The sequence below is a fragment of the Bartonella sp. CL70QHWL genome (genome assembly GCF_042194855.1).
Taxonomy (GTDB): domain Bacteria; phylum Pseudomonadota; class Alphaproteobacteria; order Rhizobiales; family Rhizobiaceae; genus Bartonella.
In genome coordinates this window covers 1-57,671 of the sequence record NZ_JBHINJ010000005.1, presented here as the reverse complement: position 1 = coordinate 57,671, position 57,671 = coordinate 1, and the positions used below count along the sequence as shown (strand labels likewise).

The 57,671-nt window shown below is 37.7% G+C and carries 49 protein-coding genes, 1 other RNA gene and 2 pseudogenes; 20 read left to right on the top strand and 32 right to left on the bottom strand.

Features of this window, described 5'->3' with window-relative positions; all coding sequences use genetic code 11:
* Nucleotides 1-95: 95 nt before the first annotated feature.
* Nucleotides 96-1,085: an asparaginase gene (locus ACFIJZ_RS03665; protein ID WP_375631080.1), complete on the bottom strand. Its 990-nt coding sequence runs from the start codon at nt 1,083-1,085 to the stop codon at nt 96-98.
* Between the two features lie 220 nt (nt 1,086-1,305).
* On the opposite strand from ACFIJZ_RS03665, the gene hslV reads away from it, so the two are divergent.
* Together hslV and hslU are read left to right on the top strand one after the other, a co-directional pair.
* On the top strand, nt 1,306-1,887 hold the full coding sequence (gene hslV / locus ACFIJZ_RS03660) for an ATP-dependent protease subunit HslV (protein ID WP_012754621.1): 582 nt from the start codon (nt 1,306-1,308) through the stop codon (nt 1,885-1,887).
* Nucleotides 1,888-3,198 (top strand): ATP-dependent protease ATPase subunit HslU, encoded by a 1,311-nt coding sequence (hslU, locus tag ACFIJZ_RS03655; protein WP_375631079.1) that lies wholly within the window; start codon nt 1,888-1,890, stop codon nt 3,196-3,198.
* A 19-nt stretch (nt 3,199-3,217) separates the two neighbouring features.
* Here hslU and ACFIJZ_RS03650 read toward each other — a convergent pair whose 3' ends face one another.
* The 3 genes from ACFIJZ_RS03650 to rpsO form a co-directional block, all read right to left on the bottom strand.
* Nucleotides 3,218-4,213 carry a class I SAM-dependent methyltransferase gene (locus ACFIJZ_RS03650; protein WP_375631078.1) on the bottom strand — a complete coding sequence of 332 codons (996 nt, stop codon included), beginning with the start codon at nt 4,211-4,213 and terminating at the stop codon, nt 3,218-3,220.
* Nucleotides 4,214-4,287: 74 nt separating this feature from the next.
* Entirely contained in the window at nt 4,288-6,483 is a 2,196-nt protein-coding gene (gene pnp / locus ACFIJZ_RS03645) for a polyribonucleotide nucleotidyltransferase (protein WP_375631077.1), read from the bottom strand.
* A 250-nt stretch (nt 6,484-6,733) separates the two neighbouring features.
* On the bottom strand, nt 6,734-7,003 hold the full coding sequence (gene rpsO / locus ACFIJZ_RS03640; RefSeq protein ID WP_005774142.1) for a 30S ribosomal protein S15: 270 nt from the start codon (nt 7,001-7,003) through the stop codon (nt 6,734-6,736).
* A gap of 314 nt (nt 7,004-7,317) precedes the next feature.
* Between rpsO and ACFIJZ_RS03635 the strand changes: the two genes are divergently transcribed.
* The gene (locus tag ACFIJZ_RS03635; protein WP_375631076.1) at nt 7,318-8,946 is read left to right on the top strand and encodes an MFS transporter; all 1,629 of its coding nucleotides are present in this window, start codon (nt 7,318-7,320) and stop codon (nt 8,944-8,946) included.
* Between the two features lie 462 nt (nt 8,947-9,408).
* Here the strand turns inward: ACFIJZ_RS03635 and truB are convergent, their stop codons facing one another.
* The 24 genes from truB to ACFIJZ_RS03515 all read right to left on the bottom strand — a co-directional run bounded on the left by truB (nt 9,409) and on the right by ACFIJZ_RS03515 (nt 35,312).
* Complete coding sequence (truB, locus tag ACFIJZ_RS03630) at nt 9,409-10,371, bottom strand: tRNA pseudouridine(55) synthase TruB (protein ID WP_273790592.1); 963 nt, start codon at nt 10,369-10,371, stop codon at nt 9,409-9,411.
* A 4-nt stretch (nt 10,372-10,375) separates the two neighbouring features.
* Nucleotides 10,376-10,783: a 30S ribosome-binding factor RbfA gene (gene rbfA / locus ACFIJZ_RS03625; protein WP_273790591.1), complete on the bottom strand. Its 408-nt coding sequence runs from the start codon at nt 10,781-10,783 to the stop codon at nt 10,376-10,378.
* A 123-nt stretch (nt 10,784-10,906) separates the two neighbouring features.
* The gene (gene infB / locus ACFIJZ_RS03620; RefSeq protein ID WP_273790590.1) at nt 10,907-13,426 is read right to left on the bottom strand and encodes a translation initiation factor IF-2; all 2,520 of its coding nucleotides are present in this window, start codon (nt 13,424-13,426) and stop codon (nt 10,907-10,909) included.
* Nucleotides 13,423-14,058 carry an RNA-binding protein gene (locus ACFIJZ_RS03615; RefSeq protein WP_375631075.1) on the bottom strand — a complete coding sequence of 212 codons (636 nt, stop codon included), beginning with the start codon at nt 14,056-14,058 and terminating at the stop codon, nt 13,423-13,425. Before ACFIJZ_RS03615 ends, infB begins: the two co-directional genes overlap by 4 nt.
* The gene (gene nusA / locus ACFIJZ_RS03610; RefSeq protein ID WP_375631074.1) at nt 14,059-15,690 is read right to left on the bottom strand and encodes a transcription termination factor NusA; all 1,632 of its coding nucleotides are present in this window, start codon (nt 15,688-15,690) and stop codon (nt 14,059-14,061) included. It abuts the gene before it with no gap.
* A gap of 47 nt (nt 15,691-15,737) precedes the next feature.
* A complete protein-coding gene (gene rimP / locus ACFIJZ_RS03605; RefSeq protein ID WP_273790647.1) occupies nt 15,738-16,388 on the bottom strand; it encodes a ribosome maturation factor RimP in 651 nt (216 codons plus the stop codon).
* Nucleotides 16,389-16,515: 127 nt separating this feature from the next.
* A complete protein-coding gene (locus ACFIJZ_RS03600; protein WP_375631073.1) occupies nt 16,516-17,217 on the bottom strand; it encodes a tRNA (guanine(46)-N(7))-methyltransferase TrmB in 702 nt (233 codons plus the stop codon).
* Nucleotides 17,214-18,482: a methionine adenosyltransferase gene (metK, locus tag ACFIJZ_RS03595; protein WP_273790586.1), complete on the bottom strand. Its 1,269-nt coding sequence runs from the start codon at nt 18,480-18,482 to the stop codon at nt 17,214-17,216. Before metK ends, ACFIJZ_RS03600 begins: the two co-directional genes overlap by 4 nt.
* Nucleotides 18,483-18,612: 130 nt before the next feature.
* Nucleotides 18,613-19,026 (bottom strand): helix-turn-helix domain-containing protein, encoded by a 414-nt coding sequence (locus ACFIJZ_RS03590; RefSeq protein ID WP_273790585.1) that lies wholly within the window; start codon nt 19,024-19,026, stop codon nt 18,613-18,615.
* A 148-nt stretch (nt 19,027-19,174) separates the two neighbouring features.
* Entirely contained in the window at nt 19,175-20,809 is a 1,635-nt protein-coding gene (gene lnt / locus ACFIJZ_RS03585) for an apolipoprotein N-acyltransferase (protein WP_375631072.1), read from the bottom strand.
* Nucleotides 20,772-21,797, bottom strand: coding sequence for a hemolysin family protein (locus tag ACFIJZ_RS03580; protein ID WP_273790583.1), 1,026 nt, complete (start codon nt 21,795-21,797; stop codon nt 20,772-20,774). The genes lnt and ACFIJZ_RS03580 overlap by 38 nt, the downstream gene beginning before the upstream one ends.
* 108 nt (nt 21,798-21,905) lie before the next feature.
* Nucleotides 21,906-22,373 carry an rRNA maturation RNase YbeY gene (ybeY, locus tag ACFIJZ_RS03575; RefSeq protein WP_375631071.1) on the bottom strand — a complete coding sequence of 156 codons (468 nt, stop codon included), beginning with the start codon at nt 22,371-22,373 and terminating at the stop codon, nt 21,906-21,908.
* A gap of 19 nt (nt 22,374-22,392) precedes the next feature.
* A complete protein-coding gene (locus tag ACFIJZ_RS03570) occupies nt 22,393-23,493 on the bottom strand; it encodes a PhoH family protein (RefSeq protein WP_375631104.1) in 1,101 nt (366 codons plus the stop codon).
* A gap of 159 nt (nt 23,494-23,652) precedes the next feature.
* Nucleotides 23,653-25,029: a tRNA (N6-isopentenyl adenosine(37)-C2)-methylthiotransferase MiaB gene (gene miaB / locus ACFIJZ_RS03565; protein WP_375631070.1), complete on the bottom strand. Its 1,377-nt coding sequence runs from the start codon at nt 25,027-25,029 to the stop codon at nt 23,653-23,655.
* 31 nt (nt 25,030-25,060) lie between these two features.
* A complete protein-coding gene (gene rimI, locus ACFIJZ_RS03560) occupies nt 25,061-25,552 on the bottom strand; it encodes a ribosomal protein S18-alanine N-acetyltransferase (protein ID WP_273790580.1) in 492 nt (163 codons plus the stop codon).
* On the bottom strand, nt 25,552-26,238 hold the full coding sequence (tsaB, locus tag ACFIJZ_RS03555; protein ID WP_375631069.1) for a tRNA (adenosine(37)-N6)-threonylcarbamoyltransferase complex dimerization subunit type 1 TsaB: 687 nt from the start codon (nt 26,236-26,238) through the stop codon (nt 25,552-25,554). The genes rimI and tsaB overlap by 1 nt, the downstream gene beginning before the upstream one ends.
* Nucleotides 26,239-26,951: 713 nt before the next feature.
* On the bottom strand, nt 26,952-27,980 hold the full coding sequence (locus ACFIJZ_RS03550; RefSeq protein ID WP_375631068.1) for a YeiH family protein: 1,029 nt from the start codon (nt 27,978-27,980) through the stop codon (nt 26,952-26,954).
* A gap of 49 nt (nt 27,981-28,029) precedes the next feature.
* The gene (gene recR, locus ACFIJZ_RS03545) at nt 28,030-28,635 is read right to left on the bottom strand and encodes a recombination mediator RecR (RefSeq protein ID WP_273790577.1); all 606 of its coding nucleotides are present in this window, start codon (nt 28,633-28,635) and stop codon (nt 28,030-28,032) included.
* A gap of 30 nt (nt 28,636-28,665) precedes the next feature.
* Nucleotides 28,666-28,989 (bottom strand): YbaB/EbfC family nucleoid-associated protein, encoded by a 324-nt coding sequence (locus ACFIJZ_RS03540; RefSeq protein ID WP_375631067.1) that lies wholly within the window; start codon nt 28,987-28,989, stop codon nt 28,666-28,668.
* 14 nt (nt 28,990-29,003) lie between these two features.
* Nucleotides 29,004-30,944 carry a DNA polymerase III subunit gamma/tau gene (locus tag ACFIJZ_RS03535; protein ID WP_375631066.1) on the bottom strand — a complete coding sequence of 647 codons (1,941 nt, stop codon included), beginning with the start codon at nt 30,942-30,944 and terminating at the stop codon, nt 29,004-29,006.
* 223 nt (nt 30,945-31,167) lie between these two features.
* An RNA gene (gene ffs / locus ACFIJZ_RS03530) (signal recognition particle sRNA small type) lies at nt 31,168-31,265 on the bottom strand.
* Between the two features lie 1,510 nt (nt 31,266-32,775).
* Nucleotides 32,776-33,183: a hypothetical protein gene (locus ACFIJZ_RS03525; RefSeq protein WP_375613320.1), complete on the bottom strand. Its 408-nt coding sequence runs from the start codon at nt 33,181-33,183 to the stop codon at nt 32,776-32,778.
* Between the two features lie 537 nt (nt 33,184-33,720).
* Nucleotides 33,721-34,584: a prephenate dehydratase gene (locus ACFIJZ_RS03520; RefSeq protein ID WP_375631065.1), complete on the bottom strand. Its 864-nt coding sequence runs from the start codon at nt 34,582-34,584 to the stop codon at nt 33,721-33,723.
* The gene (locus tag ACFIJZ_RS03515) at nt 34,581-35,312 is read right to left on the bottom strand and encodes a 3-deoxy-manno-octulosonate cytidylyltransferase (protein ID WP_375631064.1); all 732 of its coding nucleotides are present in this window, start codon (nt 35,310-35,312) and stop codon (nt 34,581-34,583) included. The genes ACFIJZ_RS03520 and ACFIJZ_RS03515 overlap by 4 nt, the downstream gene beginning before the upstream one ends.
* Nucleotides 35,313-35,416: 104 nt before the next feature.
* On the opposite strand from ACFIJZ_RS03515, the gene ACFIJZ_RS03510 reads away from it, so the two are divergent.
* Nucleotides 35,417-35,980, top strand: a complete 564-nt coding sequence (locus tag ACFIJZ_RS03510; RefSeq protein WP_375631063.1) for a c-type cytochrome — start codon at nt 35,417-35,419, stop codon at nt 35,978-35,980.
* Nucleotides 35,981-36,802: 822 nt separating this feature from the next.
* On the opposite strand, the gene ACFIJZ_RS03505 is transcribed toward ACFIJZ_RS03510, so the two are convergent.
* Complete coding sequence (locus tag ACFIJZ_RS03505) at nt 36,803-37,597, bottom strand: molybdopterin-synthase adenylyltransferase MoeB (protein WP_375631062.1); 795 nt, start codon at nt 37,595-37,597, stop codon at nt 36,803-36,805.
* Nucleotides 37,598-37,684: 87 nt separating this feature from the next.
* On the opposite strand from ACFIJZ_RS03505, the gene gshB reads away from it, so the two are divergent.
* The 11 genes from gshB to ACFIJZ_RS03450 all read left to right on the top strand — a co-directional run bounded on the left by gshB (nt 37,685) and on the right by ACFIJZ_RS03450 (nt 50,237).
* Complete coding sequence (gshB, locus tag ACFIJZ_RS03500; protein WP_375631061.1) at nt 37,685-38,632, top strand: glutathione synthase; 948 nt, start codon at nt 37,685-37,687, stop codon at nt 38,630-38,632.
* 132 nt (nt 38,633-38,764) lie between these two features.
* Nucleotides 38,765-39,811: a substrate-binding domain-containing protein gene (locus ACFIJZ_RS03495; protein WP_375631060.1), complete on the top strand. Its 1,047-nt coding sequence runs from the start codon at nt 38,765-38,767 to the stop codon at nt 39,809-39,811.
* Between the two features lie 75 nt (nt 39,812-39,886).
* The gene (gene pstC, locus ACFIJZ_RS03490) at nt 39,887-41,347 is read left to right on the top strand and encodes a phosphate ABC transporter permease subunit PstC (RefSeq protein WP_273790567.1); all 1,461 of its coding nucleotides are present in this window, start codon (nt 39,887-39,889) and stop codon (nt 41,345-41,347) included.
* Nucleotides 41,344-42,633, top strand: coding sequence for a phosphate ABC transporter permease PstA (pstA, locus tag ACFIJZ_RS03485; protein WP_375631059.1), 1,290 nt, complete (start codon nt 41,344-41,346; stop codon nt 42,631-42,633). Before pstC ends, pstA begins: the two co-directional genes overlap by 4 nt.
* Before the next feature lie 51 nt (nt 42,634-42,684).
* Nucleotides 42,685-43,443: a phosphate ABC transporter ATP-binding protein PstB gene (pstB, locus tag ACFIJZ_RS03480; protein WP_273790565.1), complete on the top strand. Its 759-nt coding sequence runs from the start codon at nt 42,685-42,687 to the stop codon at nt 43,441-43,443.
* Nucleotides 43,444-43,464: 21 nt separating this feature from the next.
* Nucleotides 43,465-44,187, top strand: coding sequence for a phosphate signaling complex protein PhoU (phoU, locus tag ACFIJZ_RS03475; RefSeq protein WP_273790564.1), 723 nt, complete (start codon nt 43,465-43,467; stop codon nt 44,185-44,187).
* A 548-nt stretch (nt 44,188-44,735) separates the two neighbouring features.
* Nucleotides 44,736-45,569, top strand: a complete 834-nt coding sequence (locus ACFIJZ_RS03470; protein WP_375631058.1) for a cell wall hydrolase — start codon at nt 44,736-44,738, stop codon at nt 45,567-45,569.
* 177 nt (nt 45,570-45,746) lie between these two features.
* Nucleotides 45,747-46,994 (top strand): aminopeptidase, encoded by a 1,248-nt coding sequence (locus ACFIJZ_RS03465; protein ID WP_375631057.1) that lies wholly within the window; start codon nt 45,747-45,749, stop codon nt 46,992-46,994.
* Between the two features lie 275 nt (nt 46,995-47,269).
* Nucleotides 47,270-48,145: a bifunctional DNA-formamidopyrimidine glycosylase/DNA-(apurinic or apyrimidinic site) lyase gene (mutM, locus tag ACFIJZ_RS03460; protein ID WP_375631056.1), complete on the top strand. Its 876-nt coding sequence runs from the start codon at nt 47,270-47,272 to the stop codon at nt 48,143-48,145.
* Nucleotides 48,146-48,229: 84 nt separating this feature from the next.
* On the top strand, nt 48,230-49,624 hold the full coding sequence (locus ACFIJZ_RS03455) for a M20/M25/M40 family metallo-hydrolase (RefSeq protein ID WP_273790560.1): 1,395 nt from the start codon (nt 48,230-48,232) through the stop codon (nt 49,622-49,624).
* Nucleotides 49,617-50,237: a ribonuclease D gene (locus ACFIJZ_RS03450; RefSeq protein WP_273790559.1), complete on the top strand. Its 621-nt coding sequence runs from the start codon at nt 49,617-49,619 to the stop codon at nt 50,235-50,237. Before ACFIJZ_RS03455 ends, ACFIJZ_RS03450 begins: the two co-directional genes overlap by 8 nt.
* Before the next feature lie 248 nt (nt 50,238-50,485).
* On the opposite strand, the pseudogene ACFIJZ_RS03445 reads toward ACFIJZ_RS03450, so the two are convergent.
* Nucleotides 50,486-50,920: pseudogene (locus ACFIJZ_RS03445) on the bottom strand (integrase); the annotation flags it as partial.
* 413 nt (nt 50,921-51,333) lie between these two features.
* On the opposite strand from ACFIJZ_RS03445, the gene ACFIJZ_RS03440 reads away from it, so the two are divergent.
* From ACFIJZ_RS03440 to ACFIJZ_RS03430, 3 genes are all read left to right on the top strand, one after another.
* Nucleotides 51,334-51,663, top strand: a complete 330-nt coding sequence (locus ACFIJZ_RS03440; RefSeq protein ID WP_375631055.1) for a hypothetical protein — start codon at nt 51,334-51,336, stop codon at nt 51,661-51,663.
* Between the two features lie 1,018 nt (nt 51,664-52,681).
* A complete protein-coding gene (locus tag ACFIJZ_RS03435) occupies nt 52,682-53,515 on the top strand; it encodes an outer membrane protein (RefSeq protein WP_375631054.1) in 834 nt (277 codons plus the stop codon).
* 335 nt (nt 53,516-53,850) lie between these two features.
* Nucleotides 53,851-54,678: an outer membrane protein gene (locus tag ACFIJZ_RS03430; RefSeq protein WP_375631053.1), complete on the top strand. Its 828-nt coding sequence runs from the start codon at nt 53,851-53,853 to the stop codon at nt 54,676-54,678.
* A 277-nt stretch (nt 54,679-54,955) separates the two neighbouring features.
* Here the strand turns inward: ACFIJZ_RS03430 and ACFIJZ_RS03425 are convergent, their stop codons facing one another.
* Nucleotides 54,956-55,126 carry a hypothetical protein gene (locus ACFIJZ_RS03425; protein WP_273790651.1) on the bottom strand — a complete coding sequence of 57 codons (171 nt, stop codon included), beginning with the start codon at nt 55,124-55,126 and terminating at the stop codon, nt 54,956-54,958.
* Here ACFIJZ_RS03425 and ACFIJZ_RS03420 point away from each other — a divergent pair.
* Nucleotides 55,056-55,851: pseudogene (locus ACFIJZ_RS03420) on the top strand (outer membrane protein). The gene ACFIJZ_RS03425 and the pseudogene ACFIJZ_RS03420 sit on opposite strands and share 71 nt — an antisense overlap.
* A 182-nt stretch (nt 55,852-56,033) precedes the next feature.
* Nucleotides 56,034-56,915: an outer membrane protein gene (locus ACFIJZ_RS03415; protein ID WP_375631052.1), complete on the top strand. Its 882-nt coding sequence runs from the start codon at nt 56,034-56,036 to the stop codon at nt 56,913-56,915.
* Nucleotides 56,916-57,326: 411 nt separating this feature from the next.
* Here the strand turns inward: ACFIJZ_RS03415 and ACFIJZ_RS03410 are convergent, their stop codons facing one another.
* Complete coding sequence (locus ACFIJZ_RS03410) at nt 57,327-57,551, bottom strand: hypothetical protein (protein WP_273790554.1); 225 nt, start codon at nt 57,549-57,551, stop codon at nt 57,327-57,329.
* Nucleotides 57,552-57,671 lie beyond the last annotated feature (120 nt).

Here is a 57,671-nt window from a genome sequence, read left to right as displayed (position 1 = left end):
AGCAATTGATTAAGAGCAGACAGAAGAGCGGCTTTATTTTCAAATAAATTTTGTTTTGCATGCTCTCTTCTTTTAAGATAATAGATCATTTTTCATTAACTTATAGTCCAGTCATTCCAGTTTGCACGGATTTGTGCTAATGCGTGCCCTTGCGCCAAAAAAGCCCATAAAAGTAGACGCGCTTTTACGGCTGATAAATAACCAGACATGAGAGCACCAGAAGCAATCATATCGATTTCGGAGCCTTTATAGCCATAAGTTATACGAGTTGTTGAGCCATTACAACAACGACTAGCAATAATGATTGGTATTTTTTGTGCATATTGTTGTACAAGGTCTGCTTCTTGAAAACTACAGTGCCCCGCACCAAAACCAGCAATAACAACTCCAGCATAATACCCACTTTCAAGGCATAGTTTCATTAATTGTGCACCAGATGATAAAGAGGAATAGAGGAGTGCAATTTGATGATCATGATTTTGGGGAAGATCAAACGTTGTCGGAAAAAATTTTCGATCATTGAAATAAATAAGTTTTCCCTCTAAAATAGTTCCTAAAACACCTGCAAGACCTGATTGAAATGTTTCGACTTTGACGGTATGGCTTTTATAGAGCCAATAAGGTGAATGAATTGCATCATTTATGACAACGAGAACGCCCCTGTTACGACTTTGTGTGGCTGCTGCGACACGAGTGGCTGCTAAAATGTTTGCGGGGCCATCCGCGCCTGCTTCATGAGGCATGCGCATAGCGCCGGTTATGATGAGTGGTTCAGCCTCCTTCCAATAAAGAGAAAGAAAAAAAGCTGTTTCTTCCAGAGTATCAGTCCCTTGTGTTAAAACAATACCTTCTGCACCAGCGTTTATTTGTTGTTTTGCCCACTTAATTATTTCAAAAAGCATTTGAAACGATAAAGATCCACTTGGTATTTGCATTAATGTTTGTGCATGAATATCAGCAACGTTATTTAAATCAGGAACACTTTTTATAAGGTTATCTGAAGTTAAAGTCGGTTGCATGTGACCAAAACTATCAGCAGTCATTGCAATTGTTCCACCTAAGGTCCCTATGGCTATTTTTTTCATAATTTTCCTCTAAAAAGCACAAACTGTTTATATAAAGCTATTTAGCAGTAATTTACATTGACAACAATGATATCATTTTTCCATTTTCAACAAATTGAGTTATGCTGAATCATTGTGTTTTGCTGTATATGTTCTTAAATAGGACAATAGTAATTGAGTTTTACATTGTATGAAAAGAAATCAATATTAAAAAGTAAAGTTAATATTAAGGAGTTTCCTTATGACAGAACATAAGCCAGACATAATGTATGGTACAACAATTATTACGGTACGAAAAGGTGGAAAAGTCGTGATGGCCGGTGATGGTCAGGTCTCTCTTGGACAGACAATTATGAAAGGCAATGCACGTAAAGTGCGTCGTCTTGGAAAGAACGGAGTGGTTATTGCTGGTTTTGCAGGTGCTACGGCAGATGCTTTTACATTACTGGAGAGATTGGAAACAAAGCTTGAACAATATCCTGATCAGCTTATGCGTGCCTGTGTAGAACTTGCAAAAGATTGGCGAACAGATCGCTATTTGCGTCGTCTCGAAGCAATGATGCTCGTGGCTGATAAGAAAGTAACTTTGGCTTTAACAGGGCTTGGTGATGTCTTAGAACCAGAAGATGGGGTTATGGCAATTGGCTCTGGAGGAAATTTTGCTCTTTCAGCAGCGCGTGCACTCATGGATTTGGATTTGGATGCAGAAACTATTGCTCGTAAAGCTATGGCTATTGCCGCTAAAATTTGTGTTTACACCAATGATCATTTTACGATTGAAACATTGGATGCAGAATTATCTTCTTTAGAGAAAGCTATTTAAATGTGTGTTGTATTTTCCCCTCGTGAGACTGTTTCTGAACTTGATCGTTTTATTATTGGCCAAAATGATGCCAAACGCTCTGTAGCTATTGCATTGCGCAATCGGTGGCGTAGGCAACAGCTTGATGAGCCGATGCGTGAAGAAGTTATGCCAAAAAATATTTTAATGATAGGGCCAACAGGTGTTGGTAAAACAGGAATCGCACGTCGATTAGCAAAACTTTCTGGAGCACCCTTCGTTAAAGTAGAAGCGACGAAATTTACTGAAGTTGGTTATGTGGGACGTGATGTTGAGCAAATTATTCGAGATCTTGTTGAAATTGCCATTTCTCTTGTACGTGAAAAGAAACGAGATGAAATAAAAGAAAAGGCTCACGTGAATGCTGAAGAGCGCGTTTTAGATGCCCTTGTTGGTAAAACAGCAAGTCCTGCTACCCGTGATAGTTTTCGTAAAAAATTGCGTGAAGGTGAGCTGGATGAGAAAGAGATTGAAATTGAAGTCGCCGATAATAATAGCAATAGTGCTTCAACCTTTGATATTCCTGGTATGCCTGGGGCACAAATGGGTATTATGAATTTATCAGATATTTTGGGCAAAATGGGCAGTCGTACAAAAGTCCGTAAGACGACGGTAAAGGATTCTTTTAAACCGCTCATTGATGATGAATCTGAAAAACTCCTTGATCAGGAGCAAATTATTCAAGAGGCGCTTCGTGTTGCTGAAAATGATGGTATTGTTTTTATTGATGAGATTGATAAAATTGCAACTCGAGACGGTGGAGCCAGTGCTGCGATTTCGCGTGAGGGCGTTCAACGTGATCTTTTGCCTTTGGTGGAAGGAACAACAATTGCTACAAAATATGGGCAAATCAAAACAGATCATATTCTTTTTATTGCCTCAGGTGCATTTCATGTTTCCAAGCCATCTGATTTATTACCGGAACTTCAAGGACGTTTGCCCATCCGTGTGGAGCTCAATCCTTTAACAAGGGAAGATTTACGACGCATTCTAACAGAACCAGAAGCCAGTTTGATTAAACAATATATTGCTCTTATGGCAACGGAAGAGGTTCATTTGGAAATTACCGATGATGCAATTGATGCTTTAGCAGATATTGCTGTAGATTTAAATGCAAGGATTGAAAATATAGGGGCACGTCGTTTGCAAACAGTGATGGAGCGCGTTTTGGATGAGATTTCTTTTACGGCGCCAGATAAAGCTGGAACATCGTTTAAAATTGATGCTGCTTACGTAAGAAAATCTATTGGCGAGCTTGCTGCTGATATCGATCTTTCCCGTTTTATTCTTTGAAAGTTATTGCTTGTTTTGTTTATCTGCGCGCTTCGATAATTTTGAAACCATGGGCTTGTTCATGTATCAACACTGTGCGGAAAATATTTTTTAATAATGTTTCATAAGGCAGGTGGCGGTTTGCAACAAAAAGCAGACTGCCGCTTGGTTTTAAGCACTTTGCAGCATTTATAATAAAATTTTTTCCTAATGAAACATCTGTCGTTTGTTGTGTGTGAAACGGTGGATTTGAAATGATTGTGTCATATAGATTTGTGATAGGTTCATGTACAAGGTCATGCCAATAAAAATGAATTGGAAAAGGAGCTGTTATGGATTTAAGGTGCCGTTTTGCTGCTCTCAAAGCGTTGTAGTCGGCTTCATAAAGGTCTAGAGCGGTGAGTTTTTCACTTCTTTCAAGTGCAACGTGAGAAAGATAGCCCCATCCAGCACCAAAATCAGCCGTTTTTCCAGAAATAACTTTGAACATATAAGACGCAAGCGCAGCAGATCCTGGATCAATACGTCCGTGTGAGAACATACCAGAAGCGGTTTGAAAATTACCAAAAGTGAGCGGTGGTGAGCGCAATTGCGCAATGTTATGTCTCTCAATTTGTTGAGGAACTTGCAACCAAAATACAAGACCATGATTTTTAGATAATTTATTGGTGATGGGAACAATTGTTTTGACCCATTTCATCATTGAAGCAGCTCCAACAGTTTTATTCCCACTGATTACAATCCATCCATTGGGTTTAACGCATTCTAATAAATCAAGAAAACAATTTTGGTTCAAACCACGATATTTGCTCAAATGTAAAAATGCACCATCATAGCTGAAGGTTTTATCTATTTGAGGAGAGCAGTGAAATTGAGTATCGACAAATTTTAAAAAATCTGGTCGCCAAGGCGTAATAACTCTTAAATTTTGTGCCCATTCTTGAGCTGGGATTTCTGTTAAACCAAAACTTAGCCAACACTGGTTTGGATCAGGATACGGGAGTTCATGATTTTCAAAAGGCAAAAATAATAACACATATGACTCTTTCAAAGAAAAAAATGCCACTCCAATATTGGGATGGCATTTCATGATACGATAAGAAGAAAAACTTACTCTTCTTTTTTCTTACGGCGGCGCTTATTTTCAGGTTGTTTTTTTTCATCCACGCACTTTTCTTCATTTATCGCTTTATCACCGGTGATTTCCTTTCCGGTTGTTTGATCAACGACCTTCATTGATAACCGAACTTTTCCACGCTCATCAAAGCCCATTAATTTAACCCAAACTTTGTCACCTTCTTTTACAATATCGGTTGTTTTGCTGACGCGTTCTGATGCAAGCTGAGAGATATGAACGAGTCCATCACGAGAACCAAAGAAGTTTATAAATGCACCAAATTCTGCAGTTTTTACAACTGTTCCTTGGTAGATAGCACCAACTTCAGGCTCATCGACAATAGAATGGATCCAGCGTTTTGCCGCTTCAATGGTTTTAGCATCAGCAGAAGCAATTTTAATGGTACCATCATCTTCAATATTAATTTTTGCTCCAGTTTGTTCCACGATTTCCCGAATAACTTTACCACCAGAGCCGATAACATCACGGATTTTATCGACAGAAATATTCATAACTTCGATTCGTGGAGAAAATTCACTCAGCTCAGCACGTGCACTGGTTAAAGCTTTTGCCATCTCATTAAGGATATGGATTCGGCCTCCTTTGGCTTGTTCAAGCGCGATTTTCATAATCTCTTCGGTAATACCATCAATTTTGATATCCATTTGCAAGGCAGTAATACCATTTTCTGTTCCTGCGACTTTAAAATCCATATCTCCAAGATGATCTTCATCCCCTAAAATATCAGAAAGAACAGCAAAGCGTTCTCCTTCTTTAATCAAGCCCATAGCAATACCAGCAACAGGGCGTGCTAGAGGAACACCAGCATCCATAAGAGCAAGTGAGGTTCCACAAACCGTTGCCATAGAAGAAGAGCCATTGGATTCAGTGATTTCTGAGACAGCACGAATGGTATAAGGAAAAGATTCTTTCGTTGGCAACATGGGGTGAATTGCCCGCCATGCCAATTTACCATGTCCAATTTCACGACGACCAGGAGAACCAAGGCGTCCCGTTTCACCCACTGAAAATGGTGGGAAATTGTAATGGAGAAGGAATGTTTCCTTATACATTCCCGTTAAGGAATCAACATATTGTTCATCTTCACCAGTTCCTAGTGTTGCAACGACAATAGCTTGTGTTTCTCCGCGGGTAAAGAGAGCTGATCCATGTGTGCGGGGTAAAATACCTACTTCTGATTGGATAGGGCGCACGGTAGAAAGATTGCGTCCATCAATCCGCTTTTGGGTATCAAGAATGTTCCCACGAACAATTTTTGCTTGCAACTGTTTAAATACGGTTGCAATTTGATCTGTACTAAATTGACAGTCTTTTTCTGTTTCTGGCATAAATTTATTGAGGATTTCTGTCTTTAGTGCATCAATTGCAGCATAACGTTCTTGCTTATCAGTAATTGTGTAAGCCTTTCGTATATCCTGTTCTGCCATTTTCTGCATCGCTTTTTCAAGTTCAGAAAGATCTTCAGGAACAAAATCACGAGGATCTTTTGCAGCAACTTCAGCAAGCTTTATAATGGCATCAAGGACAGGTTGAAGGCCTTGGTGACCAAACATCACGGCCCCCAACATGATATCTTCCGGTAATTCTTGTGCTTCTGATTCAACCATCAAAACAGCACTTTCTGTTCCAGCAACAACAAGATCAAGTTTTGATTCAGGCATTTCATCGATATGAGGATTAAGAACATATTGTCCATTACAATAGCCAACGCGTGCACCAGCTATAGGTCCCATGAAAGGAACACCTGACAGGGTCAATGCGGCAGAAGATGCAATCATCGCAAGGATATCGGGATTGTTTTCGAGATCATGCTGTATAACGGAAACAATAACTTGTGTATCATTTTTATATCCCTCAACGAAAAGGGGACGAATTGGGCGATCAATCAAACGTGAAACCAAAGTTTCATTTTCACTTGGTCGACTTTCACGTTTTAAATAGCCTCCAGGTATTCTACCAACAGCATAGAATTTTTCTTGATAATTAACAGTGAGTGGAAAAAAGTCCTGGTCTGGTTTTGGGTTTTTGGCCGATACAACGGTTGCTAAGACAATAGTTTCTCCATAGGTAGCAATCACTGCACCATCAGCTTGACGCGCTATTTTCCCTGTCTCAAGGGTGAGAGGACGCCCAGCCCATTCAATTTCTATCTTGTGCGTTTTGAACATTTTTTATCCTTAATGACCAGTGTTTAAATCTTTGATTGCTTACATTCTGGTTGTGCGTAGCATATTTGCAAGTTTTGGGGTGGACAACAAATTACTTCCTTTGTTGCGAGAAGAGAGAAGTAAATCGCATTAAATGTGAAACGATGAGCAGTCCTATCCCATAATAACTTATCAGTTTTTAAAATTTTTAATTAAAAGCAACACATTGAAAAAATGGGTGGTTTTTTTAAATACCACCTCCATTTTTCTTTTAGCGACGTAAACCTAACTTCTTTATAAGTGTCTGATAACGATTTTGGTCAACTCCTTTAAGATAATCAAGAAGACGCCGGCGTTGAGACACCATCTTCAAAAGACCTCGACGAGAATGATTATCCTTTTTGTGAGATTTAAAGTGGTTTGTTAAATTAGAAATACGTTCAGAAAGTACAGCAATCTGTACTTCTGGTGATCCTGTATCACCAACTTTGTTTGCGTATTCTGCGACAAGAGCTTGTTTACGTTCAGCTGTAATCGACATCGTATTATCCTTTCCAAAAACGAAGAAACATAAAGTCACCCATAGCCGAGATGTCGTTCAGCTAGGGTCTGTGAGAAAACAGGAAAAGTCGAAGACTCTTACCTAATTTCGTTCTTATATAGGAAAGAAGGTTAAAATACTAGTCCTTGACAGCATTTTGAAGTCTTTCTTTAAATAAAAGCTTTTGTTTTGAAATATTGATTTAAATAGAGTTTTATGAGAAGTTTTTTAAACAATTATGCATCCTTTTGATACAAAGATTATGAGTGTGTGTGAGTGGTAACAAAAGTGATAAATACCGTTGGAGGAAAAAGATGCAGAGCATTTCAACATTAAAACTTTTTCGTAATTCGGTATTTCGAAATTTATGGTCATCTACTCTTATTTCTAATTTAGGGGGGCTGATACAAGCTGTTGGAGCAGGGTGGTTAATGGCGTTGATTAGTTCTTCGCATTCCATGGTTGGGCTAGTTCAAAGTGCCACAACATTACCACTTGTTATGTTTTCTTTGATGGCAGGGGCATTAGCTGATAATTTTAATCGGCGTCAAATTATGTTGTGTGCACAGATTATGATGATGGTCATATCGATGAGTTTATCTGTTTTAGCCTATATGGGATTTCTAACACCTTGGCTTTTGTTATGTTTTACGTTTTTGATTGGATGTGGCACAGCTTTTTATAATCCTTCTTGGCAAGCAACGATAGGAGATATTGTGAGCAGGGAAAATATTCCTGCTGCTGTTAGTTTGAATAGTGTTGGCTTTAATTTGATGCGGAGTGTTGGTCCTGCTATTGGTGGTGCCATCATTGCAACTTTAGGGGCATCGGCTGCTTTTTTGTTTAATGCTATAAGCTATATTCCTCTTATTGGTGCGTTGTTTTTCTGGAAGTCGAATTATGAAAACAACTCATTGCCACGAGAAAGGCTGTTAGGAGCTGTCTCAGATGGTTTGCGTTATGTTGCGATGTCACCTAATCTCCTGAGCATTATGGTTCGAGCGTTCCTTTTTGGTATAGGAGCAACTTCTATTTTAGCACTTTTGCCAATTGTTGCGCATAAAGTTCTTGGAGGAAGTGCCCTTCTTTATGGTACATTGCTCGGTTGTTTTGGGTTAGGAGCCATGACAGCAGGTATTATTAATGCAGTTGTACGGCATCATTTTCGTTCAGAAACAATTATTGCAAGTGCATTTATTGGTTTCGCCTTTTCTTGCTTTTTATTGGGAATCAGCCGTTCACTGATTATAAGCCATATTGCTTTATTTCCTGCAGGTTTATGTTGGGTTTTGGCCTTATCATTGTTTAATACATCTGTACAACTCTCTACACCACGCTGGGTTGTTGCACGTTCTTTAGCTCTTTATCAAACGGCATCTTATGGGGGGATGGCTATTGGAAGTGCAATCTGGGGAGGTTTAGCTGATGGTTATTCTCCAACAATTGCTTTGAGCGTTTGTTCTTTATTCTTGATTTTTGGTGCTCTTGCAGGGGTAAAATTTAGAATTCAAGAAATTCCTCAGATAGATTTAAATCCTCTTGATCATTTTAGAGAGCCGGAACTATTACTCGACCTCAAAGCAAGAAGTGGCCCGATCATGATAATGATTGATTACCAAATTCATGAAAATGAACTCGAAGAGTTTCTCAAAGTGATGACGCGTCGACGCCATATTCGATTACGTGATGGTGCGCGTCAGTGGGTCCTTTTACGAGATCTTGAAAGACCTGAATATTGGACAGAGGCTTATCATATGCCAACATGGGTAGATTATTTACGCCATAATCATCGTCGTACAAAAGCAGATGCAGAAGTCAATAAGCGTCTGCGTCATTTAAATTGTGCTCCTAACGGTATAAGAGTGCACCGCATGATTGAACGCCAAACAATACCTCAAGCCAATGAGATGCTTTTAAAAGTTTCCTCTGATCATCTCCCTTAGGGTTAAAACAGTTTTTGTAAATATTAAATATGTTAATATTATTTCGATCAATTTGTTAGCTTAATCATAACAAAAAATTGCTGTTTCAATAGTTAATGAATTGATTTATAACGGTTATTTACCATTTTTCATGTTGAGTGATAGTTCTGAAAGTCTTAAGCTTTTCTCGTTTCAAATCTATTTAGAGTAAATCAGTCCACATCTTCGCTTGCACATTACAAACGAGGGCTAAAGTGTGCGTAAAAATGAGTGAAAAAGAAATAAAAAGCCTCTTATGAATTCCTTCAAATGCAAGGATTATTGCGACATTAAGAGGAAAAAATGTGTGGTGGTGTTAGCTTATAGCACTGACTTAAATTTTGATATGAATACGGTAAATATAGACAATGAAAAGCACCATATTTTTCTTAATTGATAGAGAAAAATATCTTTTCGCAAAAGGTGGTTGTGGAAAAGAATCGATTAAATTGTGAAAATCCGCTTTGGTTTAAATAGACCTTTGTCGAGAATGCCAATAGCAAGAAGTTGTTCCTTATAGAGGACACAAATTTCCTCTTCATCAAGAGGTACTTTGTGATGATTCAAGAGGATAGAATGACCCTTGATAATTCTCTGTGCTTGAGTTTCATTAAGGATATAGTGAGGGAGGCAATCTAATGCGGCACTTGTGTCAATTAAGAGCCCATCGAGTGTTGAGAAGTTTTTTTCAAAAGAACGATTATTTTCATCTGTAGTATTTTTATTTGGCGGAATGGCCGCTTTTAGTTCCTCCCATGTAATGAGATCTTCTTCATCAAAAGGTGCGACGGCAATACGTCTTAAATCAGCAATATGCCCATAGCAACCGAGATCACGTCCCATATCGCGTGCTAAAGAGCGCACATAAGTTCCTTTTCCGCAGGTTATTTCAAAGACAGAATGCTCTTTAGTAGGCATTTCTAATAACTTGAAAGTTTCTATTTCCACTTCACGGGGCGGAATTTCAACAACTTCCCCTTCACGCGCTAAATCATAGGCACGATTTCCGGCAATTTTGATTGCTGAAAATTGTGGAGGTGTTTGCAAAATAACACCTGTATATTGAGGAAGAAGAGCAAGTATTTCTTCTTGTGTTGGACGTTTGAGAGAAGTTTTCGTTATTTCTCCTTCTAGATCATCTGTTGAGCGCTCTTGCCCCCAAGCAATATGAAAACGGTAAGTTTTTTTGCCTTGCATCACGTAAGGAACGGTTTTGGTTGCTTCGCCCAATGCAATAGGAAGGAGACCAGAAGCAAGAGGATCAAGTGTACCCGCATGTCCTGCCTTTTGAGCATGAAAGAGCCATTTGATTTGTGAGACAGCTTCTGTTGATTTCATTCCTTTTGGTTTATCAAATATGACCCAGCCAGAAACAGGACGCCCTTTTTTCTTGTGTTGCCGCGCCATATCTTTAATCCTCATCTATATCACTATGGTGAAGATCGCGTGCAACCTCAGGCGAGCGAAGGAGGGCATCAATTTTTGAAAAATTATCAAAACTATTATCAAGCCGGAAACGCAGTTCTGGCATATATTTCATTTGTCGCAACGCATGACTGATTTCTCCACGGAGAAAACGACTATGTTTATTGAGGGTATCAACAACATCGGTATGAGAAGCATTTTTAAGAGTGCTGAGAGGTGATACAAAGCAAGTAGCAATTTTTAAATCTGGTGACATGCGTACTTCAGAGACAGAAATAACAATATCTTTTAAGATATCATCAAGCAAAATATCACGCTGTAATATATGCGCTACTGCATGACGTACTTGCTCTGCTACTCTAAGTTGCCGTTGTGATGGTCCTGCATTTTTCATCAAAGTTTTATCCTTGCTACAAGATCTCTTTTTTTGACCATTTAGATAAGGAAAAAAAGATATTGTGTATAAAATCTAATAACTTTTTCTCATTTTATAACAGAATAAGGTTATTGGATTATTTTATAATGTACGATTAATATGTTCGATACGGAAGGTCTCAATGATGTCTCCTGCGCGCATGTCGTCATAATTTTCAAAGGCTATTCCACATTCTTGACCACTTTGCACTTCACTGACTTCATCTTTAAAACGTTTGAGTGTTTTCAGCTTTCCTTCGTGAATAACGATATTATCGCGGATAAGGCGAACACCGGCTCCTCGTTCTATTTTACCTTCTGTAACACGACATCCTGCAACTTTTCCAATTTTTGTAATGTTAAAGACTTCTAGAATTTCAGCATTACCAAGGAAAGTTTCACGCTGTTCTGGTGAGAGTAATCCAGACATGGCAGCCTTGATATCGTCAACAAGATCATAAATGATGTTATAATAACGAATTTCAATTCCTTGTGTTTTAGCAAAATCACGTGCCTGCTTATTGGCTCGAACATTAAAGCCAATTACAGCAGAGTTAGAAGCTTCCGCAAGAGAAATATCACTTTCGGTAATTCCTCCAGCACCAGAATGTACAATACGCGCACGAACCTCATCATTTCCGAGTTTTTCCAATGCTGAAGCAATTGCTTCAATTGATCCTTGCACATCCCCTTTTATAATAAGAGAAAACTCCTTAACACCAGTCGTTTGCAATTTTGTCATCATCTGTTCAAGAGAACCACGCGAACCAGTTTGCCGCGCAACAGCTTTATCACGTGCTAATCGTTGACGATATTCAGAAATTTCACGTGCTTTTGCTTCATGTGTGACAACAGCAAAACGGTCTCCGGCTTGTGGTGTTCCTTGCATTCCTAAAATTTCAATCGGTGTAGAGGGAACGGCTTCTTTGACATGGCGGCCATGGTCGTCAATCAAAGCACGCACACGACCCCATTCATTTCCGGCAACTATAATATCAGAAGGGTGTAATGTACCTTTTTGAACAAGAACTGTTGCAACAGATCCACGTCCGCGATCCAATTTGGCTTCAATGATAACGCCTTCTGCAGTTCGTTGAGGATCTGCTTTCAGATCAAGCATTTCAGCCTGAAGAAGGATAGCTTCGAGAAGTTTATCAAGATTTTGACCAGTTTTAGCAGAAACTTCAACGTCCAAAGTTTCACCGCCCATAGTTTCAACAAACACTTCATGTTGTAGAAGTTCTGTACGTACTTTTTGTGCATTCGCAGCTGGTTTATCAATTTTGTTGATAGCAACAATGATAGGTACACCAGCAACTTTCGCATGATTGATTGATTCAATCGTTTGGGGCATAACACTATCATCAGCGGCTACAACGAGAACAGCAATATCAGTAACACGAGCTCCACGTGCACGCATAGCCGTAAATGCAGCATGACCAGGTGTATCAATAAAGGTAATTTTTTGACCGTTTTGTTCTACTTGATAGGCACCAATATGCTGCGTAATACCTCCTGCTTCGCCAGAAACAACATTTGCTTTACGAATAGCATCCAAAAGAGAAGTTTTTCCGTGGTCAACATGGCCCATAATGGTTACAACAGGGGGACGCTGCTGCATGTTTTGAGGATTATCTTTTATATTAAAGATACCTTCTTCTACGTCAGATTCTAAAACACGTTTAACAGTATGGCCAAATTCAACAGCGATGAGTTCGGCAACATCTGCATCAATAACATCGCCAGGTTTCATCATTTGTCCTTGTTTCATCAAGAATTTAATCACATCAACAGAACGCTCCGTCATACGTTGTGCGAGCTCTTGAATGGTAATCGTTTCAGGAAGAACAACTTCGCGAGAAATTTTTTCTCTTGGTTCTTGATTTTGTGCACGCTTAAACTTTTCCTGTCTACGCCGCATTGCAGCCATTGAGCGCCCACGTGCGTTTCCTTCTTCATCCAGTGCACTATTCAGAGTTAGCTTTCCGCGTCGCCGCTCATCAGCTCCTTTGACAACTTTTGGTACACGTATTTCTGATTTAGCAGGATTAGCACGCCGACTATGCCGTTCTTCCTCTTTATTGTCATCTATTTTGCGTTTTTCAATCACGGTTGTGTTTTTAGGCGCAATAGGAATATCTGTCTGTTCAATGAGAGGGGGAACAGGTGGAGTCTGTACTGGTGATATTTCTTCTTCTTGTTGGAGATGTATTTCTTTTTCTTTACTTTCTTGCTGTAAAATTTCTTCACGCTCTTTAGCGCGTCTTGCTTCTTCTTCGGCTTGTTCTCGCGTTATTCTTTCTTGGATATGTGCTTCTTCTAACGCGCGAAGTCTCGCTTCCATTTCAGTTGATGAAAGATTGCTTTTGGCCACAGATTCTTGAGGCTTTTTTCCCTCAAAACGCGGTTTAGAACGCTGGGGGGCCACATGCGGCTTTGTAATGGGCTGTAGGGTTTCAGCTTTTTCATCAGGTCGCGTAATTTTACGCCGTTTGGTTTCGACAACGACAGCCTTCGTACGGCCATGACTAAAATTTTGTTTAACCGTGCTCGTTTCCAAGACAGACCTCTTGAGAGTTAGTGTCTTCTTGACGGTTGTTTTGTCGTTGTTATTTTCACTCATTGTACTTCCTTCACGGCTTGTGCCGTCATCTCACTAGACTTACTATGCTTGTCGTCACGATAGCTGATCAATTTACATGTCGTTTTGAGAAATCCTTCAGCAGCCTTTGTGTCCAGTAAGGCCGCGTGCATTACAGGATTAGAGCCAAAAGCCACTCGCATTTCATCACTTGTAAATAAAGATATGGTTTTTATAGTCCGATTTGTTTGTTGTTGTATTGAATGGATGGCCTGTGCAATTTTTCGTTTCCCATCTTCTGTTGTTTCTTTAGCATGAAGTACAAGAATAACTTTACCAGAGCGGATAGCAGCGTCAACCTTTGTTGCTCCCATAACAATTGCTCCCGCTTTTCGTGCCATGGAAAGGCTTGAAAGAGCGGCTTTTAGTAAAAGCGTATCAATAACATGCACAAGATTTGGTGCAACCTCAACATCTGTTTTAAAATTTTTATGAAAAGCTTTCTGTTTTATTGCTTTCTCAATAACAGCGTGATGGGCGGAAATCCAAACACCACGCCCTGGTAAATTCGCTTTAAGATCAGGAACAATTTGGTTATTGGGACCAATAACAAAACGGATCAGCGTTTGTGCTGAAGCATTTTTTCGGGTCACAATGCAAGTCCGTTCATTCATTTAAAGTGTATCCACATCCAAATCATCTATTTTTTCATTTTCTGTAGAATTTTCATCTTCTACAGGATTTTCTGTAACAAGATCAGCTTGGTCTATCCAGCCTGCTTGTACACGTGCGGCTAAAACCATAGCTTCTGCATCTGCGCGTGTAATGTCAAAAGGGGTTAAAATACCAGAAAAATTCTGTGTTTGACCTTCTTTGCGTTCTCTCCAACCAGCTAAATCATCAACGGCATAGCCAGCAAAGTCTTCTATTGTTTTTACACCATCCTCACCTACAGCAACCAACATAGCACTTGTCATTCCAGGAAGTGTTCGCAATTCGTCAGAAACTCCGAGCTTTTTGCGTTTTTCATCAAGTTCTTTTTCTTGATGATCAAGATATTCGCGGGCACGACTTTGGATTTCAGCGGCGGTATCATGGTCAAAACCATCAATAGAAGCGATTTCTTCAAGATCAATATAGGCGATTTCTTCAATAGAAGAAAAACCCTCTGATGCCATAACCTGTCCGATCATTTCGTCAACCTCTAAGGCTTCCATAAACAATTTACTCCGTTCAGTAAATTCTTTTTGACGATTTTCAGATTCTTCCTTTTCCGTTAAAATATCAATGTTCCATCCTGTTAGCTGTGAAGCCAAGCGAACATTTTGCCCACGTCGTCCAATAGCAAGGCTAAGTTGATCATCTGGCACAATAACTTCAATCCGTTCAGCATCTTCATCAAGGATAATTTTAGAAACTTCAGCAGGTTGCAGTGCATTAACGACAAATGTTGCCGCATCAGGCGACCAAGGAATAATATCAATTTTTTCGCCTTGTAATTCAGCAACAACAGCTTGTACACGACTTCCTCGCATTCCAACGCATGCTCCAACAGGATCAATGGAACCATCGCGTGAAACAACGGCGATTTTAGCCCGTGAACCTGGATCACGAGCTACAGATTTGATTTCTATAATACCATCATAAATTTCTGGCACTTCCATAGTGAAAAGTTTTACCATAAATTGGGGATGTGTGCGTGAAAGGAAGATTTGCGGCCCACGCGTTTCACGGTGTACATCATTGACAAAAGCACGAATGCGATCTCCATAGCGGAATGATTCACGAGGAATTAATTCATCACGGCGCACAATAGCTTCACCGCGCCCTAGATCAACGATGACGTTACCATATTCCACACGCTTAACTGTACCAGAAATAATTTCACCAACTTTATTTTTGAATTCCTCATATTGCTGATCACGCTCTGCGTCGCGTACTTTTTGTACAATAACCTGTTTAGCAGATTGTGCTGCGATACGTCCAAAATCCATAGGAGGTAAAAGATCAGCAAAAAAATCACCAATTTTTGCTTCTGCTTGATGTTTGAGAGCATCAGACAAAGTAATTTCCGTTGTATAGTCTTCAACGACATCAACGATTTTAAGCAGGCGCTGTAATTTAATTTCACCTGTTTTAGAATTGATTTCAGCACGGATATTGGTTTCTTGACCATAACGAGAACGTGCTGCTTTTTGAATAGCATCAGCCATCGCAGAAATGACAATTTCACGGTCGATTGACTTTTCACGTGCAACAGCATCTGCAATTTGCAGAATCTCAAGCCTGTTAGCGCTTGTAGCCATCAATTTTCTCCTTCTTTGTGCCACACGATGGGTATTCCCCTGTGATATTATTTTTTGAAATTGAGCGTCTGTATAGAGTCGTTAGCGTTCTCTTCGGCAATGAATTGTTGACTTAAATCTTTATTTTGTTTCAATGCATCGCGAATAAGCTCATCGGTAAGCACTAAATGTGCATTTATGATATCACAAAAGGAAATAGGGGTATACATGGCTTCTCCATAAGCAGCTTTATCAGTGTTTAAAATAAATCCATCTTGCGTGATATTTGTAAGTGTCCCGCGAAATTTTCGGCGCCCATCAATTATTATTTTTGTTTCAATTTTTGCAAGATGCCCTTGCCAATGAAAAAAATCAGATTTTCTTACCAATGGACGATCAATTCCAGGTGATGAGATTTCTAAATGATATTTGCGTTCAATAACATTTTGGACATCAAGGAGTGGGGAAACAGTTCGACTAACAGTTTCACAATCTTCTATGGTCATAGAACCATCGGCACGTTCAACCATAATTTGAAGTGTTAAACCATTTTGACCAAGGAGTTTTACACGAACCAAACGAAAACCTAAAGGTTTAAGTAGTGGTATGACAAGAGCAGCAACCTGTGCTTCGATACCCTCTTCTTCAAACAAGCGCGGTTCGTCAAGATTGCTTATTTTTTCAGCTTCGTTCATACATTTTATCCAAGTTGTTTTCATCAGTTTTATGATATTAAAAAAGAGCGGGTCCAACGGCCCACTCTTCATCATAAGACCAAGAATTTAACTATTGATACTCTTAAATTCAAAATTTTTCAAGTTGTTTATGAGAAAAGCGCTTGATCATTTATTTCTTGATAAAGGTAAGATAGGCAGGCGTTCGTCCTTCGCGTAAAGCTTTTGCTTCATAGCGGGTTCCACTCCATAGTGGATAAGGGAGTTTCCAGTCTTGAGGGCTTTCTGCTTTCCATTCAAAGTGATCATGTTGTGCACAATGGTACAAAGTCCAGTTTACATAACTGTCTATATCGCTAGCAAAGCGAAAAAATTTCCCTATTTTAAGAACACGAGCAAAACGGTTAAGATTTTTTATGTTGATGAAACGTCGTTTCCAGTGTTTCTTTTTCGGCCAAGGATCGGGATAGAAGAGGTCTATTCCATCAAGCGAGTTATCAGGGAGCCAATCAAGGAGGCGTGTAGCATCATCATTATAGAGGCGAAGACGATTTTGATGGTTTTGATGCTGTTCAAGAGACAACAATATTTTTGCCATGCCATTGATAAAGGGCTCGACGCCGATAAAACCAGTTTTTGGAAAATATTCCATTTCATGAAGTAAATGTTCACCTCCACCAAAGCCGATTTCAAGTCGAATTTCTCTTACTTTGCTTGAAAATAAGGATGTAAGGTTTGAAGGAGGAGGAACATTTAAATCAATATTAAAATTGGGGAGAAGCATTTTTATACGTGTAAGCTGACTGTTTCGAAGTTGTTTTCCTTGTCGGCGTCCAAAAAATGCTTCACTCTTACGTATATTATGTTTAATCATGGGATTTGGATCATTGTTTGAAGCGTTTTCACGAGATCAGTTTTTTCCCATGAAAACGAACCATCGTTTTTTGGTTTACGACCAAAGTGACCATAGGCAGCTGTTTTTGCATAAATAGGTTTATTGAGGTCAAGATGTTTTCGAATGCCGGTAGGTGAAAGGTCCATTATTTTGCGGATGGCTGCTTCAATAACTTTTTCATCGACTTTTCCTGTTCCATGAAGATTAAGATAAATAGATAAAGGTTGTGCAATACCAATTGCATAGGAGAGTTGAATGGTGCATCTCTCTGCTAAATGAGCAGCAACAATATTCTTAGCCAGATAGCGTGCCGCATAGGCAGCAGAACGATCAACTTTTGTTGTATCTTTTCCTGAAAAAGCACCGCCTCCATGGGGTGCTGCACCTCCGTAAGTATCCACAATAATTTTGCGTCCCGTTAATCCGGCATCGCTTTGAGGTCCTCCAATAACAAATTTTCCTGTTGGGTTAATATACCAACTGCATTGAGCTGCAATGGGAATGTCATGTAAAGCTTGGCGAATGTAAGGCTCAACCACTGTACGTACTTTATTGGAATCCCAGCTTTCATCAAGGTGCTGCGTTGAAAGAACGATGGATGTGACCTCTATTGGTTTTCCATTTTTATAGCGTATGGTTATTTGGCTTTTAGCATCTGGTCCTAATTTTCCAGTTTCTCCCTCTCCTTTATGTCGGGCTGCGGCAAGAAGTTTGAGAATTTTATGCGCATAATAAATTGGTGCAGGCATGAGATCAGGTGTTTCACGGCAAGCATATCCAAACATGATGCCTTGATCACCTGCTCCTTCTTCACCGTGCCGATCCGTAGCATTATCAACCCCTCTTGCTATATCAGCTGATTGGGGGCGCAAAAGAACATCAATTTTAACAGTTTTCCAATGGAATCCTGCTTGTTCATAGCCAATGGTACGAATAGCACGGCGCGCTGCTGTACGAAAACGTGTAGGATTAATGAGTGGAAAGCTAGTTTCATCGTAGATGAATTCTTTATTTTTATCTTTTTTTAATAGCGTATCGGGAACACGTACTTCACCAGCGATAACAACACGGTTGACACTGACGAGCGTTTCACAGGCAACGCGTACTAACCATGGATCAGTACCAGTCTTTTCAGCTTCTTTATAGATCATATCAACGATTTCATCGGAAATACGATCACAAATTTTATCAGGATGTCCTTCCGATACCGATTCGCTCGTAAAAAGATAATCTTGATGCGGCATAGGAACTCCTTCAAAAAAGAAAACCAACGATTTAATTAATTGCTTACTAAAGTCGCTACCATTTGCTAATTCTGTAGCAAATCGTCAATGCAAATTTATATGAATAAAAGAGAAAAGATATAATTTTAATTTATAACTTATTTGTCACATCTTCCTCAGAAAGTGCTTTTGCCAAGTCAATAATTTTTCGACGCACTTTAGCATCAGATATATTTGTAAAAGCGCGCATGAGCTGAATCCCTTCGCTGCTAGAACAAAAGTCTATAAAATTGTGATCACTTTCGGCAAAACCCTCTACTTGTTGGGAGGTAATACCTTTATCAAAAAAGTAAGAAACAGGAACATCCATAATTTCTGCTATCGCTTGAAGACGACTGGCACCAATACGGTTTGTTCCTTTTTCATATTTTTGGATTTGCTGAAAAGTAATTCCTAATTTTTCACCTAGTTTCTCTTGAGTGAGTCCTAAAATATTACGACGTAAACGGATACGAGTTCCAACATAGATATCTATAGGGTCAGGTTTTTTTCTAGTTTCGGTCATAATGCAACTCTTTATTTCCAGCACTTTTCTTCTAAATCAACATCATATTTATGCGAAGCTGATTTATCATATAATTAAAACAATATGTAATATTTTTTCCCAATACTACTGGTACACGCAACATAATGCCGTACAAAGGGCACTTGAATCATTTAAGCTGTTTTGTAGAACCAAAACCAACACGACACAATAGCATAAGGATGAATAAGATAAAAGTAGAGAAAGTTCTGTATTCATTGCTTCCTATAGGGGTAATGGATGATGGAACTTGTGAATCAATAATGCCCACAGCATTTTGTCGAAGAGCTACAACGATTCGTCCATAAGAATCAATAACAGCTGATATGCCATTATTGGCTGCCCGTATGAGGGGGATTCCCAGTTCAACGGCACGAAGCTGTGCTTGTTGAAGATGTTGATAGGGTCCAGGTGTTACACCAAACCATGCATCATTTGTAATATTAATAATTGCTTGAGGCGGGGAGCCTTGAAAAGTCATTTCATGGGGAAATATTGCTTCATAACAAATTAAGGGTAGATAAGAAAATCCGTTTGGCATTGTAACAATTTTGCGCACACTTGCAGTACTATATCCACCAATATTATCGGCAAGGGTACGCAATCCAATTTTTTTCAATAAATTCTGATAAGGAAGATACTCACCAAAAGGAACCAAATGAAGTTTATCGGAGGTATTTAAAATATTACCTTGAGCATTAATGACTGCAATTGTATTAAAATATTGTGTTTGGGAATGAGGTAGATCATTGCTGGCGCGTATTGCTCCGATAATAGCCCATTGTTTAGGTTTTAAAAGAGAGGCAATGCGCATTGTGATAGATGAGTTATCATAAAGAAGGTAAGGAACGGAAGCTTCCGGCCATATGATAAAATCGGGTTCTGAATTTTGATCGGTTGTTGGTGTTGCACTTAGCTTCATATGCGCTTCCAACATAGCTTCTCGTGTATTATCACGCAATTTTATATTTTGTTGGATGGACGGTTGAACAATACGCACCCAATAAGCACTTTTTTGATCTTCAGCTGTGTTTTCTATAGTATGAAGACGATAAAACCCAAAACCACAGTGAATGAATATAAGTGATAAGCAAAGAGAAAGTGCCACTTTCTTTTTTTCATTCGTTAATAAAACAGTTGGCAAACTGTAGGCTAATACAGCAAGAATATTCATTCCGTAAAGTCCTACGATTGCATCAGATTGCATGAACATTGGGGTTGGCATGGCTGTATAGCCAAGAGAATTCCATGGAAATCCTGTGAATAAAAACGCACGCAACCACTCGGATAATCCTAATGCAAAGGCTAAAACAAAAAAGCGTGCTATTCCTTTTGTCCATAATAAACCGACAATGAAACCAGAAAAAAACCAATAAAGAGAAAGGTAGAGTGGAGGGAATAAAATGGCTAATGGGACTGCCCAACCAAAAGAATCTGGATCTGTTAACAAAGCATTGCATAGCCACCAAAGGCCGCAAATAAAATAACTAAAACCAAAGGTTCCACAGCTTAAAGCGTAAGTAAAAAAATGTTTTTTATTGTTTTTGGTGGCCCGTATTGAGTCAAGTAAAACAATAAAGAGAGGGAAAGTTAAAAAGCAAAGAGGTGTTAAATAAAAGGGTGGAAGTGCAAAAGAAGTAAGAGCACCACACAGAAATATCCATGCTTGGCGCTTCCAGCCTATAACAGAGAACAAAAAAACGATGAAATTGTTTAAAAACGCTGGACTATTCTTTAGGGATGGCATTGTTCTCAAGATTCTCATTTTTGGGAATGCGAAAAATGCGCAATCGTTTAATCCGGCGTTTATCAGCTTCTAAAATACGAAATCTATAGCCAGGTACAGCTTCGACAATTTCACCTTTAGCAGGAATGCGATCAAGAATGGAGACGATCAAACCACCAATAGTATCAACTTCATCACCATATTCCCCTACGATAAAATCAGGACCAAGAGCTTTCTCCACATCTTCTAGTTCAGTTCTTGCATCAACGAGCCATTTATTATTTGGTTCACGTACGATAGCATTGTCGACATTATCATGTTCATCTTCGATATCCCCAACGACTAACTCAACAATATCTTCCATTGAAACGAGACCATCTGTTCCTCCATGTTCATCAATAACTAAAGCCATTTGAGTTCGTGTAGTTTGCATCCGTGTTAATAATTTGCTCGCAAGCATAGAACTGGGAACAAAGAGAACTGTTCGGATCAAATCCAATTCACCGATTGGAGTATGCAAGTCTGTATGGTTTAATTGAAGCAAATCGGATTTTTGTTCGGTTTTTGTTGGGTTGATAATAAAGCGAGTGATGTAGTTAAGAATATCGCGGATATGGATCATGCCGCGCGGATCATCTAAAGTTTCAGCATAAACGGGTATACGAGAATGACCAATTTTTGCAAAACATTGAAGGGTTTCTCCAAGAGAGGTGTTTATTTCTAATGCTTCGATTTCAGAACGAGGTATCATAACATCATCCACGCGTGCTTCACGTAAGCGTAAAATGTTATGCAGCATAGTACGTTCTTCAGGTGAGAAGAGGGCGGTATCTTTTTCATTGTTAGTCGTGAGTGCAACGGTAAGATCATCGCGCAGTGACGTAGATGCACAATTACGACCCCGTAAGAATGAAAATAAATGATTCATCAGGGAATATTTCTCTGTATGATTCGTCTGTTGAGAGGGGTCTTTTTCATTATTAGAAGATGCTTGACTATTATTTTGTGCATTTATTTTGTTTGCCATGGTTTTGAAATCTTTTAGACTTTCTTTTTATAACAGATAAATAAGAGGCTTTAAATGGTATGCTGGTAATATTGATTTTAAAAGTTAAATTTTATCATTGATAGACAATTATGCGTAAGGATCTTTTATGGAAAGCTTTTGAAGAATTTCTCTTTCGAGCTTTTCCATTTTATATGCTTCATCATCAGTTTCATGGTCATAACCAAGCAGATGTAAGATACCATGAACAATCATATGCGTTAAATGATCTTGAAATGTTTTTCCTTCGTTCTCTGCTTCGAAAACAACAGTTTCTCGGGCAATAATAATATCACCGAGCATGGGACCAGGTTGATTTCCAGCTTTAAGTGGAAAAGCAGGAAAGGATAATACATTAGTGGATTTGTTTTTGTTGCGCCATTGTGCATTGATTTGTGCCATATGTTCATCATCCGTAAAAAGCAGGCTAATCTCGCTTACAACATTTTCCAATGAAACATGATGCATAGTTGCCATTAATGCTTTTTCAGTGATATTATAAAGCATTTTCTCATCATTCCACCCTGCGCTTTTAATCATTATATCAATAATAATCATGACGAATCAAATTCATTTTTTAATGCATCGCATGCGAATGATTTTTTTTATTTTGTATTTCGGAATCACGATCATAAGCACGAACGATAGCAGCAACAAGTGGGTGGCGTACAACATCTTTTTCATCAAAATGCACAATTGCAATATTTTCTACATTTGAAAGAATGCGAATTGCTTCAATGAGACCTGATTTTTGCCCTGTAGGCAAATCAATTTGGCTTACGTCACCGGTAACAATCATACGCGTTCCTTCTCCAAGACGTGTGAGGAACATCTTCATTTGCATGGGGGTAGTATTTTGTGCCTCATCAAGAATAACAGCAGCATGGGCAAGTGTTCGTCCGCGCATAAAGGCGAGAGGAGCAATTTCTATGACACCAGAAGCTAAAATGCGTTCTATTTTTTCAGCGGGCATCATATCATAAAGAGCATCATAAAGTGGTCGTAAATATGGGTCGACTTTTTCTTTGAGATCACCGGGAAGAAAACCAAGATGTTCTCCAGCTTCAACAGCTGGACGTGAGAGAATAATTCGCTCAATGATACCACGTTCTAGAAGCATTGCAGCATGAGCAACAGCAAGATACGTTTTTCCTGTTCCTGCTGGTCCTACACCAAACACAAGTTCAGTATGCTCCATAGCGCTTATGTAAGCGTCTTGTGTTGGAGTTCTTGCATGAATTATTTTTTTATGGGTACTCAACCGTGCTGGTATACGTTTCGTTGCAGATTTGTGTGTTATTGTGTCTTCTTTCTGCTTCTTTGGTATATTTACCATAGCAATCGCTCCTTTTATATCTGATAAAGTGAGCTCTTGATGTGTTTTGGCACGTTCATAAAGCTGCTGCAATACATATTGCGCATGTTTTATAACAGAAATATTTCCACGGATTAAGACTTCATTACCACGCGGATGAATACTAAGTTCGAGTTTTTTTTCGATATAAGCGAGATTTTCGTCAAATTTACCAAAAACTGCTTTTGCATATTTATTATTTTCGAAAATCAAAACAACTTGGCTCAGATCTGAAGCGCTTGTTTGTTTCAAGGTATCAGCCTTTTCAAGGGACATATTTACTTTTTCTTTAATACGCTTTATTTTTTCGGTTGAAGCTTTCAGCCTATTCTCCATATCTACATAAATATTGCACATTTTGTTAAGTAAACTTTATAAAAGACAATTTTTACAAAAAGTGCACGCTTTAGATGTAATCATTTTCTTTTAAAATAAAAGAGTTTTCAAAAATATTTATTTTTGAACAAGGTGTTAGAGGCATGTTTATCTATTTGTCACTTCACCAACAAAACTGTTTGAGCTTGCATTTTTAATATGAATTTCTATCACGCTACCTGTAGAGGCTTCTGTATCGACAACAACAGGTAAAAGCCAAGGGGAACGCCCTACCATTTGCCCTGAGTGACGTCCAGGTTTTTCGATGAGAACGTTCGTTTTTTGATCAATTTTAGAACGCAAAAACGCATTTTGTTGCTCAAGGAGAAGGGCTTGTAAATGTTGAAGTCGGGAATCTTTTACAGATTCATCAACATGATTTTTCATTGTGGCTCCCACTGTTCCAGGACGGGGGGAATATTTAAAAGAATAAGCTGAACTGTACTGTACTTGTTGAATAAGTTTAATGGTTTCTTCAAAGTCTTCATCTGTTTCTCCTGGAAACCCTACAATAAAATCGCCTGAAAAGGCAATATCTGGCCGTGCGTTTCGAATTTTTTCGATAAGATGAAGATAATGAGAGCTTTTGTGTTGTCTGTTCATGGCTTTTAAGATGCGATCTGAACCTGATTGAACAGGAAGATGGAGGTAAGGCATTAACATATCAAGATCTCGATGCGCGGCAATAAGGCTATCATCCATATCACGTGGGTGGCTGGTTGTGTAACGCAAACGCTTTAACCCATTGAGTTTTGCAAGATGATAAAGAAGATCGCCAAGACGCCAAGTTTTGCCATCAGCACTTTGTCCATGCCAACCATTGACATTTTGTCCAAGCAGCGTAATTTCTTTGACACCCGCTTCGATGAGTTGGCGGGCTTCCTCGGTAATTTGCTCGACAGACCGTGATATTTCAGCACCGCGTGTGTAAGGAACAACACAAAAAGTGCAAAATTTATCGCAACCTTCCTGTACTGTTAAAAATGCGCTAACACCTCGTTTTCTTACCGCATGTTTATTATGGGGCGGCAAATGAGCAAATTTATCTTCAACAGCATAGTCTGTTTCGATAATTTTTTTTCCTTGTTTTGCTTTTTCTAACAATTCTGGCAAGCGATGATACATTTGCGGACCAATAACAAGATCCACTGTTGGAGCACGGCGCAAGATTTCACTTCCCTCAGCTTGTGCAACACAACCTGTTACACCAACCATCAGGGGTTTATCAGGTGTGCGCTCTTGACGCATAACGCGCAAACGACCAAGATCAGAATAAAGTTTTTCTGCTGCTTTTTCACGAATATGACAGGTATTAACAAGAATAAGATCGGCATCATTGGGAATTTGTGTTGTCACATAGCCTTGCGAACTGAGGCTATCAGTCATCCGTTGGCTATCATAAACATTCATTTGACATCCATAGGTTTTGATAAAAACCTTTTTAGGAGCAACAGGAGGCGTATTTTTAGGATTTACTTTATTCATAGCGCATGTGTAAATGTTTTTTACACAAATCTCAATCTATTTGCTTAAAAGTTTTTTGCATGATAATTGCATCACCACGACCATTTTTTGACGCGTAGTAGGCAAGACGTTCAGAAATTTTTTGAAATTCAAAGCGTTGATAAAGGTTCAAAGCAGAAAGATTTGTGGCTTCTACTTCCAAGAATAATTTTATAGCGCCCTTGTCGTGAAGATGGTGAACTGTACGATCGATAAGAAAGGTACCAATTCCTTGTTGACGATAATGAGGATGAACAGCAATTGTGATGATTTCTGCTTCATCAAGGATGAGACGGCATAGGCAAAAGCCTAAAATTTGATCAGAGCGATCAATGAGAAAAACTTTGTATCCGAAGATAGAGTGATCTGTTAAGAAATTATCAAAAGCTTGTTTTTCCCAAGAAGGGGTAAAACAATGTTGATGAATTTGATGAAGAGAAGCACTATCATTAACTTGTAGCGGAGCAATTCCAAAAATCTTTTTTGTCAATGAAAATTTGGGCATTATTTTTTTTGTGGCAAAGCAAAATTGGTTTGTTGTTTTGCATCAGCGCTGCGTAGATAGAGTGGGCGAGGCGAATTTTTTGATTGTTTGTTTGCAGCAAGATAAGCATAGTTTACAATATCGGCCGCTTCGCAGGGGATTTTTTCTAGGACAATTTTTTCGTGTATTTTATGGTTTTTAATATGTTCCATAACGACATCAGCAGCTGGGCCAGTCAGTCGGGTTTTTTTGGGCAAATCTTCGAGGATATTTTCAATTGTTTTTAATCCCGGCTCTCCCAAAGGTGTGAGATCATTATGAAAATTTTGATGGTAGAACATTCCTCTCCCTGCTTCAATGACAACAGTAATTGCCGATACTGTACTTTTACTGTTTATGACTTGTGCTGCTAACGCTTCAAGAGCACTCACTCCAACAGCTGGTATTTCAAGTGCTAATGCCAAAGCGCGTGCTGTTGCAACACCGACACGTACACCAGTAAATGATCCAGGTCCAATATTGACAGCAATACGCTCAACTTGATCAAGCGTCATATTGGCTTGTTTCATTATTTGTGTAATCTGCCCAATAATTTTTTCGGCATGTCCTTTGTTCATGCGTTCATTGATACGCGCAATAACAGATTTATGACGAATAAGCGCAACAGCACAATAAATTGAAGCAGTATCTATAGCAAGGATAAGCATAAAAATATTTTAGTTGAATAAAACGATAAATAAAAGTCCTGCTGTATTTTTAATCTTTTCATTATCGTATATTTCATTTGTAAGAAAGTTACTAGTGCCAATAAGCAACAATATCTTTTTATGAGATAGAACGAGATGTTAATTTAATCCTTATTATTTCACTTTTTGAATGAGTACCTTGAGTATTGTAAGATTCTCTTATTTTAAATTTACTTATGGTGAAACAATTAAATTTATTAGCTTGTATATTACAAGCGGAGTTAGCGTATGAATCAAAACTCCTTTCACGAATCATTTAAATGTAAGGGTTGTCACAACTTTTAAGCTATCAAATAGTACGTTAATGCCACTTGTATCACATAGTAAGTAAAAGTAATTTAAAAGAGGAAAAGTCATGACCTCACATTTTTTCCAAATAAGAATATATTTTATCAGTCTTTGTATAAAAACCTCAGCGTAATGAGAGCAGATGAAAGAAATGGTATTGTTTTGTATGAGTTACGTATTTTGATACTACCCCGTTGCAAATCATTATGGACTGAAAAGCAAAATTGACAGTTTTCACTTAAATATCAGCTCTTTCAATTTTTTGTATAGAATAATGGGCAATATTTTAGAACTTTTTCTGGTTTATGAAAGAACTGATTTTAATAATAATGAGGACTTTGGGTTGATTGCATACTACGTTGAAAAAATAATAATCAATGCACATTTTAAAATGTTATATGATTTAAATCATTCAATTGTATCATAATAAGGCTACAAATACCGAGAATAATTATGGAGCAGGTTGAAGCCAAAATGACGCGCCATCCTGCTTTTTTTAGTGATCGGATATCAACACCTAATCCTAGTGCAGCCATTGAGATAACAGTAAACAACTGGGCAATAAATTTGATGGGATTGATAGCCTTTTCAGGGATAAGACCACTTGAGCGAACAAGCATCATGATAATAAAGCCAATGATAAACCATGGGACGAGGGTATGTAAACGCAAGCGTGTTTCTACTGATCGGCGATAAATGATTGATAGAGTAAAAATAACAGGGCCTAACATGAGAACCCGTACTAATTTGACAATTGTTGCAATTTGAACACTTAGAAAAGAGATAGGTGCTGTTGCTGCTAAAACCTGTGGTACAGCATACACAACCATGCCAGCAAGCACACCATATTGGCTAAATGACAAATTCAGAGATGGATGTAAAAAGGGTAGAAATAAAATAATAAGAATTCCTAAAAGAGCAGTGAAGGCAATTGACGCGGCTACATCGTCATGTTTTGCTTTTATAACAGGTGCAACGGCGACAATAGCTGAATTGCCACAAATAGCATTCCCACAAGCGACCAGCATTGCCAAATGTGTAGAAAGCCCGAAAAGTCGGCCGATGGCAAAGCTCAGGATAATCGTTACGAATATCACGAATATGATACTAGCAAGCAAATTCCAACCAGCTGAAAGGACTGCGTTAATGCTAATGCTTGCTCCTAGAAGAACGATAGCAATTTCGAGAAGTGTTTTTGCACAAAAGGTGATACCTTTTTGAAAATATGTTGGCAAAGAAAAACAACTACGGATAATTGATCCTAGAAGAATTGCCAAAACAAGGCTTTCAAGCCACGCTTCCGTGAAAAACTGTTTTTCTACAACTTCTAAGCCATAAGCTAAGGCTGATATGAGTAAACATACTAAAATACCAGGACCAAAGTCGTTTAAAAGTGAGAGATTTTTCTTTATCATTTTAATATTCCCCCGTCATTAAAGAGCTAAAGGTTAAGAAGAAAAAGTTTTAAAGATTTGTTCTTGCTTGTACAGCTGCTGCTAAAGTTCCATCATCAAGATAATCAAGCTCACCTCCTACAGGAACACCATGAGCAAGTCGCGTAATTTTAACTGGAAAATTAGAAAGCTGATCAGTGATATAGTGAGCAGTTGTTTGACCTTCGACAGTCGCATTGACAGCAAGAATAATCTCCGTAATAGGGTTTTGTACAACACGCTGTATTAAGGTGGCAATGTTGAGTTCGTCAGGACCTATTCCATCTAAGGGGGAGAGGCGTCCACCCAACACATGATAACGTGCGGCTAAAGTTTTTGCGCGCTCAAGGGCCCACAGATCAGCAATATCCTCAACAACGATGATTGTTGTATCATCGCGGCGCAAATCTGTACAAATTGAACAAGGATCAATGGTATCGACATTTCCACAAACAGAACAAATACCGACTTTTTCGATAGCTGCTTGTATAGCCGCTCCCAAAGGCTCCAGCAATGTCTCCTTTTTTTTGATAAGATGAAGCGCAGCACGACGCGCTGAACGTGGACCAAGACCTGGTAACCGTGATAAAATCTGAATGAGACGTTCAATCTCAGGTCCTGCAATGTATTTAGACATATTTTTGTCTCACGGGAAAAAACCGTTTCATTAAAATGGAAGCTTGAAACCTGATGGGAGTGGTAGCCCTGCCGTTATACTTTTGGTTTTTTCTTCTATTGCAACTTCGATTTTTGTTCTTGCTTCATTATAAGCTGCCATAATGAGATCTTCAAGAATTTCACCTTCCTCAGGTTTGAGTAATGAAGGATCAATTTGAATTGCTGTTATAATATTTTTGCCATTTAAAGTGATATTGACGAGACCACCCCCTGCAGTGCCCACAGCTTGCAGATTAGCTATTTCCTCCTGAATCTTCTGCATTTTTTCTTGCATTTCTTTGGCTTTTTTCATCATGCTCATCATTTCACGCATAGGAATAGGTATCCTTATTCATCATTGATATCATTTTTATTTTTAAAAATATCAGCATTTTTAAAGGTATTGGAGAGTAAATCAAGATCATTTTCTTCTTTATTGAGTCGAATATCGACAATTTTTGCTTCTGGGAAATGATTGAGGATTTTCGCAATATCAGGATCTGTTTCTGCATTAGAAAAAAGAGTCTTTTGAATCGCTATACTTTCCTCCTGTAAGGTTGGGCCACCTCCTTCATTAACAAAAGTTATTGTCCAGCGTTTTTCTGTCCATTGAGATATCTTTTTTTCTATATCATGAGCAAGAAATTGTGGGGTATTTTCAGAAAGTCTTAAGGTAATATGCCCAGCTTCAAAAGAAACAGGATGAACAAATTCTTTAATAAGGAGTTTGAAAGGAGTGTCATTATGCTGTTCGGCTAATTGAACAATATCGTGCAAAGAATTAATCACGAGAGTTTTAGGTTCAGTAATCTTTTCTGTTGTTTGCGTGACAGAATGCGATAAATTTACAATCTTTTCAGAAAGATCAGTAGATGGAGAAGTTTCTAGAATTTCTGTTACTTCTTGGGCGTTGATTTTGTCATAGTTTTGATTTTTAACTAAATTTTCCGGTTGTAAGGAATGATCTAATTGGTTTTTCAAAGAGCTTTTTAAATCTGATTGATCGGGTAATGTATTTGAAACGCTCGAGGAAGCATGGGCTCCGATCATTGTTTCTTTTGTTATATTATTTGCATTTGTAGATTCTTGATGAGAAGAGTTTTTAACCAGTGTGAGAGGCGTTTTTTCTTGCGTAAGCTTTTTTAAAGCCTCATCAAGAGTTGGTAAGTCAGCCGTGTGAGCAAGACGAATTAAAAGCATTTCAGCGGCTTGAAGAGGACGTGCAGTTTGATTAACTTCCTGTAAACCTTTGAGTAACATTTGCCAGTTTCGGGATAAAATAGGAACGGAAAGTTTTTTTGAAAAGTCTAAACTTCTTAAACGTTGTTCTTCAGTTAGAGAAAAATCTTCCACTATTTCTGGTGTAAAACGTAAACGTGTGACCAGATGATTAAAATCGGCTAGTTCTGTCAATATAGTAAGAGGATCAGCACCTGCTTCATATTGACTGCGTAATTCATGTAACGCATTGACAACATCGCCCTTCATAATAAATTCAAAAAGATCAATGATACGTGCTTGATCCGCTAATCCTAACATTGTACGCACCGCAATAGCATTAACATTGCCATTGCTATGGGCGATTGCTTGATCAAAAATGGATAATGCATCACGTGCTGATCCTTCTGCAGCACGGGCAATCATAGAGAGTGCTTGATCTTCTACTTCTACCTTTTCATATTTCGCAATTTGACGCAAATGTGCACTCAAAGCTTTTGATTCAATACGTCGCAAATCAAAACGTTGGCAACGCGAAAGAATTGTAATAGGAACTTTGCGAATTTCTGTTGTGGCAAAAATAAATTTCACATGGGACGGTGGTTCTTCAAGAGTTTTCAATAAACCATTAAAGGCTTGTGTTGAGAGCATATGTACTTCATCTATAATATAAACCTTATAGCGTGCAGAAACAGGACGATAGCGTATTTGTTCAATAATTTCACGAATATCATCAATGCCCGTATGAGAAGCGGCATCCATTTCTATAACATCAATATGGCGTCCTTCGATAATTTGTGTGCAATGTTCTCCAAGAGAGTCCAATACGGTTGTTGGTTGATCAATATCTTTTGTTTTATAATTAAGCGCACGTGCCAAAATACGTGCTGTTGTGGTTTTACCTACGCCACGAATCCCTGTTAACATCCACGCTTGTGCAATACGACCTTTTTCAAAGGCGTTGGTGAGAGTACGCACCATAGCTTCCTGACCAATGAGGTCAGAGAAGTTTTTTGGTCGATATTTACGAGCAAGAACACGATAGGCTGTTTCTACCGGTAAATTTTCCATGAGTATTTCCAACTTCGAAGTTCTTTATGCGTACATTTTGATAATACAAAAGCATAGATCAATACTGTAGTCTCATATAAAAGGATTTTTTCTTAATCAAATTATTTATGGGACAATTTGTTTAAAAATAACAAAACCCCTTTATTTGCTGCATACAAATGCTGCTCTGAAGATTAAAAATACCTCGCTAAAAGACAGCATAAAAAATAATTTCTTCAGCAAAATAGGAGGTTGGAACGATGACCCGTACCAGAACTCGTTGGGGCTGCTTCTTTCCAGACCTGACCCAGTTGGCGAGTAGTTCGTCCACCACCAACCTCCCAAGCTCATATTGTCGATTTGGAATGAAAAATCAAGATCAGAAACGAAAAATATCCTAAGAACGACGAAGAATTTTCCTTTGCGTTTAATTTATTGACATATAAACAACAAAGAGATTGTGGATTTACCAGTTTTTATAGCAGTAGCTCTTCATATTTATTTGGTATGAAAATATTTTTTCGCTTAAGATAGTCTGAATGTATAATTATTCTCATTCGCTGAAACATGTAAGAGTTTTAGGATAGATACATCTGTTCTAAAACTACGAAATTGAATCATCAAAAATTTACAACAGTCAAAGAAGCAAATAAAGCAGATAGATCATGTAATTGGCTAACATTCGAAAGTCAGGGGGGAAGAGTGCTATTTAAAGAATTATAAAATATTGCTTTATACATTTAATGTTATACATTCACAGGCTTTTGAAAGAGCGATTGCTCAATACTCTTAACTATATTTCAAACGCCACTCATAATAGTATACATGCTTCCCTTGAGTTATAAATCTATAGTTGCGCTACCCTCTTTATGCTTAATACAAAGTATAAATTTTAGCCCTCATGCTATTTAACAACTCCCAATGTTGCGATCCCTTGTACTTGAGAGGCTTTATAAGAAGCATTTTTATTCCTTTTTTTAATCGTTTTTACTCACACACCAATCCCATTTGTAACTTTCGAGGAAACGATTTTAATGGATTCAATATGAGATTTAAGATGGGAGGATTTTACTTTATTCGTGGTTTTAATTCAGTGTAAGAAAATCAAAGTCGTATAATGATAAGCCAGTATCTTAAATATCTTATAAGAGCACCACCTCTTTTAACATAATATAAATATATAAATACTGAATAGATGTTATCGCTCTTTTTTTGCGTGCTTGTTCTTTTAATTAAAAAACATTGATGTTCATCACAAGGTGGGTCAATATATGAAGTTTCATTATTTGAGAAAAGATTTCATATATTTTTTAAGGGGCTGTACTCATACAAGAGGAGATGCAACATTCAACGCTATAGAAATAAGGGGATACTGATTTTATAAGCATAAAAATGGTTCTTATTCGATATAAGCGACATTTTATAGTTTCAAATAATATATTCTTTAATAAGGAGGGAAAAGCGAGATAATTTTTATAAAAAGCTGAATGAGTATGACTTAAAGTGCAGTGAGGAATGCATCTGTAGAGCAAATTTTACTTTTCCGTTTATCTAAGTGATTTGGGTACGATGTGCTTTATATCACTTAAAATGAAGCAGTTGCGAAGAGAGAAGCATATTCTTATTAAAAAAATAGCTCTGATAGTAGAAAATCCAGAACAATTTAAATTTAGTCTTTTAGTTTTCGCAAAAGTTCCTTAATATCTAACCTTATGAGCAACTTAAGGTTTGCCATATTAGGATAAAAACACCTCTTCAGCGATAAGTTTTAATGGCTCATTATGCTGTATTTTGAAAAAAATAACTGAAAAAAAAATAAATCTACTAAAATTTAGATGTTATAGAAATATTGTTAATCATAATCTCCTGTGTCACAATTTGTTCCAACAACTTTTTTCTTCGTAATATTTTTAAAAATATAATGTCCTGACGAAGGAAAACTTATATGAAGAGATTTTATATTTTTTAGGATAAAGATCTTCTTTTCTTTATCATGGGTTATTTTCTTTTCATCATCAACAGCAATTCTCAATTTGTTTAAATCAGAAGGGGTAGAGTACGATAAAGTAAAGGATACTTTCTTTGGTTCAAAGATACTACAAGAGTATTCAGCTCCTTGATGGATTGTATCGGATGGGATGATCACAACACTTTCATCCAGCCCAAAATTCCATTTTCTCTCACCAAAGCCAGCAAACGCACCACTAGAGTAGGCGAGAATATTTGCGGCTAATAATCCTTGCATGAAGATTTTTTTCATTATCCTCTCCTTTTTCTAAAGTGAGGTGAATCATAAATCAATTTTTATAAAGATAAAAGCTCAAACTTAACGCTAAAATCAGGGCTAAGTTGCATTTTCTAGCTTTAAACCATGTTTAGAATGACATTAATCTAAGAGATTTGAATGCTCTATTATGTATAATAATTTGAATTGTTTTGAGAGCTAATTTATAAGTTCGTTATCTTTATTGGAATATTGTCAGAGGAAATGACTTTTCTCAAGAAGCTCTCTTTGAATATATAAAGGGAAATAGATGGTACAAGCGTTTTTATTTTTGGTTACTGTGTTTTTTTACACTGGTTTTTATACAAGTTGAAGTGCTTTTTATCATGATATAATTTGTGAAAAAATATTATGGAAATAATTTATATATTCTTTTATGAGCCGTTTTTTCTTCTTCAGTGTTTATGAAGGGTGTTGAGTAGAAAAAAACGAGCTCTTTCAAGATACGTTGCATTATGAAATTTTTACGATGCTCTTTGATATCAGCAAAGAATGATAGCAGCCTAATTGCTTTTATATATACGATGTTCGATCGTTTTGTGCTGGATAAGTACCGATGATACGCAGTTCTGCAGAAAAGAAAGATAATTCTTCTAAGGCAAGTTTCATCATCGGGTCTTCAGGATGCCCTTCAATATCAACAAAGAATTGTGTTGCATTGAAATTTCCACCAATTTGATAGCTTTCTAATTTTGTCATATTGATACCATTCGTTGCAAATCCTCCCATAGCTTTATAGAGAGCAGCGGGGACATTGCGCACTCGAAAAAGAAGACTGGTGATGATTTTTTCGCCATTTTGAGGTTTGGGGACATGTCGTTTGGAGCGTGAAAGGATGACAAAACGGGTAATATTATGAGGGTTATCTTCAACATCTCTTTCAAGAATATCAAGTCCATAGAGTTCTGCTGCGATTAAAGGTGCTAAGGCAGCCTGTGAACGTTTAGCATTTTTTTTAATAAATTTTGCAGCTCCAGCGGTGTCAGCAGAAACAACAGGTTTCCAACCGTTGTTTCGTATGATTTTTCGGCATTGTGCAAGGGCATGCGTATGGCTGTGGACGGTTTTAATTTCGTCATGTGTAACGCTGGGTAAAACCATGAGTTGAAAATGGATAGGTAAAAAATATTCATCAATAATATAAAGAGATGACAGCGGTAAAAGATGATGAATGTCTGCAACGCGTCCCGCAAGGGTATTTTCAATAGGGATCATAGCAAGATCAGCTTTCCCGCTTTCCACTAAATTAAGGGCGTCTTCGAAAGTAGCAGAGGGAACAGCATCCATATTGGGGAACATATTGGAGCAAGCAATATGGGAATTAGCGCCGTATTCTCCTTGGAAAGAAATTTTATTGGTTTTTTTAAGTATTTTCATGCTAAAATCTCACAAACTCTATCGAGATCATGTTGTGTGTCTACACCTAAGGGAATTGTATCGACTATTTCCACATCAATACGCATGTTGTTTTCTAATGCACGTAATTGTTCAAGTTTTTCACGTTTCTCAAGTGGTGAGGGTTTGAATGATACAAATTTCTCAAGTGCTTCGCGCCTATAGGCGTATATTCCAATATGGTGATAAAGAGGACCGTCTCCATAGGGTGCTGTGGCGCGCGTAAAATAAAGAGCACGAAGACGATTTTGAGAAAGCGGTGTACCAATGATTTTGACAACATTGGGATCTCTTGTTTCATTTTCTTCAATGATTTGGGCGCCCAAGGTTGCAATGTCAGTAAAGCTATTTTCTAAAGGGCGTAGCGCACGAATGATTTCACGAGGCATTATTGTTGGTAAGTCACCTTGTATATTTAAAATGGCATTGTAACGTTGTTCCGGATCAATGCGCATTAAAGCTTCATAAATACGATCAGATCCAGACTTATGATCACCTCGTGTTATGATATATTCATGTCCATAATCTGCAACAGCTTTAGCGATATCATTATGATCTGTTGCAACGATTGTACGTCCTATTGCAGCTTTTTTAGCTTGTTCTGCGACATGAACAATCATCGGTTTTCCGCCAATTTTAGCGAGAGCTTTTTGAGGAAGACGGGTTGAGCCTATACGGGCAGGAATAAGAATAATTGGTTCAAGAGCCATTGTAAGATTCCAAATGTCATCTGTGATGCATTTATGATGTTGTGTGTTATAAAGAAAAAGCTTAAACTAAAAATGGTAATGAAACCGTGAACATTTGAGTTTTTATGAATCGCCGGAGATTTATTTATTTTATTTGTGCTTGTTTATGTGTGCTGGTCGCTGTTGTGGGGATTTCCACACTCAGCAATATAATTTACGATCATCCTACATCAGTCCAATATCATCATACAGTTGCCAAGAATGATATATTTCAAGAAAAACAAAAAGCACCTGATGTTTCCCTATCACTAAATAGCCGCCTTCAACAAGGCAATTTTGAAAATGGCCGTAAAGTTTTTCGCCAATGTGCCATATGCCACACATCTGGACGCAATGCAGCAGGGCGTGTTGGTCCAGTCCTCTGGGAGATTGTTAACCGCCCTTTGGCATCAGCAGCAGGTTTTGCTTATTCACGGGCATTACGTGCTCATTCTGATCAAAAATGGGATTTTGTAACGTTAGATCGTTATTTACATTCTCCACGTGAAGCTTTTCCTGGGACCATTATGTCTTTTCGTGGAATTAAAAATGATCAAGATCGTGCCGATCTTTTGCTTTATTTACGCAGTTTATCCGATCATCCTGTTCCTTTACCAATGGATAATAATAAAACGAACGAGCCAAATTAACTTATACCATAGATGTTAATTTTAGAAAGAAGTCTGACTTTTTGTAATTTTAGTTTCACGGTTTTATAAAAAGAGCTCTTTTATAAAAATGCACTCTTTACGCTGTCATCTGCAGATTGGTTTTCAAGATTTGTTTGCTTCACTTTTTCTACATATACTTGTCTGTGAAATTATTGCTGAAGGATTATCAATTCATGAGCCGCAACTTTCTGCTTCTGAATGCGATAATTATGTAATTAAAGCTCTCCATGAGGTTTATCTTAATCCTTCTATGCACATCAATCCCCATGTACTTTTACATCAATTTCCATGTATCAGAGACAATTGATTGTTCTTATACGTGCAATGATCCTAAGCTGCATTTTATGATGCTTGATGAATAGACGTTTTCTCTTGAGGTTAGAGGTGTAGGTACAGATCATTGACCTTCTATAGTATCAATCACTAAAATATGACTTAGATTATTTATTTATAGGTTATGGTTTGAAGTAAGCACTTTCATGTGAAACAATTTTCATATGTGAATAGTAAAATAGTTGAATAGAGTTCTGCTGATTGTATTTTTATCTACGTTGAAAATTTTTTACACAAGAATACTGATGGCAGCTAAGTTTGCACGAGTCTCTGTCCATTTATAAACAATGACATGAAATTATACTGATAATCCATTATAGAGAATTATTTTTTCACAAAAGGTTTTCCATATTTGTGATAAATTTAATAGGTTTCATTGGTTACAATGTTTCGATGACTTGAGATAAAATATTAGTATTTTAATACATATTGCGAGAGTGCTAAAAATTAGTGGAAGAGAGGACATAATCATAATTCTCCAAGATTCTTAAGAGCTACGGCATTTTCTTTATAATTTGAGCGTTTATAAGTAATAATATTAAATTGCGCTAATAATCCATTATAGAGAAGAATCTTTCCTACTAATGGCTCTCCGATGTTTGTGATCATTTTAATAACTTCCATTGCTTGTAGGGTCCCAATAACGCCAGGTAAAACACCGATTATTCCAGTTTCAGCGCATGTTGGGATAGTCCCGTGAGCTGGAGGGGTGGGAAATAAATCGCGATAGTGAGGATTATTGTCTTTATACGGTATAAGGACGGTTAATGAGCCATTAAAACGTTCTACAGCACCACTTATTAAGGGTTTTTTGCATTGGGCAGCGTGATCAGCAAGAAGATAGCGCGTCGTAAAATTATCACTTCCATCAACAATGATGTGGTAAGCATTAAGCAGTTTATCCACATTACTTTTATCTAAGCGTAGGGTGTGTTTTTCAACTACAACATGGGGATTTATTGCTTTTATAGTGGTTTCAGCACTGTCTGTTTTGCTTTTGTTTATTGCATTTGTTTTATGAATAACTTGGCGTTGTAAATTGGAAAGTGAAACGATGTCGTTATCGACAATTCCAAGGGTTCCTACACCTACGGCAGCCAAATAGGTTAAGACAGGAGCACCAAGACCACCAGCACCCACAACAAGAACACGTGCTTTTTTTATCTTTTGTTGTCCTACACCACCAATCTCAGGCAAAATGATGTGGCGTGCATAGCGTTCGATTTCTTTGTTGTTTAATTTTGTATCTGTTTCTTTTGTCATAAATTTTCTCTTGTCATAGTTCTTTTATTGTTTACTAAGTTTATGATGCTTAGACCAGTCTGCTTTTAGGATAGGGAGGATTTATTTATGAAAATTGCCATTCAGATGGATCATATTTCAACAGTTCGGATTCAAGGAGATACGACATTTGCACTCGCTTTAGCAGCACAAGAACGTGGACACTCTCTCTTCCATTATACACCAGATCGTTTATCTCTGTATGATGGTTGTGTGATTGCACGACTAGAGCCATTGATTGTACATGATAAAGAGGGAAGCCACTATCAATTAGAAAAGCCTGTTCGCACGGAATTAACAGATATGGATGTGGTTCTTTTACGCCAAGATCCACCTTTTGATCTCAATTATATCACAACGACTCATTTGTTAGAACGTATTCATCCTAAAACACTCGTTGTGAATGATCCGGCATGGGTACGCAACAGTCCAGAAAAAATTTTTGTGACTGAATTTTCTGATCTGATGCCAGAAACATTAATTACCAAAGATATTGAAGAAATAACAGCTTTTAGAGAGACATTTGGCGATATTATTGTTAAACCACTTTATGGAAATGGGGGCGCTGGTATTTTTTATTTAAAACAAGATGATCGCAATTTAGCATCATTGTTGGAAATGTTTTCAGAAATTTATCACGAACCTTTTATTGTTCAGCGCTATTTAGAGGCAGTACGAAAAGGAGATAAAAGGATTATTTTGCTTGATGGTACACCTGTTGGAGCTATTAATCGAATTCCGACAGAAACAGATGTGCGCTCTAATATGCATGTTGGAGGCCGCGCGGAAAATGTTGAGTTAACAAAACGTGATTATGAGATTTGTGAACGCATTGGTCCAGCTTTAAAGGAACGAGGTCTTCTTTTTGTGGGGATTGATGTGATTGGAGATTATATAACAGAAATTAATGTGACGTCTCCTACGGGAATTCGTGAAATTAAACGCTTCTGCGGTACAGATGTTGCTCATTTGTTTTGGGATGTTATTGAGTTCAAGCGTTCAAATGAATTTATTTGACAGAGGACAAAAACATGGTTTTAAAAAATGATCCATGTTGTTTTTTATATTTGTTATGTTGCAAATGTGAACTAGAATGACCGTATGATATAAATTAAGAGGCTTTATCCTCAATTTTTAGGGAGCTTATAGATGAACAGAGTATTATCAATTGGAGTGGGATTGTTTTTTGCGCTACTGCTGTCAGCAAATGGAGGCAATGCGCGCGATCAAATACAGATTACTGGTTCATCTACAGTTTTACCTTATCAAAAGATTGTTGCTGAAACATTTGGAGAAATTTATCCTCATTTTAAGGTTCCTGTTATCGAATCGGGTGGAACAGGAGCTGGTATTAAGGAATTCTGCCGTGGTATTGGGGAGAACACTGTTGATATTGTTAATGCTTCGCGAGCAATGAAACCGAGTGAATTACAGTCTTGTTTTGATGCTGGTGTAAAAGATGTTGAGGAAATACGTATTGGGTATGATGGCATTGTTTTTGCAACTGATATTAAGGGACCTGATTGGAAATTACAGCCAGTAGATGTTTATAAAGCCCTTGCTGCTCGAATTATTATAGACGGAAAGTTGCAACCGAATAATGTTTTGAAATGGAGTGCAGTCAATAGTGCTCTTCCTGATTGGACGATAGCAGCGTATATTCCTGGGGAGAAGCATGGGACACGTGAAGTTTTTGAGGAAAAATTACTTACTAAGGGGTGTAAAGAGAGTGGGGCAGTTGAAGTGATGAAGTCTTTAGGAATGGATGATAAGGAGATACACACTGCTTGTATTGCGGTACGTAAGGATGGAAAAGCGGTTGATATTGATGGTGATTATTCTGAAACATTTGCGCGTCTAACTTCTAATAAAACAGGGGTTGGTATTTTTGGTTTGTCTTTTTATCAAAATAATGCTGATAAACTAAAAGTTGCCGATATTAACGGTTTTGCGCCAACAGTTGAGACGATTTCTAGTGGACAATATCCGGTTTCTCGTCCGCTTTTTTTCTATATTAAGAAAGCACATTTAGGTATTATTTCAGGTTTGCGAGAGTATGTTGACTTTTTTCTTTCTGATCAAATGATTGGTCCAGAGGGTCCTTTGGCTGAATATGGTTTGATTGTTTCTCCTGAAAAGGAGCGTCAAGCACAGCGTTCTGATTTTTCTGCTGGTCGAGTAATGACATTGAAATAACTTGCAGGGAAAAATTGTTGGATTTCTGGGTTAGGAAATTTGGATGCTATTTTTTTATAAAAACTGAAAGATAAAATGCGCATTTCCTTTATTATTTTGTTATTATTGATTTTTGGATTTTGTGGTTTTTGTATTTCTTATATGCGAGCACGCATTCTTGAATACAGACAACATAAAATGCATTCTCGTGCGTATTATTATGGCTGGTGGACATTTTTGATTACTGTTATTCCAGCTTTTATTTTTTTAATTGTTTGGGATGCTGGGAGTACAATTTATTTAGAATATAATGCCTCTCGAGAGCTTGAGGCGTATAGTGCGCATGTAACAGAGCCTGTAAATCACGATCTACTTTGGGAGACACTTCGAAGTCTCGTCAAAAAGATTCATCGTTTTGAGGGGAATCTTTCTAGCGCTTCCTATAAGGAAGTGCAGGCACAATTACTCGCGAAGGGATGGATTTTACCCGATGAAGCATCGGATGATGTGTTCAAAATAGCACAGTCGTGGGTATTTTCTTCTGAAAAGCTTAAATTTATAGGTTATGTTTTCCTTTTTGCTATTGCGTCCTTTGGTTTTATCTGTGGAATGATGCAAATTGCGCCTCATCAACGTGCGCGTAATAAGGTTGAATCTTTTATTATTATTGGATTGATTTGTGCATCTATTGTTGCAGTCTTGACAACAATAGCCATTGCGCTTTCTATGCTTTTTCAGACAGTAAGCTTTTTTCAGTCTGTATCCTTTTCAAATTTCTTTTTAGGAACAGTTTGGGATCCACGTTTTTCCGCGAGCGGTTCAGGCGATGAAGTAGGACAATTTGGTTTAATACCGCTTCTTGCTGGTACGCTTTATATTGCATTTGTTGCCATGCTTTTTGCTGTACCTATAGGACTATTTTCAGCTCTTTATATGGCTGAGTATGCTTCTGCGCGATTGCGAGCAATTGTAAAACCATTATTGGAAGTTCTTGCTGGCATCCCAACCATTGTTTATGGTTTTTTTGCTTTGAAGGTTGTAGGACCATTTTTACGTGATCTTTCTGTTTCTCTCTCAGGTGGGGTTGGTTTTATTATGGCACAAAGTGTTTTGACCGCTGGAGTTGTGATGGGAATTATGTTGATACCTTTTGTTTCCTCTTTATCGGATGATGTTATTACGGCTGTTCCACGCATTTTACGTGAAGGTTCTTATGGTTTAGGCGCAACACAATCTGAAACAATTAAAAAAGTTGTTATACCAGCAGCGCTTCCAGGGATTATGGGGGCTATATTGTTGACGGCATCGCGTGCAATTGGAGAAACAATGATTGTGGTTTTGGCGGCAGGTGTTGCAGCAAACTTAACACTCAATCCTTTCGAAGCAATGACTACGATGACTGTTAAGATTGTTAATCAATTGACCGGTGATTTTGAGTTTAATTCTCCACAAACTCTGGTGGCTTTTGCCTTAGGGATGACGCTTTTTGTTATGACACTTTTGATGAATATTCTGGCTCTTTATATTGTGCGTAAATATCGGGAACAATATGAATGAATGAAGATTTTTTTCCTCGTCGCAATATTAGTCTCAAGCGTCGATATTGGGCTGAACGTCGTTTTCGTGCCTATGGTTTGATTGCCATTTTTATTGGTTTGTTTTTTTTATTTGCGCTTTTATGGTCTATCATTAGTCAGGGTTATACAGCTTTTTTTCAAAGTGAAATGACATTGTCGATTTATTTGGATGAAAAGATCATCGATCCAAGTGGTCAACGTAAAACAAAACCACAAGTTCTCATGACGGCGAATTATCCACTTCTTGTACGCAATGCTTTAGCAAAGAAACTTAATATCAATCAAAATGATCGAGCCTCTCTTCGGGACGTTAACCGTATGTTTTCAAATGGTGTCCGCGTTCAACTACGTGAAATGGTGACAAAGAATCCAAAATTGATTGGCACAATGCAAAAAGTTAAAGTTTTGGCATCTGCGGATATTGATTCTGCTTATAAGGGACAGATTGATCTGCGTGTAGCAGAAAAAAACCGTAAAGTTTCTAATCGACAAGTGGAATGGATAAAACGTTTAGCGCATGATGGTACGCTTCATAAAACATTTAATATTGGTTTTTTTACATTTGGCGCTTCAAGTCGTCCTGAGACTGCGGGATTAGGTGTTGCGATTATTGGTTCTCTTTATATGATAGGCATCGTTTTATTAGTTTCACTTCCAATAGGCATAGCAACGGCTCTTTATTTGGAAGAATATGCACGCAAAAATAAATTTACAGATTTTATAGAGGTTAATATCAATAATCTTGCAGCTGTTCCTTCGATTGTGTTTGGTCTTTTAGGACTCTCTTTTTTTGTTAATTTTTTAGGATTACCACGTTCAGCCTCCTTTGTTGGTGGTCTTGTTTTAGCGCTCATGACTCTTCCCACGATCATTATTGCAACACGTTCTGCTCTGCGTGCTGTTCCTCTCTCTATTCGTGCAGCAGCTTTAGGACTGGGAGCATCAAAAACACAAATGATTTTTCATCATGTTGTTCCTTTAGCAGCGCCTGGCATTTTGACAGGCACAATTATTGGAATTGCTCAGGCTTTGGGTGAAACAGCTCCTTTGCTTTTGATTGGAATGGTTGCTTTTGTTGTTAATATTCCTACGACCCCCATGGATCCAGCAACGGCTTTGCCTGTTCAAATTTTTATGTGGGCGGGGGAAGCAGAGCGTGCTTTTGTTGAAAAGACATCAGGTGCTATTATTGTATTGATGATTTTTCTTGCGATCATGAATATTTCTGCGGTTTTTTTACGACGACGATTTGAACGCCGCCAGTAATTTTAATAAAATAACAACTTTGATAAGATTTTTGTAAGGTGAATTTTTGTAATGAAGATTAAAATGCGTGGTGAGGATGTGAAGGTTTCTTATGGAGACAAAGAAGCACTCCACGGTATTACACTTGATATTCCTGAACATCAAGTAACTGCTTTGATTGGTCCATCAGGATGCGGAAAGTCGACTTTTTTGCGTTGTTTTAACCGTATGAATGATACGATTGAAGGCGCTAAAACAACCGGTCTTATTACCTTAGATGGGGAGAATATTTATGACACACGGATTGATGTTGTAGAATTGCGCGCTCGTGTTGGAATGGTTTTTCAAAAGCCCAGTCCTTTTCCAAAATCTATATTTGAGAATGTTGCGTATGGTCCACGCATTCATGGTTTAGTAAAAACGCGCTCTGAATTGCATGATGTCGTTGAAAAGAGTTTGAGGCAGGCAGGTTTGTTTGAAGAAGTAAAAGACCGTCTTCATGATCTTGGAACAAGTTTATCAGGGGGACAACAACAGCGTTTGTGTATTGCACGTGCTATTGCGGTTAGTCCTGAAGTTATTTTGATGGATGAGCCTTGTTCAGCTCTTGATCCTATTGCGACAGCACGGATTGAAGAGCTTATCGATGCATTACGGCAAAATTATACAATTGTTATCGTAACGCATTCTATGCAACAGGCTGCACGTGTTTCTCAATATACGGCTATGTTTCATTTAGGGCATTTGGTAGAAGTTGGTGCGACTGAAATGATCTTTACCTCACCAAAAGAGCAACGGACACAAGATTATATTACGGGGCGTTTTGGATAGGTGAATTGAGGAGTGTAAGATATGTCTATGAACCATACTGTCCGTTCTTATGATGCAGAACTAAAATATTTAAGAGCAAGGATTATAGAAATGGGGAGCCATGCAGAAAGGATGATTGAACGTTCTGTCGCATCGGTTGTGTGTAGTGATCTTCAACTTGCAACGACAGTGATTGCCGATGATGTATTTTTAGATGAAGCAGAACGTGACATTGATGAAAAAGCGGTTGCTATTATTTGCAAACGCCAACCGATGGCTGTCGATTTGCGTGAAATTATTGGAGCCATTCGTATTTCTTCTGATCTTGAGCGGATTGGGGATATGGCCAAAAACATTGCTAAAAGGACGGTTGCACTTTCAGAAATACGACAATCTGCTTCTGTTTATCATGGGCTTGAAACAATTACAGCTTTAGCACTCAATCAATTAAAAGAAGTCTTAAATGCTTATACGAGTCGCCTATTAGAGCGTGTTGACGCGGTGCGTGAGCGTGATGAGAAGATTGATGCTTTGTATACTTCTCTTTTTCGTGAACTTTTGACGTATATGATGGAAGATATGCGCAATATTACGGTTTGTACGCACTTACTGTTTTGTTTAAAGAATATTGAACGAATTGGTGATCATGTTACTAATATTGCTGAAATGCTGCATTATATCATAACGGGTTACCATATGTCCTCTGATCGTCCTCGCGATGACCTTACTTATAAAGTTGGAGTAGGTGAGAAGAAAATAGATTAAAATTTTTCTTATATGTATAAAATAAGTTTGTAGATATGTGAGTATTTTCTTACAGTGCAGCTATAGAAAGAATAAGATAACCATCTTATGGAAAAGCACAAAGAAGCAACAAAGAGTTTTTTCAGAGAAGCGTGGCAGATTGCTAACTCTTGGTTTGACATATTTGTATATTAGATGATATCATCACTCGTATTGTGGCCGGAGGGGAGTTTTCTAGGGGAATTTCCTTTCAGATCATTTTGTTAAAATTTTATATTAAAGGGGATATCTGTATTATTTTTCGTATGTAGAAGAAATGGATAGCGTTATTTTACTATAATTGAAACGTATGGGTTATTATAGCCTATATTGAACCATGAATAATAACAATATTGATCTGTAAATTAAGAGTTTTTTATTTTTTATTTTGCATAGATACTTTTTGATTACCTCTTGTATTAAAATTTTGCTGAGTGGTAACAATTAGCTATGTACTTTATTGAGAGATACATTTAAAGCTCATTTCAAGACTTGAATATCTCAGAGATTATAGGAATGTGTTGCATAAGATGAAAAAAAATCGTTGGAATGTTTTTGTTACCTGTTGTGTAGCGCCGTTAGTTGTTGTGGGATGTGCTTCAAGTCATTTAGATGCTGGAAAAATAAATAATAATAAGACAAAAACGGTTACATATCCATTGACAGAGCGTCAATGTCTTATGCGAGCGATGTATTTTGAATCAAATCGCACAAGCCGTGAAGGAATGATTGCCGTTGGAACGGTTGTTATGAATCGTGTTAATTCGACCGCCTATCCTAAGACGATTTGTGGTGTTGTTGGTCAATATAGGCAATTTGCTCCTGGTGTTTTAACGCGTCCTATGACGGAGAAAGCATCTGTTGCTCGTGTAAGAGAGGCAGCTGATGCCGTTTTACGGGGTGAACGAGATAAGAAAGTTAAACACGCTAAGTTTTTTCATACCGCTGGTTTGTCTTTTCCGTATAAAAACATGCATTATGTTCAGGTTGCAGGGGGAAATGCTTTTTATGAAAAACGATCACGTGATGGGGAACTTCAAGTTCCTACAAATAATCGCCCTTATGATGTTGCTTATGCTTTTGCTCAAGAACGTTCTGGTCATGCGCCAAGCTTTATAGATGAAGGCTTAGAGAGTAGGGGCGTAAAGGCAGAGAAAAGTACATCTCCTTCGACAGAAGTAGCACAGTCCAAGATGGCACATCCTGCGCCTTTTGCTATGGTACAGCTTGATAAAGTTCCTATCCCTGCCTATGCACCTCAACATCTAGCTAGGAAAGAGGAAAATAAAACGATTATGGCTTTACCTTCATCTGATCAGTTAAATGCAATTGTTGCAATGTTAGAAAAACGACACAGGAACTAGTAAGTTTTTCATGACCAAAGAAGGATGATATACCCATTGTGGTTTATGAATTAAGTGAATTTTAGCGATAATGATACGCATAAATATACATAGAGAAAGCGAACTCAAAGGATCTGAAAAACAATTTATAATATGACGACATAAAGAACGCATTCTATTTAAAGAAGGGTATTGGTAATGTACTTTGATATTCATGAGACAATTTTGCCTGAAATGCTTAATCGTCTTGCAGAAATTACAGTGAAAGTGGGGTTGAATTTACAAGAGGGGCAAGATCTTGTTTTAACTGCTCCAGTTTCAGCGTTACCTTTTGTTCGGCGTATTGCATATCATGCTTATAAGGTTGGTGCTGGTGTCATTGCACCAATTTTTAGTGATGATATATTATCGCTTACACGGTTTGAAAATGCCCATACAGCTAGTTTTGATTGTGCTCCTTCTTGGCTTTATGAGGGAATGGCAAAGGCTTTTGAAAATGGGGCAGCGCGTTTAGCGATTGTTGGGGATAATCCTTTGCTCCTTTCTAATCAGGATTTTGATAAGGTTTCACGTTTAAATAAAGCCACTTCAATAGCTTATCAGCCGGCACTCAAGCAAATATCAAATTTTGCTATGAATTGGTCGATTGTTGCTTATCCAACAGCAGGGTGGGCTGAGGCGATGTTTCCTTCTTTATCGCTTAATGAGGCGATTAAAAAATTAGCTGATGCAATTTTTTCTGCTTCACGTGTTACAGAAGAAGATCCGGTACAGGCGTGGACTGTCCATAATGCACATTTGAAGAAACGATCATCTTGGCTTAATGAGCAGCGTTTTTCTGCCTTACACTTTACAGGGCCAGGGACTGATTTGACGGTTGGTTTGGCAGATGATCATGAATGGCATGGTGGTGCATCCGTTGCTCAAAATGGTGTTATTTGCAATCCGAATATTCCGACAGAAGAAGTTTTCACGACTCCTCATGCTCATAAGGTTGAAGGTTTCGTTCGCTCAACAAAGCCCCTTTCCTATCAAGGAACTCTGGTTGATAATATTGAAGTACGTTTTGAAGCCGGGCGTATTGTTGAGGCTCGTGCATCAACAGGCCAAGAAGTTTTACAGCAGGTTTTGCAAAGTGATGAGGGTGCAAGCCGGTTGGGCGAAGTTGCCCTTGTGCCCCATTCTTCACCAATTTCTAAGAGTGGCCTCCTTTTTTATAATACCTTATTTGATGAAAATGCTGCATGTCATATTGCTTTAGGTCAGTGTTATTCCAAATGCTTTTTAGATGGGGCATCATTGACGTCAGAAGAGATTGCAGCACGTGGTGGGAATAAAAGTGTCATTCATATTGACTGGATGATTGGTTCTGGCGAAATTGACATAGATGGCATTACCCAAGATGGTGTAAGAGTTCCTGTATTTCGTAAGGGTGAATGGGCTTAATTTTGTTACCATAAAACACGGTCATTTGAGGTGGGGTGGGATGTAAGCCTCATTGATACGTTAAGTATTTTAGAGTGTGTGGTATATATTCAAGGCAGGGTTTGTCCATAAAGCCTTTAGTTAAATGATTCACATGAGTAGGAATCCAAGTAAAATCCACTCATCAAGAATTTGTTTAGTAGATGTAGAGGAAGTCTTCGTTCTTTGAGGGGGGTGGGAAGAAGTCAATTTATCAGAGATACGATTGGAAAGTGTATAATTATTAAAGAAAAGTAATGCCTGAGCTTCCTGAAGTAGAGACAGTTCGTCGTGGACTTGAGTCCGTTGTAACTGATGCAAAGATAGTATCTGTCAAACTTAATCGTAGAGATTTGCGCTTTCCTTTTCCTGAGGCTTTTTCTGAGCGCCTTATTGGCAGAACAATTATAGAACTTGGTCGGCGTGCAAAATATTTATTATTTCATCTTTCTCAGAATGAAACGATTTTAAGCCATTTAGGAATGTCTGGTTCATGGCGTATAGAGAATGATCTTTTAAGAACAGTTTTTTCAACGACAAGTAAATTGGTTAAGCATGATCATTTTGTCATGGATATTCAGACAAAGAATGGTGAAGTTTATCATCTTATTTATAATGATGTGCGTCGCTTTGGGTTTATGCTTTTAGTCGATACGGATAAGCTTTATGAACATCCACTTTTAAATAAGCTAGGTCTTGAACCTATGAGTAATTCGTTTTCTGGTCGTTATTTACAAAAGGCTTTTGTTAATAAAAAAATGTCTCTCAAGGGTGTTTTACTTGATCAGTCTATTGTTGCAGGTCTTGGGAATATTTATGTTTGCGAAGCACTTTGGCGGAGTCGTTTGTCTCCACAACGTGGTGCATTTACATTGGCATCACAAACGGCACGGGCACGTGAATTTGCAGATTCTTTAGCACAAAATATACGCAATGTGATTTCTGAAGCCATTTTGTCTGGTGGCTCTTCTTTACGTGATTATATGCATATAGATGGTTCACTTGGTTATTTTCAGCATGCTTTTTCAGTTTATGGACGAGAAGGCAAGCAATGTTTGGAATGTGGAGCGCCTATTATGCGCATTTTACAGGCTGGACGTTCAAGTTTTTACTGCTCACAATGTCAAAAATGAATAAGGCGTCTTGCAAAATCTTACAAGAGGCTTAAAGTCATCGTATCTATAATATAATTACACAAGGCTTGAAAGGTTTTTTTTATGCTGAATAAAGTACTAACACATCTTGATGGAAATATAGAGAAGAGCCTTGAACGCCTTTTTTCTCTTTTACGTTTTCAATCGATTTCTACAGACTCGGCTTACAAGGATGCATGTCGTAAAGCAGCTGATTGGTTAGTAGAGGATTTAAAAAGCATCGGTTTTGAGGCTTCACGCCGTGATACACCGGGGCATCCAATGGTTGTTGGGCATCATCCTGGACCTTCAGATGATTGTTTGCATGTGTTGTTTTACGGACATTATGATGTTCAACCTGTTGATCCATTGAGTTTATGGGAGGATGATCCATTTACACCTTCTTTAAAAGAGAGAGATGGAGAGAAAGTTATTTGTGCTCGTGGAGCTTCAGATGACAAAGGTCAGTTGATGACTTTTATTGAAGCATGTCGTGCATTTAAGAAAGAAACAGGGCAGCTTCCTATTAAAGTTACTATTTTATGTGAAGGCGAGGAAGAGAGTGCTTCTCCTTCCCTTATTCCTTTTTTAAAAGCAAATACAGATGAACTTAAGGCAGATTATGCATTGGTTTGTGACACGTCAATGTGGGATGCGAATACTCCATCTATTGCTCTTTCTCTTCGGGGAATTATGGCAGAAGAGATTATTATCACAGCAGCTAATCGTGATTTGCATTCTGGTTATTTTGGAGGAGTAGCAGCTAATCCCATTCGTATTTTAACGAAAATCTTAGCAGGACTTCACGATGAAAATAATAGGGCAACACTTCCTGGTTTTTATGATGGAGTAGAAGAAACACCTCCACATATTTTACAATCATGGAATGCGCTTAATTGTACTGCTGAAAATTTTCTTGGTCCTATAGGACTTTCTGTTCCAGCTGGTGAAAAAGGGCGGAGCATTTTAGAGCTTGTATGGGCACGTCCTACCATGGAAATTAATGGTATTAGTGGCGGCTATGAAGGGGAAGGGATGAAAACGGTTATTGCTTCTCAAGCGAGTGCAAAAGTATCGTGTCGTTTGGTGCATAAGCAAGATCCAGAGAAAATACGCCAAGCGTTGCGTGATTATGTACGTAGCTCAATTCCTGCTGATTGTAAGGTTGAGTTTAAGAATCACGGTTCTTCTCCGGCACTTCAGATTTCTGATGATTCATCTTTTATCAAGGAGGCGAAGGATGCCTTATCACAAGAGTGGGAAGTGCCTGCTGTCTTGACAGCCATGGGGGGCTCGATCCCAATTGTAGCAGATTTTCGGTCAATTCTTGGCATGGAAACTCTTTTGGTTGGTTTTGGACTGGCTGATGACCGTATTCATTCGCCTAATGAAAAGTATAATTTAAAATCATTTCATAAGGGGCAGCGGTCTTGGGCGCGTATTCTTGCAGCTTTAGCAAATAGGAGGGTAAATGGCTGAGATTCGTGTTCATCAAGGTGATTTACCAAACTTAGATAATTATCAAACTGATGCTGTTGCGATTGATACCGAAACTTTAGGATTACAACCCCATCGTGATCGTTTATGCGTTGTTCAGCTTTCTTCTGGAGATGGTACTGCCGATATTATACAGATTGCTAAAGGACAAAAGAATGCACCTAATTTGGTCAAGCTTCTTAAAGATAAAGCAGTCGTAAAAATATTCCATTTTGGGCGTTTTGATCTTGCTATTTTAGCACATACATTTGGTGTTATGCCAGAGGCTATTTTTTGTACAAAGATTGCTTCGAAACTCACGCGTACTTACACGGATCGTCATGGCTTGAAAGAAATTTGTAATGAATTGCTGAATGTGAATATTTCTAAACAGCAACAATCTTCGGATTGGGCGGCAGAAACGTTATCACAGGCGCAAATTGAATATGCTGCGTCGGATGTGTTATATTTGCATCGTTTAAAGGTTATATTTGAAGAACGTTTAAGACGTGAAGAGCGAGAAAATGTTGCCAAGGCATGCTTTCAATTTTTGCCTATGAGAGCTAGGCTTGATCTTTTAGGATGGGCGGAAGTTGATATTTTTGCGCATAGCTAACTTTAAAATTGGCTTTTAATGGAGTTAATTATTGATGTGAGAGGACAAAATGCTTGTACATTATGGACATTTTATCCTCTCATCTTTTCTGATAAGAATTATAATAAATTCTTAAGTGCTATTTCATTTGAAGTTTAGGCAATAAAAGTACTTTTGCGAATTCATATTTTTTATTTTTGTAACAGCTTTTATTTGAAACAAAGCAATTTTGAGGAGAGGCTGGAAACATACGGTGATTGGAAGACTTAAATCTCTGCAACCGGTATACAGCCTAATTGGGGGAGAATATGAATGTGTAAATGTAAAAACCAAATCTCATCTTTACCATCATTTTTAATTCGGCTTTACGACTTTCAAAAGTATTTAAAGCAATGTCTGTTAAATAATAGAGATTACGCATTGCCTCATGTTTTTAATGGATTTACGTTCTTCGTGTAAAACAGAACGCCCTAAACGGAATATATTTGTGTTGCTAATTCATGTGCTTTTTTAAAGAAACCGGCACCCAAATCCATTTTACGGCGGCGCTTATGAATGGTATAACGATAAAGCCCCCAAAAATATGATATAAAATTCATTGAGCACTCTCATTTTTACGCTTACGGAGTAACAAGCTGCTACCATCACACCACTTTGCCAACTCCCAATGTTGTGTAGCCCTTGGTACGGTTCATAAGAGACATTTTTAGTCTTTTTAGTGTTTTTTATCCACACAGCTTTCCCCACTTATAACGTGCAAACAAATGGTTTTGATTGATTCAACATGAAAAAGATTTTGAATGAGAGAATCTTATGATATTTAGGGTTCTCAGTCAATATGAATAACGCTAAATTATCATTATAAATCAGTATATTATATGAAGTTCGTATAGTTTATTATTTTCAGACGATACTTTGTGCCTTTATTTATTACTCAATAAGTAATTTCTATGTTGGCAGAGCAGGGCAATTTGCTTTTATTTTAAAAGCAAAATGCTCCAAAGCTTTATTTTTAAGGATTTTCACTTTTTATCTATAAACACATTATTTTTCTCTGGAAATTTGCAATGAAGGCACTAGATAAAATCCATTATGAATATTTGATGAGGTTAAATTTATGAATATAAAATATTTTATTACAGCTTTTGCTACTTTTGCTTCAATCTCTATGGCTCAAGGTGCAAGTTTTTTAGCGTCTCAAAATCTTATACAGAGAGCATCTTCGACTGTTCCTCCAATAGGTTTTTTTTCTGGTGAACAGCTTTGCAAGTTATTATCTGAAGTTTTTCAGATAGAACTTTCTTGCACAAATAACAGCGAATGCATAACAGCAGCTAAGTTAGTACCTGTGTTACATTCTGGTAAAAAAAGAGATCATTATCCTAAAAGAAGACCAGGGAAAAGAGGACGGCCAAACCCATTTGCACGAGGTCCAATGAGTTTTTAAAAAGTGAAAAAACAACATCAAGAAGTATAATATATGCTTTGAAGTTGAAAAAGAGGGATATTTTTTCTGCCAAATTCATGATTTTTAAAGCAAGGGGTGGTTTGAAAACTTTAAGAAAGATTTCTCATTTTTTCAGCTTTAAGGAGATTTCTATATAAGTTTTAATGTTTATCATACCGGTTGTTTGTCTTTAGGTATTTTTTTCAATTTCGTCTTGTAAAGGAGTATGAAATGATAGCCTACAAATAAGGCTGAAGCTCTGAAAAAGACTTTACTATAAGGTTGAGAGAAGAAAAAAATGGTAAGTATGTCAAAAAGGAATAAATGCCTAAATTAAAAACAAAGAGCAAATGTAATGAAATTGCATGTAATCTTGTTGCAGTTCATAGGGTAGTGGAGATCTTGTTCTGTCGGGTACAAGCATTCTTTACAGTGATGAAAAAATAATCAAAGAGCTATTCACATTTGGTTATACGAAGGATGAAGCTAAAAACGTTGTTTGTATGAATTTAAATGGAACAGTTACATTTAGCTGCTCTCAATATTGTAACGGTCTTCACTATTACAATATTGAGAGTATTAATAGGAAGCATTTTAGCTTTTAAATAGTTTTATTTATTCACACACTTGCTCGTTTGTGAGGTGCTGGGGGGGCTTTAATATAAAAAGGCTTAAGATAAGAACATCTTCAATATTGCAGACGAATTAATATAAAAGATATTTTTATCATTATAAATCAATATATTATATTTTCATTCCAATAGCACACGCTTTACACGGAGGGTACTGTGGCGCAGTTTTTTTATCAAAATGATAAAGGAGAGAAAACGTGAGGAAAAGAGATCATTTGTGCATGGGCATAGTTTAATTCTCATTTATTACAGATCAAGCAATTAAGGGTACTTTGATTGGCTTTTTGTTTTTTTTATAAGTGTATCATTTTTGCTACAGATATCTGAAGATGGGGCTCTATATGAAATGGTGTGTTCAAATAAATATTCAGCTATGGAGAGAAAATATGAATATGAAATGGTTAATAACAGCTTCTGCTTTCGCTTTTGTTTCAGCTTCAGCAGCTCAAGCAGCAGATGTTATTGTTCCCCCCAGTCCAACACCTGTTGCTCCCGTTATTGTTGCTCCAACTTTTTCTTGGACAGGTTTTTATGTTGGGGGGCAGATTGGTGGTTTTTCGGGTAAGACGAAAATGGATATTCTCAGTAACGGAAAAAAGATTCCAGCACCTGATGACCTTTTGCCTAAACTATCTGGTTTCATGGGTGGTTTTTACGCAGGTTCCAACGTTGATCTCGGCAATGGCCTTATTTTAGGTGTTGATACAGATATCATGTGGTCTAATAAAGATGACACGAAGACAGGAAAAACATATGTTATTCTTCCAGATCACATAAATTATATTAAGAAGATATTAACAGAATCTGGAATTAATATTGGTAAAGATGCGCTTGTACCTGGTGATAAACGAACCCACAGTTTCACTTTTAAAGAAAAGTGGGCTGGTGCGACACGTGTACGTATTGGTTTTGCAGCTGAACGCATTATGCCTTATGTTGCTGGTGGTATCGCCTATACACAGCTTCAAGATAGTGCATTGATTTCAATAACAGGGAAAGATTCAGATAAAGTAATAGCTTCTGGTACTCTGTCTGATGAAACAAAGACCCTTGTTGGTTACACGCTTGGTGCTGGTGTTGATTTAGCCATGACCAATAACGTTATTGTCCGTGCGGAATATCGTTACTCAGATTTTGGTAAAAAGAAATTCTCAAATGATAAATATGAGACATCTTACAAAACCAATGACTTCCGTGTTGGTGTTGCTTACAAATTTTAATAGATGATAAGTTAAATAACAGAGGTGCTGTCGAAGACAGCACCTCTGTTATTCTCTGTTGCTATATTATCACACAATACATAATTTATTGTGGATGTGAAAAGATATTATTCAGATTTTCTTAAAAAAATTCATAGACAACAAACAAGAATTACATTTAAAAATCAATAATATATATATATATATATCTTTAGGTTTCTCGTACAAAATCAAGTTATGAAGCAATTTTGTCTGGGATGTGCCCTCCATTTTCTGTGACTGTATCATTTTTACTACAGCTTTTCTTTCTGTAATCTTGTAGCACTGTGCTCATAAATAAATTAGGAGCAAAGTTTATGAATATAAAATCTTTAGTAACAACTTCTGTTATCGCTATAGCAGCAGCTTCTGCAGCACAAGCTGCTGATGTTGTCATCCCTCATGAAACAGCCCCAGCAGTCATCGCAGCAGCCCCTTCATTTTCTTGGACAGGCTTTTATATCGGTGGTCAAGTTGGTAACTTTTCAAGTAAAGTTGATGTATACGATTCAGCGACGAACAATAAAATTAGTGACAAAGATTGGATGCCTAAGCCTTCTGGTTTCATGGGTGGTATCTATGTAGGTTCCAATGTGGATCTTGGAAATGGCCTCATTCTAGGTGTTGAAACTGATGCCGTCTGGGCAGACCGCGAAGAATCAAAAGACCGCGCTGCGGAAACTGTTGGAGCAGGTTATGATGAGACTTTTGACAAACTCAAACCTAAGTATGCTTCAGGAAAAAATAAAACCTCTATCACGGCGACAAGCAAAAAGATGAATAGCGTTTCTCTAAAAGCAAAATGGTCTGGTGCTACACGCGTTCGTGTTGGTTTTGCAGCCGTTGATCGCATTATGCCTTATGTTGCTGGTGGTATTGCTTATGCACAGGTACAAAAAGTTGATTCGATTAAGGTAAAAGATGAAAATAATGCAGATATTGGTACTGCTACCGTTTCTGATGCATCAAAAACGATGGTTGGTTTCACTGTAGGTGGTGGTATTGACTTTGCAATGACAGACAATGTTCTGTTGCGTGCAGAATATCGTTACTCAGACTATGGTAAAAAAGCATTTGTAAAGAACGGGGATAAAGTAGCTTACAAAACCAATGATTTCCGTGTTGGTGTTGCATACAAATTCTAATTTCGTCAACAACGAAATAAACTTCCAAGAGGCTCTGTCAAAGACAGGGCTTCTATTCTTTTCTGTTGTTATATTATCACATACCCTATATTTATTAGGGGAGTAAAAGATATTATTCAGATTTCCTTAAAAAGATTTTTATAAACGAGAGACAATAATTACGCGGTAAAATCAATGAATTATACGTATTCATAATTTACAATTTCTTGTGAAACGTGAAGTTATGAAATGACTTTATCTTGCGTCAGCTTTCGTTTCCTATGATTGTATCATTTTACTACAGCGTTTTTTTGTAGTCGTATAATACTGTGCTCGTAAATAAATGAGGAGCAAAGTTTACGAATATAAAATCTTCAGTAACAACTTTTGTTATCGCTATGACTACAGCTTCTGCGGCACAAGCTGCTGATATTGTCATTCCTCGTAAAAAAGCTCCAACAGTTATCATAGCTCTTTCGTTTTCTTAGACAGGTTTTTATCTTGGTGGTCAAGTTGGCAACTTTTCAAGTCAAAGTTTATGTATTTGATTTAGAGACAAAAGAAAAAAACTTCAGATAAAGATGCACTACCTAAGCCTTCAGGTTTCATAGGTGGTATTTATTTTAGGTTCCAACGTAGATCTTAGAAATGTCTTAGGTGTTGAAACCGATGCAGTCTGGGCAGACTGAGGAGAGACGAAGACGGTCTCAAAGATTCTTGTGATTGATGAATTTGATGATTTTAATGATGAATTTAAAGATGCTGGTGTCACATTGGATGAAAATGAAAAGTTTCAAAAGGGTGACACAGCAGTGTATTGCATTGGTTTCAAAGAAAATGGTCTGGTGCAACACGGGTTCGTGTTGGTTTTTCCGTCGCTGACAGTATTATGCCTTATGTGGCTGATGGTATTGCTTATGCGCAAATACAGGGTGTTGGTAAAGTTTCAGGAACAAACAAAATTGGCAAATGGGTAAGCCAAGTAAAGAAGTTTCTGCTACAGTATTTGATAAAATAAAAACGATGGAGGGTTTCACCCTTGGTGGTGGTATAGATTTCGCGATGACAGATCATGTTCTGCTTCGTGCGGAGTACCGTTACTCAGACTTTGGTAAGAAGGAATATAAAAAGTATTACCTTAAACTAGGTTACACAACCAATGACTTTCACGTAGGTATCGCTTACAAGTTCTAATTTCATCAAAAGTGCAATTATGAATAAAAAGTATTAATAAAAAATTAAATTTCCAAAAGATATTGACTTTTACAAAAGCGCTGTTTTCTGGGCTTTTATTTGTACGACTGTGACATTTTTACTACAGCTTTTCTATTTATAATCTTGTAAGGTCGTTTTGTAGTTAATTTAGGAGCAAAATTATGAATACAAAATCTTTAATAGCAACTTCTATTGCCGCTTTAATTTCAGCTTCTGCAGCACAAGCTGCTGACGTGGTGATCCCTCGTGAAACAGCCCCAGCAGTTATCGCAGCAGCCCCTTCGTTTTCTTGGACAGGCTTTTATCTTGGTGGTCAAGTTGGTAACTTTTCGAGTAAAACTAAAGTAACTATTCCAGGAGAAGATAAAGAACTTGTCAAAAAAGATAACACACCTAGTCCTTCTGGTTTCATGGGTGGGATTTATGCCGGATCTAACGTAGACCTTGGAAATGGTCTCATTCTCGGTGTTGAAACCGATGCAGTTTGGGCAGACCGTGAAGAATCAAAAACAGCCCGTGAATTGACTCTTACTAAAGAAGATGTGGCATTTTTTAATAATGCCCTTGAAAAAGCTAAGGTTGAATTAAAAGATCAGCAACGGTTTGAAATAGGTGACAAGGTAACGGAAAAGCACAGTTACAAAGAAAAATGGTCTGGTGCTACACGCGTTCGTATCGGTTTTGCTGCTGTTGACCGTATTATGCCTTATGTTGCTGGTGGTATTGCCTATGCGCAGGTACAGGGTATTCAATCAGTTACAGGAAAAGGAGAGAGAGTTAAAGTTGAACAGAAAGCTGATGTGGTTGAAAACCCATCAATTAAGCAAAATGTAGATTTGACTGGTGGTACTTGGGCTGATGACACGAAGACAATGGTTGGTTTCACTATTGGCGGCGGTGTTGACTTTGCAATGACCGACAACGTTCTTTTACGTGCAGAATACCGTTACTCCGATTTTGGTAAAAAGAAATTCGCCAACGATACACGTGAATTCAACTACAAAACCAATGACTTCCGTGTAGGTGTCGCTTACAAATTCTAATTTTGTAAAAATGAAATTATCAGCACAAAAAATACTAAGGCCTCGTTTAACGGGGCCTTTATTTTATTAGCTCTCTATTTTATTTCTCTTAATCTCTTTTATTTTTTTATTGGTATCATTTTGTATTATAAGGCTTAAAAAAGTTTTATATTATAAAAGGCGAATTAATAGTATGCATCGATTTTATAACTACTTATTACATAAAATCTTATATTACGGCTATCATTTTACACTTAAGTGAAAAGTATTTAATTAATCTCAGAAATAGGACAATATCATAACCAGTGGTGAACTTTAGTCTACTTTTATATGCTAGATTAGAGCGAGCATACTACATATATCTGTTAGAGTAAGTTCTGAAACGGGAATACAGCCTCATTGGGGAAGAATATAAAGTTACAAAGAGAAAAACTAGTTTCCAACTTTATCATCTTCTTTTAATTTAGCTTTACGATTTTCAAAAGCATTTAGAGCAATATCTTTTAAATAATGAAAATAAAGATGATGCATTGTCTTACGTTTTTGTTTATTGCATTTCTTAATGGGATCATACTCCTCATGCAAAACAGAACGCCCTAAACGGAATACACTTGTTGTTGTGTATTCACACATTTGTTTTAAATAAATATTTTTCAAAGTACATCAAGCCCACTTCTCTCTGGAAAAGATTTGAATATTTTAGGCTCTGATGTTCAAGCAACGGATAAACTTCTCTTGCAAGCTGAGAGCAATGTTTCGATTGATGCCACACGCAAC

Excerpts from the sequence above, each read along its gene's own strand:
- miaB (WP_375631070.1), bottom strand. The coding sequence starts at position 25,029 with ATGAATAAAGTAAATCCTAAAAATACGCCTCCTGTTGCTCCTAAAAAG.
- ACFIJZ_RS03535 (WP_375631066.1), bottom strand. The coding sequence starts at position 30,944 with ATGGAAAATTTACCGGTAGAAACAGCCTATCGTGTTCTTGCTCGTAAA.
- ACFIJZ_RS03550 (WP_375631068.1), bottom strand. The coding sequence starts at position 27,980 with ATGATAAAGAAAAATCTCTCACTTTTAAACGACTTTGGTCCTGGTATT.
- ACFIJZ_RS03515 (WP_375631064.1), bottom strand. The coding sequence starts at position 35,312 with ATGGCTCTTGAACCAATTATTCTTATTCCTGCCCGTATAGGCTCAACC.
- ACFIJZ_RS03540 (WP_375631067.1), bottom strand. The coding sequence starts at position 28,989 with ATGCGTGAAATGATGAGCATGATGAAAAAAGCCAAAGAAATGCAAGAA.
- ACFIJZ_RS03505 (WP_375631062.1), bottom strand. The coding sequence starts at position 37,597 with ATGACAAAAGAAACAGATACAAAATTAAACAACAAAGAAATCGAACGC.
- rimI (WP_273790580.1), bottom strand. The coding sequence starts at position 25,552 with ATGCCCAAATTTTCATTGACAAAAAAGATTTTTGGAATTGCTCCGCTA.
- nusA (WP_375631074.1), bottom strand. The coding sequence starts at position 15,690 with ATGGCTACAAGCGCTAACAGGCTTGAGATTCTGCAAATTGCAGATGCT.
- ACFIJZ_RS03495 (WP_375631060.1), top strand. The coding sequence starts at position 38,765 with ATGAACAGAGTATTATCAATTGGAGTGGGATTGTTTTTTGCGCTACTG.
- ACFIJZ_RS03425 (WP_273790651.1), bottom strand. The coding sequence starts at position 55,126 with ATGATAACTGTTGGAGCTTTTTTACGAGGAATGACAATATCAGCAGCT.
- ACFIJZ_RS03580 (WP_273790583.1), bottom strand. The coding sequence starts at position 21,797 with ATGGCAAACAAAATAAATGCACAAAATAATAGTCAAGCATCTTCTAAT.
- tsaB (WP_375631069.1), bottom strand. The coding sequence starts at position 26,238 with ATGCTTATCCTTGCTATAGATACTGCTTCAATTTATTGTGCTGTTGCG.
- metK (WP_273790586.1), bottom strand. The coding sequence starts at position 18,482 with ATGCCGCATCAAGATTATCTTTTTACGAGCGAATCGGTATCGGAAGGA.
- truB (WP_273790592.1), bottom strand. The coding sequence starts at position 10,371 with ATGGCGCGGCAACACAAGAAAAAAGGGCGTCCTGTTTCTGGCTGGGTC.
- ACFIJZ_RS03440 (WP_375631055.1), top strand. The coding sequence starts at position 51,334 with ATGAATATAAAATATTTTATTACAGCTTTTGCTACTTTTGCTTCAATC.
- rimP (WP_273790647.1), bottom strand. The coding sequence starts at position 16,388 with ATGAAAACAACTTGGATAAAATGTATGAACGAAGCTGAAAAAATAAGC.
- ACFIJZ_RS03465 (WP_375631057.1), top strand. The coding sequence starts at position 45,747 with ATGTACTTTGATATTCATGAGACAATTTTGCCTGAAATGCTTAATCGT.
- ACFIJZ_RS03510 (WP_375631063.1), top strand. The coding sequence starts at position 35,417 with ATGAATCGCCGGAGATTTATTTATTTTATTTGTGCTTGTTTATGTGTG.
- hslV (WP_012754621.1), top strand. The coding sequence starts at position 1,306 with ATGACAGAACATAAGCCAGACATAATGTATGGTACAACAATTATTACG.
- ACFIJZ_RS03665 (WP_375631080.1), bottom strand. The coding sequence starts at position 1,085 with ATGAAAAAAATAGCCATAGGGACCTTAGGTGGAACAATTGCAATGACT.
- lnt (WP_375631072.1), bottom strand. The coding sequence starts at position 20,809 with ATGAGAATCTTGAGAACAATGCCATCCCTAAAGAATAGTCCAGCGTTT.
- rbfA (WP_273790591.1), bottom strand. The coding sequence starts at position 10,783 with ATGAAAAATGCAGGACCATCACAACGGCAACTTAGAGTAGCAGAGCAA.
- pstC (WP_273790567.1), top strand. The coding sequence starts at position 39,887 with ATGCGCATTTCCTTTATTATTTTGTTATTATTGATTTTTGGATTTTGT.
- phoU (WP_273790564.1), top strand. The coding sequence starts at position 43,465 with ATGTCTATGAACCATACTGTCCGTTCTTATGATGCAGAACTAAAATAT.
- ACFIJZ_RS03635 (WP_375631076.1), top strand. The coding sequence starts at position 7,318 with ATGCAGAGCATTTCAACATTAAAACTTTTTCGTAATTCGGTATTTCGA.
- pnp (WP_375631077.1), bottom strand. The coding sequence starts at position 6,483 with ATGTTCAAAACGCACAAGATAGAAATTGAATGGGCTGGGCGTCCTCTC.
- ACFIJZ_RS03520 (WP_375631065.1), bottom strand. The coding sequence starts at position 34,584 with ATGAAAATACTTAAAAAAACCAATAAAATTTCTTTCCAAGGAGAATAC.
- ACFIJZ_RS03455 (WP_273790560.1), top strand. The coding sequence starts at position 48,230 with ATGCTGAATAAAGTACTAACACATCTTGATGGAAATATAGAGAAGAGC.
- pstA (WP_375631059.1), top strand. The coding sequence starts at position 41,344 with ATGAATGAAGATTTTTTTCCTCGTCGCAATATTAGTCTCAAGCGTCGA.
- ACFIJZ_RS03430 (WP_375631053.1), top strand. The coding sequence starts at position 53,851 with ATGAATATAAAATCTTTAGTAACAACTTCTGTTATCGCTATAGCAGCA.
- ybeY (WP_375631071.1), bottom strand. The coding sequence starts at position 22,373 with ATGATTATTATTGATATAATGATTAAAAGCGCAGGGTGGAATGATGAG.
- gshB (WP_375631061.1), top strand. The coding sequence starts at position 37,685 with ATGAAAATTGCCATTCAGATGGATCATATTTCAACAGTTCGGATTCAA.
- ACFIJZ_RS03450 (WP_273790559.1), top strand. The coding sequence starts at position 49,617 with ATGGCTGAGATTCGTGTTCATCAAGGTGATTTACCAAACTTAGATAAT.
- ACFIJZ_RS03415 (WP_375631052.1), top strand. The coding sequence starts at position 56,034 with ATGAATACAAAATCTTTAATAGCAACTTCTATTGCCGCTTTAATTTCA.
- ACFIJZ_RS03600 (WP_375631073.1), bottom strand. The coding sequence starts at position 17,217 with ATGATTAAACATAATATACGTAAGAGTGAAGCATTTTTTGGACGCCGA.
- ACFIJZ_RS03435 (WP_375631054.1), top strand. The coding sequence starts at position 52,682 with ATGAATATGAAATGGTTAATAACAGCTTCTGCTTTCGCTTTTGTTTCA.
- hslU (WP_375631079.1), top strand. The coding sequence starts at position 1,888 with ATGTGTGTTGTATTTTCCCCTCGTGAGACTGTTTCTGAACTTGATCGT.
- pstB (WP_273790565.1), top strand. The coding sequence starts at position 42,685 with ATGAAGATTAAAATGCGTGGTGAGGATGTGAAGGTTTCTTATGGAGAC.
- recR (WP_273790577.1), bottom strand. The coding sequence starts at position 28,635 with ATGTCTAAATACATTGCAGGACCTGAGATTGAACGTCTCATTCAGATT.
- ACFIJZ_RS03590 (WP_273790585.1), bottom strand. The coding sequence starts at position 19,026 with ATGACCGAAACTAGAAAAAAACCTGACCCTATAGATATCTATGTTGGA.
- rpsO (WP_005774142.1), bottom strand. The coding sequence starts at position 7,003 with ATGTCGATTACAGCTGAACGTAAACAAGCTCTTGTCGCAGAATACGCA.
- ACFIJZ_RS03615 (WP_375631075.1), bottom strand. The coding sequence starts at position 14,058 with ATGAATGAACGGACTTGCATTGTGACCCGAAAAAATGCTTCAGCACAA.
- infB (WP_273790590.1), bottom strand. The coding sequence starts at position 13,426 with ATGAGTGAAAATAACAACGACAAAACAACCGTCAAGAAGACACTAACT.
- ACFIJZ_RS03470 (WP_375631058.1), top strand. The coding sequence starts at position 44,736 with ATGAAAAAAAATCGTTGGAATGTTTTTGTTACCTGTTGTGTAGCGCCG.
- ACFIJZ_RS03525 (WP_375613320.1), bottom strand. The coding sequence starts at position 33,183 with ATGAAAAAAATCTTCATGCAAGGATTATTAGCCGCAAATATTCTCGCC.
- mutM (WP_375631056.1), top strand. The coding sequence starts at position 47,270 with ATGCCTGAGCTTCCTGAAGTAGAGACAGTTCGTCGTGGACTTGAGTCC.